This is a genomic window from Arthrobacter senegalensis, assembly GCF_059091765.1.
In genome coordinates this window covers 572,398-629,655 of sequence record NZ_JBNHGZ010000001.1, presented here as the reverse complement: position 1 = coordinate 629,655, position 57,258 = coordinate 572,398, and the positions used below count along the sequence as shown (strand labels likewise).

The following is a 57,258-nucleotide window of genomic DNA, read 5'->3' as shown; positions in this document are numbered from 1 at the left end:
ACCGCCGTCGGCCTGGTCCGCCGCGCGCTGGCCCAGCCGCTGCGCTGGATCGCCGAAAACGCCGGCCACGAGGGCATGGTCGTCGTCTCCAAGGTGGGCGACATGGAGCTCAACAACGGCTTCAACGCCGCCACCGGCGAATACGAGGACCTCGTCGCCGCGGGCATCATCGACCCGGTGAAGGTGACCCGCTCGGCGCTGCGCAACGCGGCCTCGATCGCGGCACTGGTGCTGACCACCGAAACCCTGGTCGTCGAGAAGCCGGCCGAAGAGGACGGGCACAACCACCAGCACTAGCGCACGCCGCCGGCTGTTGGTCGGGCTTCGCCCGTCCGGAGGGGATCCTGCCAGTGCAGGGTCCCCTTCGTCGTCGTGGGGTCCGGGGTGGTGAAAGCCCCGGAGCCGGGCGCGCACGTTAGCTCCGCCACATCGGTTGCCGCGGGAAATAGTGGGCAGGGCGGAATCGTTTTAGGATGTAACCAACCCCGGAACCCGATCCCCGCTGTCGGTGACCGGCGGCCGCCACCGGTATCGCTCGAAAGGCCCTGCAGTGTCCGAAGAATTCAATCCGTTCGCTTTCGAGGGTCTGACCTACGACGACGTGCTCCTGCTGCCAGGCCCGACGGATGTGATTCCGTCCGAGGCCGATACCAGCTCCCGCCTGACCCGCCGCATCACGGTCCAGACCCCGCTCCTCTCCGCCGCCATGGATACCGTGACGGAGTCGCGGATGGCCATCGCCATGGCGCGCCAGGGCGGCCTGGGCGTCATCCACCGCAACCTGTCCATCCAGGACCAGGCCGAGCACGTGGACCGGGTCAAGCGCAGCGAGTCCGGCATGATCACCAACCCGGTGACCATCGCCCCGGACGCCACGCTGGCCGAACTGGACGAACTTTGCTACAACTACCGCGTGTCCGGACTGCCCGTGGTGGACTCCGAGGGCAAGCTGGTGGGCATCTGCACCAACCGCGACACCCGTTTCGTGCCCCGCGCCGACTATCCCACCACCAAGGTGCACGAGGTGATGACCTCCATGCCGCTGATCACGGGCAAGGTGGGCATCAGCCGCCCGGAAGTCATCGAACTGCTGGGCAAGAACCGGATCGAAAAACTCCCGCTGGTGGACGACGCCGGCATGCTGCAGGGCCTGATCACCGTCAAGGACTTCGACAAGGCGGAGCAGTACCCGCTGGCCACCAAGGACGACGACGGCCGCCTCCGCGTCGGCGCGGCTGTGGGCTTCTTCGGCGACGGCTACGAGCGCTCGATGACCATGATCGAGGCCGGCGTGGACGTCCTCGTGGTGGACACCGCCAACGGCCACAGCCAGGGCGTGCTGGACATGATCGCCCGGCTGAAGAAGGACCCGGCCGCGGCCCACGTGGACGTGATCGGCGGCCAGGCCGCCACCCGCGAGGGCGCGCAGGCACTGGTCGACGCCGGCGCCGACGCCATCAAGGTGGGCGTGGGCCCGGGCTCCATCTGCACCACCCGCGTGGTGGCAGGCGTTGGCGTACCGCAGATCACGGCGATCTACGAGTCGGCCAAGGCGGCCATTCCGGCGGGCATCCCGGTGATTGCCGACGGCGGCCTGCAGCACTCCGGCGACATCGGCAAGGCCCTGGTCGCCGGCGCGGACACGGTGATGCTCGGCTCGCTCCTGGCCGGCGCCGCGGAATCCCCGGGGGACCTGGTGTTCGTCAACGGCAAGCAGTTCAAGGCCTACCGCGGCATGGGCTCGCTGGGGGCCATGCAGACGCGCGGGAAGAACACCTCCTACTCCAAGGACCGCTACTTCCAGGCCGACGTGCCCGACGACGAGAAGCTGATCCCCGAGGGCATCGAAGGCCAGGTGCCGTACCGCGGCCCGCTCTCGGCCGTCGCGCACCAGTTGGTCGGCGGCCTGCGCCAGACCATGTTCTACACCGGTGCCCGCAACATCGCCGAGCTGAAGGCCAAGGGCAAGTTCGTGCGGATCACCGCGGCGGGGCTGAAGGAGTCCCACCCGCACGACATCATGATGACCGTGGAGGCACCGAACTACAAGCGGTAGTCCCGCAGTCGCCGACGGCGCCGTTCCCCGCACCAGGGGAGCGGCGCCGTTCGCGTTAACCAGCGGCACGTCTTTCGCCGCCGCTTAACGGCCGCGACCAGCCCCGCGTATGGACGGGACAGCGCCTCGGCGCGTGGGTCCGGGCGTGCGCGCGGCCGCCGACCGCGGCGCGGGTGAGCCAACGGAGCCGGCGTCGGAAGATCAGGAGCGCGATGAGCACGAGGGCCGCGGTGTCAGGCCAGCGCGGCGCCGGCCAGTTATCCGGCGCGGGCGGATACGCCCCGTCGGCCAATCCGGCGGCCCGCTCAAAGTGGTTGCGCGAGGAGGGGAACAGCGCCCCGTCGATGATGTACGCCGCCGGAAATGCGAACGGGCCGGCGAGCAGATTGGCTATGGCCCACTGGTCAACATGCCGTGACTCGTGGCGGGCGAGGGCCTCGTCCCCGGTCCGGGTCTGGGAGATGTTCGGGCCGTAGCGGACATACTGGCCTTCATCGGCAATGCCATATCCGTTGACGCTCAGTGGACCGGCCGGGTCTACCGGCGGCATCCACGCAACGAACACGTCCCCGAGCATTGTTCCGCCACCGCTGGTGCGCGGCGGGTGCCAGAACATGACCAGCAGCGACGGTCCCGAGCACGCTTCCATATCAAGGCTGCGCCCGGTCAGGACCCCGACGCCGCTGATGGGGGCAACCAGAAAATCGCGGGTGATGCGCCACGGGGCCGGCGGTGAAATCTGCAGGCGCGGCTCGGGCTTGATCTGCCCGTCGGCAGTGATATGGCTGTGGCAAACGATCTGCGGGGAGAGCGCCTCCTGGACGCGGGCTCCGGCTCCGGCGACCAGGAGGGCCGCCACCACAAAGAGGGCGGTACCGCGTACCCGCTGGTGGGAAGCGCAAACGGTGCACGATGCGGCTCGCCGCAACCGGCGCGCATGAAGGGAGGGCATGGACCAGACCAGCCCGGCGACGCCAAAACACAGGGTGGCCGCCAAGCCGCTTGCGAACGGTCGCATGCGCCCGACGGACCGCCGGAATCTTCCTCCCATGACTGACCACTTCCCGCTCCGGCTGCCTGCGGCCGGCCCACGGCAACCGTTAAGAGAGAGGGCCTGCGGTGCGCTTGCCGGCCGTGTGGCAGGTCGAGCGTACCGCCTGCGCCGGGACGACGCCAGCAGTCGGAACAGGAGAGCCGTGCAGCCGTCGCGAGGGGTCCGCCCTGTCCGCCAGACGCCGGCGAAAGTCCTGTCCCTGCCCGTTCCAAGGTGAAGCGTTCCAGTGGTGGGATAACCTAGAGCCGTGACTTACGAGATTGAAATTGGCCGTGGCAAGCGTGGGCGCCGAGCCTACTCCCTCGATGACGTGGCGATCGTCCCCTCGCGCCGGACGCGCGATCCCAAGGATGTCTCGGTCAGCTGGCAGATCGACGCCTACACGTTCGACGCGCCGGTGATCGCCGCGCCGATGGACTCGGTCATGTCGCCCGCCACCGCCATCGCGCTGGGCAAGCTCGGCGGCCTGGGCGTCCTCAATCTCGAGGGCCTGTGGACCCGGTACGAGGATCCGCTGCCGGTGCTGGACGAGATTGCCGCGCTGGGCACGGAGAACTTCAGCCCGGCCGCGACCAAGCGGATGCAGGAGCTCTACTCCGCCCCCGTGCAGCCGGAACTGATCACCTCCCGGCTGGCCGAGATCCGGGAAGCCGGGGTGACCGTGGCCGGCTCGCTGACGCCGCAGCGCACCCAGGAGTTCTACAAGACCGTGGTCGCCGCCGGCGTGGACATCTTCGTGATCCGCGGCACCACCGTCTCCGCCGAACACGTCTCCAAGACGCAGGAACCGCTGAACCTGAAGCAGTTCATCTACGAGCTGGACACGCCCGTGATCGTCGGCGGCGCCGCCGGCTACACCCCGGCGCTGCACCTGATGCGCACCGGTGCCGCCGGCGTGCTGGTGGGCTTCGGCGGGGGAGCGACGACGACCACGCGCCGGGCGCTGGGCATCCACGCCCCGATGGCCTCGGCGATCTCCGATGTGGCGGCCGCGCGCCGGGACTACATGGACGAATCGGGCGGCCGCTACGTGCACGTGATCGCCGACGGCGGCGTGGGCTTCAGCGGCGACATCGTCAAGGCCATCGCCATGGGGGCGGACGCCGTGATGCTCGGTTCCGCGCTGGCCCGGGCGGAGGAAGCGCCGGGCCGCGGCTGGCACTGGGGCCAGGAGGCCCACCACGACGAACTGCCCCGGGGCGACCGCGTGAACGTGGGAACCGTCGGACCGCTGGAGCGGGTGCTGCACGGCCCGTCCAACCACACCGACGGAACCTCCAACCTGGTCGGTGCGCTGCGCCGGTCGATGGCGACCACCGGGTACTCGGACCTGAAAGAGTTCCAGCGCTGCGAAGTGGTGCTGGCCCCGATCCAGGCCCGCGACTGATCCGACCATGCTGGGAGGCTGATAGGCGATGACCACCGGAGCCCTGAGTCCCGAGAGCCGCGAGCAGGCGCTGGCCGCGCTGCGCGCCACACAGGAGCGCGGGGCCGAGCTGGACGTGCTGATCGTCGGCGGCGGGGTGGTCGGCGCCGGGGCCGCCCTGGACGCGGTCACCCGGGGACTGGACGTGGGCATCGTGGAGGCCCGGGACTGGGCCTCGGGCACGTCGTCGCGGTCTTCCAAGCTGATCCACGGCGGGCTGCGGTACCTGGAGATGCTGGATTTCGCCCTGGTCCGCGAGGCGCTGCAGGAACGGGGACTGCTGTTGGAGCGGATCGCGCCGCACCTGGTGCGCCCGGTGCCGTTCCTGTACCCGCTGACCAGGCGCTACGTGGAGCGGCCCTACGTCGGCGCCGGCGTGGCCTTGTACGATGCCCTGGCCATCGCCTCCGGGCGCGGCCGCGGCGTCCCCTTCCACAAACACCTCTCCAGGCGGGGGACCCTCCGGGCGGCACCCAGCCTGAAGAAGGACGCCATGGTGGGGTCCATCCGCTACTACGACGCGCAGGTGGACGACGCCCGGCTGGTGGTCAACCTTGTCCGCACCGCGGCGGCGTTCGGGGCGCACGCGGCAAACCGGCTGGCGGTGGTCGACTTCCTGCGCGAGGGCGAACGCGTGGTCGGCGCCCGGGTGCGGAACCAGGAGGACGGCACCGAGTTCAACATCCGGGCCAAGCAGGTGGTCAACGCCACCGGCGTGTGGACGGACGAGACCCAGGCCATGGTGACCGAACGGGGCCAGCTGAGCGTCCGTTCTTCCAAGGGAATCCATCTGGTGGTGCCGCGGGACCGGTTCCAGTCCACGGTGGGGCTGATCCTGCGCACCGAGAAGTCGGTGTTGTTCGTGATTCCATGGGGGCGGCACTGGATCATCGGCACCACCGATACCGACTGGAATCTGGACAAGGCTCACCCGGCGGCCTCGTCCAAGGACATCGACTACCTGCTGGAACACGTCAACCGGGTCCTCCAGCGCCCGCTCACCCGGGAGGACGTCGAGGGAGTCTACGCCGGGCTCCGGCCGTTGCTGGCGGGCGAGAACGATTCCACCGCCAAGCTCTCGCGCGAACACGTGGTGGCGCACCCGGTCCCCGGGCTCGTGGTGGTGGCCGGCGGCAAGTACACCACGTACCGCGTGATGGCCAAGGACGCGGTGGACGAGGCGGCCCGGGCCCTCGACGAGCGCGTCCCGCCCAGCTGCACGGACACCATCCCGCTGCTCGGCGCCTCCGGATTCAAGGCGGCCTGGAACAGGCGCAGCCGCATGGCGGACCGCACCGGCATCCACGTTGCCCGGGTGGAACACCTGCTCAACCGGTACGGAGCCATGGCAGGCGACGTGCTGGACATCATCACCGAACGGCCGGAGCTGGCCGAACCGCTGCCCGGCGCCGACGACTACCTGGCGGCCGAGGTGGTCTATGCCACCACGCACGAGGGAGCCCGCCACATCCACGACGTGCTCACCCGCCGGACCCGGATCTCCATCGAGGCCTGGGACCGCGGCGTCTCCGCCGCCCCGGTCGTCGCCCGGCTGATGGCGCCCCTCCTCGACTGGAGCGAAGGACAGGTGGAACGCGAGGTGAAGCACTACCTGGCCCGGGTCGAAGCCGAACGGCTCAGCCAGGAGCAGCCCGACGACGTCACGGCCGACAGCGCCCGGATGGGCGTCGACGACATCGTTCCGCTGGCCTGAGGGCACCGGGCAGGATTCGTTTTCTACATGGTTGCGAAGTACCTTTAATGGGTGCTCAAGACTGCCCTGAAACCCCGCTGGATAGCGGCCCTGGTGCTTGCACTGGCGCTGTCCACGGTGTTCGTGCTGCTGAGCCAGTGGCAGTTTTCCACGTCGCAGAGCGAACCGCCCCCGCCCCCGGGCGAGACCGAAACGGTCAAGCCGCTCACCGACGTCTTTGAACCGGGCATCCCGATGACGGCCGCCACCGCGGACCAGATGGTCACCTTCGACGGCAGCTTCGTCCAGGGCGGGCAGGTGCTGGTCCGGAACCGCCTGCAGGACGGCGAAGAAGGCCTCTGGGTGGTCGACCCGTTCACCGTGGACGGCGTGGAGCAGTTTGGCGAAGACGTGGTCATCCCCGTGGTGCGCGGCTGGGTCGAGGAACCGGCGGATGCCGTTCCCGCCCCGGACGGTGAGGCCACCGTCGTCGGGCGGCTGCTGCCCACGGAAGCCCCGCTGCCCGGAAGCCTGCCCGCCGGCCAGGTGGCTTCGCTGTCGGCGGCCGAGCTGATCAACCGCTGGAACGCGCCCGGCTACTCCGGCTTCGTGGTCGGGACCGGCTTCACCGTGGGCGGCACGGACCTTGGCACCGCGACCGAGGGGACCTCGATGCAGCCGGTGGTTGTCGGACCGCAGCCGCAGGAAGCGCCGGTCAACTGGATGAACGTCTTCTACGCGGTGGAATGGGTGGTGTTCGCCGGATTCGCCATCTTCCTCTGGTGGCGGCTGGTGGCCGACGACTACCGCCGCGACCTGGAGGCGGCCGAAGACGCGGCCGAAGCGGCCCGCCATGCAGCCGAATCCGGGCGGGGGAGCGCGGCAGGTCCCTCCGGCGCCCGCGAGGGCGGCGACGCCGCCGCCGACCAGACCACACCCAGCTCACCCCACACAACGAGGTAGTCCACGTGACCGAAAACGCCCCCGACCGTTCCGCCGCGACCCAGCGTCCGGCCAAACGCCGCTTCGGCGGAACCCACGCCCAGATCCGCTCCGCCCTGACCTTCTACAAGGTCACCTCCTACATCACCGGCATCATGCTGCTGCTGCTCTGTGTGGAGATGGTGCTGCGGTACGGTTTCAACCTGTTCCTGTTCGCCGGGGCCACCAACACCCTGACGGGCGAGACGTTCGCGCTCGGGCTGGCGCAGGCCGAACCGTCCGTGATCGACGGCCTGAACCTGTCCATCGCGGTGCTGATAGCGCACGGCTGGCTGTACGTGCTGTACCTGATTGCCGACTTCCGGCTCTGGTCGCTGATGCGCTGGCCGTTCAGCAAGTTCGTGCTGATCGCCCTGGGCGGCGTCATCCCGTTCCTGTCCATCATCCTGGAACGCAAGGTGCACCGCGAGGTGGAAGAAGAACTGGCCGCCCATCCCGAAGCCGCCAAGCGCTACTGACCGGAGCCTGGCGTGCGCTACCTCACGCGGCGGGGCCGGACGCCGGCGTGCGAGGCCCCGGACGCGGCGACTATCCTGTAAGGGTGACTACTCCTCCCCCCGCCACTACGGACCACCGGCCCGTCCTCGTCGTCGACTACGGGGCCCAGTACGCGCAGCTGATCGCCCGCCGCGTGCGCGAGGCCAACGTGTATTCCGAGATCGTTCCGCACACCTACACCACCGAACAGCTGATGGCCAAGAACCCGGTGGCCATCATCCTCTCCGGCGGGCCCTCCAGCGTCTACGCCGAGGGAGCGCCGAGGATCGGCGCGGACCTGTTCGAAGCCGGCGTCCCCGTGTTCGGCATCTGTTACGGCTTCCAGGCCATGGCGAACGCCCTGGGTGGCAAGGTAGCCAAGACCGGGCTGCGCGAGTACGGCGCCACGGACGCCACCGCGGTGGGGGAGGGCCGGTCCATCCTGGCCGGCGTGCCCTCCGTCCAGAACACCTGGATGAGCCACGGCGACTCGGTGCAGGAGGCACCCGCAGGCTTCGACGTGCTGGCCAGCACGGCCGGCGCCCCGGTGGCCGCCTTCGCGAACGACGAGAAGAAGCTCTACGGCGTGCAGTGGCACCCCGAGGTCAAGCATTCGGCCCACGGCCAGCGCGTGTTGGAGAACTTCCTGTTCCGTGGTGCCGGGCTCGAGCCCAACTGGACCACCGGCAACATCGTGGAGGAGCAGGTGGAGCGCATTCGCGCCCAGATCGGCGACTCCCGCGTGATCTGCGGGCTGTCCGGCGGCGTGGACTCCGCCGTCGCCGCGGCCCTGGTGCAGCGCGCGGTCGGCGACCAGCTGACCTGTGTCTTTGTGGACCACGGACTGTTGCGCGAGGGCGAAGCCGAGCAGGTGGAGCGTGACTTTGTCGCGGCCACGGGCGTGAAGCTGTACGTAGCCAACGAACAGCAGCGCTTCCTGTCCGCGCTGGCCGGCGTCACCGACCCGGAGACCAAGCGCAAGATCATCGGCCGCGAGTTCATCCGCGCCTTTGAAGCCGCCGAAAAGGCCGTGCTGGCCGAGGCGGCGGCCGAGGGGGAGTCGGTGAAGTTCCTGGTGCAGGGCACGCTCTACCCGGACGTGGTCGAGTCCGGCGGCGGCGAGGGCGCCGCGAACATCAAGAGCCACCACAACGTGGGCGGGCTGCCCGAGGACCTGCAGTTCGAGCTGGTGGAACCGCTGCGGACGCTGTTCAAGGACGAGGTCCGCGCGGTCGGCGCCCAACTGGGCCTGCCGGCCGAAATCGTCGGACGCCAGCCCTTCCCCGGACCGGGTCTTGGCATCCGGATCATCGGCGAAGTCACCCAGGAGCGACTGGACCTGCTGCGCAAGGCGGACGCGATCGCGCGCGCCGAACTGACCGCTGCGGGCCTGGACCAGGAAGTCTGGCAGATGCCGGTGGTCCTGCTGGCCGACGTGCGCAGCGTGGGCGTTCAGGGCGACGGCCGCACCTACGGACACCCGATCGTGCTCCGTCCGGTCTCCTCCGAGGACGCGATGACCGCAGACTGGTCGCGGCTTCCCTACGACCTGCTGGCCAGGATCTCCAACCGCATCACCAACGAAGTGGACGGCGTTAACCGCGTGGTGCTCGACGTGACGAGCAAACCGCCGGGAACCATCGAGTGGGAGTAGCCACAACGGGCGACCGCTGCCCGCCCGCAGCGCGGCTGCGGGTGAACTGCGAGGCAATTTCGCCGAGCAGTGTTGCGGTCGCCCGTTTGGCGTTTAAAGTCCGATACCTTGTTTGACATGCCGTTGTGGTCGAGGCAAGTCGCCGAGAGTGAAGTAAAGGGGGCAGCCGTGTCGCTGGCCAGCGTAGCTGAGGCTGCTGAAGACGTTGTGGCATCGTGGCTGGACAACCTGGGCGATCTCGCCGGGTCGGACACGCTGCTGCGGTTCGCCCCGACGTCGTCGAACAGCATTGACCTGACGCATGCCCACCCTTCCGGCCTGGCGCAGTTGCTGGCCGGCCGCCGCACCCGTCTTTCCACCCTGCTGCGCGAGCCGAACCAGTACGCCGCGGCCATGCGTACCGCCCGCAGCCTGCGCGCCAAAATCTACGAACTGGGTTCGGACCGCGGTATCGACGTCGGGTATCTGGCCGCCGGAACGGCCTCCTGGCGGGTTCCCGACATCGGCCGGTCGGAGTCCCTGAATGCCCCGGTGATGCTGATCCCGGTGGCGCTGACCGTCCGCCCCAGCCAGGACGACTTCGAACTGCAGTTGACCGACCGCGCCCGGCTGAACCCGGCGCTCGTCCGCCACCTCTCCGCGGAGCAGGGGATCGGTATCGACGCCGAGGCGACCGCCCGGCTGGCCTACAGCACCGCCCGCCTGGATCCGCACCCGGTGCTGGAACGGCTGCGCCTGCTCACCGCCGGCGTGCGGAACATGACCATCGAACACCATTTGCTGGTGTCGACCTTCGCGGACCTGGAAGCAGTCACCGACCCGGTCCTGCTCGATGCCGGGCACCCGGTGATCCGCGCGCTGGCCGAAGCCGGCGCGGGATCCCAGGCCGGTCCCCGTCCCCGGGCCGGCCGGAACGCCGTGCCCGTGCCGGAGGTGGAGCTGCCGCCGATCGACGAACGCGATCCGCAGGATGAGTTCCTGCTGCTCGACGCAGACGCCGCGCAGCAACGGGTGCTGGACCTGGTCCAGGCCGGGCATTCGCTGGTGGTTTCGGCGCCGCCGGGCACCGGACAAACCCAGACGGCACTCAACGCTGCGGCCGCCCTGGCCTACGAGGGCAAGAGCGTGCTGGTGGTCGCGGAACGCCGAGGCACGCTGGTCGAATTCACACAGCAGTTGGAAACCGTGGATTTGGGGTCGCTGGCCCTGCAGTTGAGCGCGGACCTGACGCCGGAGCAGCTGCGCCGGGCGATGATCCGCGCGATCAGCCGCAACGAAAAGGCGCAGGAGCCGCAGCTGCAGAAGCTGCACACCACCCTCACCGAGCACCGGCACAAGCTGATGGAGCATGTGAAGTCGCTGCACAATGTGCGCAGCCGGTGGCGCTGTTCCCCCTACCAGGCGATGCAGTCGCTGGCCAAGCTCACCTCGCTCGATCCGGCTCCGGCGACCACCGTGCGGCTGAAGCGGTCTGTGCTGGACAACATCACCGACCGGGCGGAGCTGGCGGCACGGCTGGTCCGGGCGGCCGAGTTGGGCAGCTTCAGCAAGTCCGCGACCACCAGCCCGTGGTTCGGTGCCAAGCTGCTCAACCGCAAGGAGACCGAAGACGCCCACCAGCTGGCCGCCGACCTGGCCAAGGACGTCCCACGGCTGCGCGAACGGATGAACAAGGTCGCCGAACACTCGCAGATCGCCCTCGCCGGGACGTTCCGCGAGTGGGGGGAGCAGCTCCAGCTGCTGGTGGAGGTCCGCGGCAGCCTCGACAAGTTCACCCCGGACATCTTCGACCGGCCGGTCACAGACCTGATTTCCGCGACCGCGCCGAGTTCCTGGCGGCGCGACCGCGGAATCGAAATGAGTTCGATGACGCGTTCCCGGCTGCGCAAGGTGGCCAAGGAATACATCCGCCCGGGCGTGCACATCTCCGACCTGCATGAGTCCCTCTTCGAGGTGCAGCAGCAGCGGACAAAGTGGGCCGACTACGCAACGTCGCAGCGGCATCCGGCGGTGCCCTCCGGGTTGGCGGACCTGAACGGCTTTTACCGGGAGGTGGCGCAGCGCCTCGAGAAACTGGCCGCCCTGCTGGCACCGGTGCCCGAAGACCGGGCCCTCGCGGCCCTGCCCGACGGCGAACTCCAGGAACAGTTGGACGCCCTGGCAGCGGACCGCGAAACGCTGGTGAACCTGCCCGAACGTACGCTGCTGCTGGAGCAGATGCGCGAACACGGGCTGACCGAACTGCTGGACGATCTGGCCACACGCGAAGTCGGTGCGGGCGAGGTCAGTGCTGAACTGGACCTGGCGTGGTGGCAGTCGGCACTCGAAGCGATGATCAGCGGCGACGACTACCTGGCCATGTCGGACGGCGACAATCTCCGCAAGCTCGAGGCGGTCTACCGGCTCGCGGACAACGCGCACATCGCGTCGGGGCCCGCCCGGCTGCGCTGGGAACTGGCACAGAACTGGCGGCATTCGCTCAAGAGCAAGCCCAAGGCCGCGCAGCGGTTGCGCGACCTGCTCAAGGCCGGCGAACCCACCCTGGCCGCGTTGGGACAGCAGTCGGAGTCGCTGGTTTCGGCGCTGTTGCCGATCTGGACTGCCTCCCCGCTGGTGCTGCCGCTCCTGCTCCCGGAAGGCAAGCACTTCGATGCCGTCATCATCCTCGACGCCGAGGCCACCAGCCTGCCGTCGGCGCTGACCGCGGTCTCCCGGGCGCACCAGGTGGTGGCGTTCGGCGACGGCGAGTTGGGCCGCGCCGAGCCCTTCGAAGTCAACGTGGACCGGCGGAATGACCCCGTCACCGGCGAAGCACCGCAACCGTTGGCCAGCTGCTTCCACGCGCTCTCCGAGGTGCTGCCGGTGGTGGCGCTGACCACCGCCTACCGTGCCGTCGACCTCGACCTGACCCGCTCGCTGAGTGAGAAGTTCTACGGCGGATCGCTGTCCCGCCTGCCCGGCGCAAGCTCCATCCGCGGTGGCGGCCTGGAAGTGGAATATCTGCCCGACGGTACCGGGATGCCCGGCGCCGGACACGAAGGCGTGGAGAGCGTCCCGGCCGAACTCAACCGGGTGGTGGACCTTGTCTTCGAGCACATCAGCCTTCGGCCGTCGCGGTCGCTGGCGGTGGTGACGGCCAGCGCCCGGCACGCCGCCCGCGTGGCGGAGGCCATCCGGCTGCAGATGCCCAATTATCCGGCGGCGGCGGATTTCTTCAACCGCCGGCAGGAGCCCTTCCGCGTGGTTCCCGTCGAACGCGCGTCCGGATTGGTCCGCGACGATGTGATCTTCTCGCTCGGCTTTGGCCGGACGCCGCACGGGCGGGCGGTCCACGACTTCGGACCCCTGTCGGCGCCGCACGGGCGGTCGCTCTTCGCGACCGCGGTCACCCGTTCCCGGCAGTCGCTGCACGTCCTCAGCTGCTTCCGCCCGGAGGATCTGGACCCCGAGCGGCTGCGGCATGGGGCCGCCGACTTCCATGACCTGCTGGACCGCCACCTCGGCGACGGCCGGTTCGCGGCGCCCGAACTGTCTCCCGGGATCGACGACCCGCTGGTCGCGGACCTCGTGGAGCGCATCCGCACCCGCGGCGCACGCGTTTGGGACCACTATTACGGGGTCATCGACATCGCCGCCAGCACCGGAACGGTGCAGTATTCGCCGGATATTGAACCGGCCCTGCCCGTGGCCCTGGAGTCTGACGGCAGCCCGCAGTACCAGGAGCTGACGGTGCGGGAGCGCAGCCGGCTGCGCCCGCAACAGCTCGAGCGGCTGGGCTGGCGGCCGCTGACGCTGTGGACCATCGAGGTGTTCACGGATCCGGAGAAATGCGCAGACCTGATCGGAGGCTACTTGGGACTGCAGAAGCCGGAAGAACCGGCAGGCAAGGACGACCGTCCCGCCAGCGCACGGGGACCGAAGCCGGCGGCGGAGCAGACCCCGCGGGCGGAGGAGTCTTCGCACTCAGCAGGCTCGGCGGACGAGGCCGGCGAGGCCGGCGAGGCGGGCGACGACCGGTTGCGGCCGCGCCGGGCCAGGCGGAACCAGTCGCCGACGCTGCCGACCAAGGCAGCGGAGGACGACCCCCGTGCGTGGGGTGACCGGGACGAGGACCGGGACGCCTGGCTGCGGGAGCAGCGGCCGCCGCACTGGGGCTAGGCCGGGAGCCGGTCCGCGGGCCGGCCGGTCCTGGGCAGTCATCAGCCGACCAACACGAGGAAGACGTTGCCCCGGCTGGAGGCGCCGGCCAGCGCGGTTGCGTCGGACGGTGCCGCCGCCACCACCACGAGCCCGTCGGGCTCGCCCGCGCCGAGCAAGCCGGCCGCGGCAGCGCCGTCGTCGGCCTTCCACAGCACCGGAACGGCCCGAGCCAGGACCGTGCTTTCGGCGGGCTCTTCGAACCCGTTGCCGCTGCTGAGCACGATGTCCACCAACTGGCCCGGCGACACCAACTGGACGGTGGAGGGGTCTGCGGGGCGCACGGGCACGGCCACCGTCCCCGGCGGCGCCCCGGTCAACAGGCCGGGACCGACGATCGAGGTGTCCACGACAGGAGAGCCGGCGCGCAGCGCCGTCGCCAGCCGCTGGCCCACCACCAGGGCCGGACTGTCGGCAGTTCCCTCGGGTACGGAACCGGCCGGCAGCTCGCCCAGCACCACATCGTCGGCGGACAGGTGGGCGCCGGCCGGGAGGTCGGACGCGGCGACCACCACGGAGTCGGTGGGGTCCGGCACAGGGGTCAGCTGCTGCACCACCAGCGCCGCGGCCGCACAGAGCAGCAGGGCGGCCAGCAGCCGGTAATGCCGGCGCAGCAGGCGGCGCGGCGACAGTGCAGGGCGGGCGGTGCGGGACGCGGCAGCAACGGGCATGCGGCCACGCTAGAAGCATCGGGCCCGCACGGGTCAGCGGGGAGGGCCCGCCTGTGGATCAGCGCCGCCGCCGCTTCGCGGTGTAGGAGCGGCCCGCCGGCATCCGATGCGGCTAGCTGGCTGCTGCCGCCGGGGCCGGGGCGGCGGCAGGCTTGGAGGCTTCGGCCGCGGCGGGCTTCGCCGCCTCGGAAGAGGCGGTTGACCCGGTGCCGGCGGATCCCGAGGCGGCAGCGGGGACGGAGCCTGCCGAGGAAGAGTCGCGCGAATCGGTGCGGTAGAAGCCCGAGCCCTTGAAGACGACCCCGACGCTGTTGAACTTCTTGCGCAGGTTGCCGCCGCACTCGGGGCAGACGGTCAGCGATTCATCGCTGAAGGACTGCTGGATGTCGAAGGCATGGGCGCAGTCTTTGCAGGCGTAGGCGTACGTGGGCACAGTAATTCCTCCTGAAAAAAAACTTGGCAGGAGCAGGAAGCGCCCGGCCAGGCGTTGGCACTCACCCGCTCAGAGTGCCAATTCTACACCGTCCGGCGGGGGAACCACGTCCAACCGTCGGGCGACACGGCGCCGTCCAGCGGCGCGTCGAGCACCGTAGACTCGAAGGCTCCCGCCGCCACCACCTCGTCGGCGTAGAAAACCCCGACAAACCTCGGGCGGTCTTCGCCGTCGCCCAGCGACGCCAGGAACCGGTCGTAATAACCGCCGCCCTGGCCCATCCGGTTGCCCTCGGAGTCGACGGCCAGCCCGGGCACGAGCACCAGCGGCAGGCCGGCCATGATTTCCGCTCCGAAACGTTCTCCGACCGGCTCGTCGATCCAGGCCCGGGGACTGCGGACCACCTCCACCCCGCTGAACCAGCGTGCCCACCTGAGCCGGTAGTCCGGTTCGCAGATCGGGACCACCACCTGGTAGCCGGCCTCCTCAAGGGCCGGCAGCAGCATGCGCGTGGACGGTTCGGAACCGACGGACAGGTAGGCCGGCACGATGGTTCCGGCCGGGACGTCCAGCCGCCGAAGACCGTCCAGCACCTGGTGCGCCAGGGCGGTCCCGGCCTTGATCTGCTCTTCCTCGGGGCGGGCCCGGCGGCGTGCCCGGAAGAATGCGCGGGCGGTTTCCTTGTCCATGCCGGTTTGCATCTCCATGGCCGACATCGTAGTTGCTTCCTCCCGGATCGGCTTGCTTCGCACCTTCGTTCGGTAGTCTGAACCCATGACGTCTCATCGCACGGTACGCAAAGCTGTCATTCCGGCCGCTGGTTTGGGAACGCGTTTCCTGCCCGCCACCAAGGCCATGCCCAAGGAAATGCTCCCCGTGGTGGACAAGCCGGCCATCCAGTACGTGGTCGAGGAAGCCGTGCGCGCTGACTTGAGCGACGTCCTGGTCATCACCGGCCGCAACAAGCGCCCGCTGGAAGACCACTTCGACCGCGTGCCCAACCTCGAGCAGATCCTGGAGGAGAAGGGCGATCTGGAGAAGCTCGCCGCCGTACAGGCAGCCTCGGAACTGGCGGACATCCACTACCTGCGCCAGGGGGATCCGCTGGGCCTCGGCCACGCAGTCCTGCGGGCCCGCCAGCACGTGGGCGACGAACCGTTCGCCGTGCTGCTCGGCGACGACCTGATCGACGAACACGACGACCTGCTGACCCAGATGATCGCGGTCCAGCAGCAGACCGGCGGCTCCGTGGTCGCCCTGATGGAAGTGGACCCCGCCCAGATCAGCGCCTACGGCTGCGCGGACGTTACCCCGATGGGCGACGGCGGCTACGTGCGGATCAACGAACTGGTGGAGAAGCCATCGCCGGACGAGGCCCCGTCCAATCTGGCGGTCATCGGCCGCTACGTCCTGCACCCGTCCGTCTTCGACGTGCTGGAGGACACCAAGCCCGGCCGCGGCGGCGAAATCCAGTTGACCGACGCGCTCGAAGCCCTGGCCGGCCGCGAAGGCGAAGGCGGCGGCGTCTACGGCGTGGTCTTTTCCGGGCGCCGGTACGACACCGGCGACAAGCTCAGCTATCTCAAGGCCGTCGTGACCATCGCCTCCGAACGTGAAGACATCGGGACGGAACTGCGGACCTGGCTGAAGAGTTTCATTGACGGCTCGGGCGACTGAGCCCCGTCGCGACCGCTAAGAACTTCACATGGGGTACGGACCGGCAATCTGGCCAGCGACGCTGGCATGCGGGGACTTGTCGCTGCGCCCGATCCGGTACCGGGACCGGAGCGAGTGGACGGCCGTGCGGCGCCGCAACGCGCGCTGGCTGGAACCGTGGGAGGCCACGAACCCGGCTCCGGACGGGTATCTGCCCTCGTTCTCGGAGATGGTCCGCTCGCTCAAGCACCAGGCACGACTGGCCACGGCCCTGCCCTGGATCATCACCGAACTGCAGGAGGGGAGGCCCCGGCCGGCGCTGGTCGGGCAGCTTACTGTCTCCAGCATCGTCTGGGGCTCTGCAATGTCGGCCACTTTGGGGTACTGGGTGGATGAGGCGCGTGCCGGCCGCGGGATAGCGCCCACGGCGGTGGCCATGGCGACCGACCATTGCTTCCAAACGCTCGGGCTCCACCGGATGGAGATCAACATCAGGCCGGAGAACCGCGCCAGCCTGCGCGTCGTGGAGAAGCTCGGCTTTCGCGACGAAGGACTGCGTCCGCGGTACCTGCATATCAACGGGGCCTGGGCAGACCACCGCAGCTTCGCGCTCACTGCCGAGGAGGTTCCCGGCGGCCTGCTGGACCGCTGGCTGGAGCACGGCGACGTCGGCCCGACACCATAAGGCAGCGCCGCACGGAATCGTTATCCGACACACCGTGATGAATGCCGCGTACGGCATGCTTGAGCTTCTACGGTTTTGAGAGTGGACATTCAGAGCTCTGTGATCTTGGCGGTCATCGTCGGGCTGTGGTTTGTCTGGGTAGGACCGTACGTGCTCCGCGGAGCATTCCGTCCCGTGCTGGCTGAACCGGCGCCGGGACATGCAGCACCACTAGTTTCAGTACCCGCAACCGCCTCGGGCGGCAACCAGGGGATCATCATGGAATACAACGCCCAGCCGGCACCCTCGACAGCGTCGCCCGTGCCCCCGCCCGCCCGGCAGCCCGAGTTCCGCATCCGCTACGGCCGGACCGCGCTGGCACTTGCCGGGGCCTCCGCCCTGTTGGTGTTCGTCGTCGGCGGCGCCCTGGCGCTGGCCGGCGCAGTTTCGGGCCGCGTGCCGGGCTTCGCGCTGCTGGCGGTGGGCGCCGTCGTCGTTATCCTGCGCTCCCTGGCGGTCCGCGACCGCAGCAAGCGCGCCGCCGCACGCGCCCGGCAGGCCTCCCGCGCGGCATCGGCATCGCAGCCGGCGGGAGCCGCGAAGAATCCCCGGAAGCCCACCGAACTGTTTGACGGGGCCGCGGGGGACACCGGGGCCGCGCAGCAGGCCGCCCAGCCCGGTCCGGCGCCGCTGACGGCCGCCGAGCTGCGCGAGGAAGCCCTGAAGGTCGCCGCCGACGCCGGCGACACCGCCGCGCCGGGTCAGCCGTCCGGCACTCCCTGGCAGCCGGTCGACGTGCCCAAACCGACGTATGTCGCGGCGGCCAAGGCCACCCGCCCGGCTCCCGCGCCGCTGCCGGTCCCCGAGGTCAAGAAGCCGCAGACCAAGACATCGATCAAGCAGACCGCCGCGCAGCGGACCGACGAGGCCGCCGCCCGGACATCAGAGAAGACTGCCGCCACGCAGCAGCCGGCGGACGGCGCCTCGGCCGCCGAGGCATCCGCCCAGCAGTCGGCCGCGAACCGGCTCAATCTGGACGACGTCCTGCAGCGCCGGCGGGCCTGACCCGAGGCGCCCGGCAGGTTGGCTGCGGCCCGTCCACACCCGGACGGGCCGCAGCCTTTTCCGGTCTGTGGTTGCGAGCGTTCCGGGCCGCGATGGTGTGCAATGGAGACATGGACGCAGCGAACGTTGACCTGATGGCCACCGAGACCGCCGGCATCGACGTGTTGGAAAGTCCCGGCATGCGCGAAGCGCTGGAACTCGCCGTCGGCACCGTCGGCGGGACGGTCCGGTCCTGGCAGCTGGCGAAGCTGCAGCACCGGCCCGGGGCCGGCGCGACCGGGATCTACACCGTGCGGCTCCGCGGGCACGACGGCGGCGAGCGGACCGAGTACGTCTGCGTCACCACGGCGCCGGTGCCCGACTGCGGGCTTCCGCTGGTACGTCTGGACGGCGGGCCCGTCCCGCTGACCGCCTGGCTGTATCCGTCCGACCCGGTGCTGGTCGGACTGCCCGCGGCGTGCGACCCGGCTGCGGTGGGCCGCAGCGTTTTCGGCGGGGGAGAAGCGGACCTGAAAATGGTCAGCTACCGGCCGCTGCGGCGGGCCGTGCTGGAAGCCGTCCAGGACGGACACCGGGTCTTTTTGAAGGTGGTCCGTCCGGACCGGGCGGCGCAGCTGATGCTCCGGCACCGGCTGCTGACCGACGCCGGGCTGCCGGCCCCGGTTGCCTCCGCCGGACCGGCCGACGGCGTGGTGGTGCTCACGGAGGCGAAGGGGGTGCCGCTGGCCCAGGCGTTGATGGACGACGGCGCCGCCAGCCTGGCGCCCGAAACCCTCCTGGCGCTGCTGAATGAGCTCCCGGCCGGTGTGCTGGAGCTCTCGCGGCGCCCGGCCTGGGCCGACCGCGCAGCCGACTACGCCAAGGCAGCGGCGGCCGTGCTCCCCGACGAGCAGGACCGGGTGTTTAACCTGGCCGATCGGGTGGAACAGCTGCTGGCGGCCACCGATGCCGGCCCGCTGGTCCCGACGCACGGCGACTTTTACGAGGCGAACCTGCTGGTGGACGGCGGGAAGATTACCGGACTCATGGACGTGGACTCGCTGGGTCCGGGCCATCTGGTGGACGACCTGGCCTGTTTCCTCGGGCACCTGGCCGTGCTGCCCGCCGTGCACCCGGGGTACGTGCATGTCCCGGCGGCGCTGGAACGTTTCGCTGCCGCCTTCGACACCGTGGTGGACCCGGCGGCCCTGCGCGGCCGGGCCGCCGGCGTGGCGCTGTCGCTGGTGGCCGGGGCGAAGACCCCCGGGGAGGGTGACGGGTGGCAGCAGGACGCCCGGCAACGGCTTGCCATCGCCGAGGACCTGGCCGCCGGCGCGGCCTGACCGGACCCTTCCCTCAGGCGTCGGCGACGAGGCGGTAGCCCATGCCGCGCACGGTGGCGAACTTCTCCGCCCCGAGCTTATTGCGCAGGTAGCGCACGTACACATCCACCACGTTGGAGCCGGGGTCGAAGTCGTATCCCCAGACCCGCGAGAGCAACTGCTCGCGGCTGAGCACCTGCCCCGGATTCCGCAGGAAGGCCTCGGCGAGGGCGAACTCCCGGGCGGAGAGATCCACCTCCCGGCCGCCGACGCTGGCCCGCCGGGTCCGCAGGTCCAGGCTCAGCGTGCCGCTGCCGAGGACGGCCAGGTCGGCCGGCTGCGCCTCGGAGCGCAGGCGCAGCCGCACCCGGGCCAGCAGCTCCTCGAACCGGAACGGCTTGGACATGTAGTCGTCCGCGCCGTTCTCCAGCCCGGCAACGGTGTCGTCCACCGAGCTGCGGGCCGTGAGGATGATCACCGGGATGTCGTTGCGGCCCTCGCGCAGGCGGCGCAGCACAGTGAAGCCGTCCTGGTCCGGCAGTCCCAGGTCGAGGATGGCCAGCTCGAAGTCCCCGGTCATGGCCAGATGGTAGCCCTCCCGCCCGGTGCCGGCGACCGTGGGCACGTAGCCGGCGGCCTTCAGGCCCTTGGCGATGAAGGAACTGATCCTGTCCTCGTCCTCAATGATCAGAATCTGACTCACGCGCTCTCCTCCTTGTCTGCGCCCGCCTCCGGGCCGCTGAGCACGACGGTGAAAGTGGATCCGGCACCCGGGGCCGAGGCCAGTTCGACGCTGCCGCCGTGCGCCGCGGCGATGGCGCTGACGATGGTCAACCCCAGTCCCGAGCCTTCCGCCCGCGTCCCGTTGCTGCCCCGTGCGAAACGGTCGAAAATCCTGCCCTGGTCCTCCGGGAGGATGCCCGTTCCCTCGTCCCTGACCCACAGCCGCAGCTCATTGCCGCGCACGGCCGAACCGATCGCCACCGTGGACCCGGGCTCGGAGAATTTCACGGCGTTGGCCACCAACTGCAGCCAGGCCTGGGTGATCCGCCGCCCGTCCAGCGGCCAGCGGGTTTCGGCCCGTGCATCGACGGTCCAGCGCTTGGCGCCCAGCGGCCGGGCCTTGTCCAGCACGTCGTCGGTCAACTGCCCCACCTCGACGTCGGACGGGTTCACGAAGCCGGGACGTTCCGCCTTGGCCAGCAGGACCAGGTCGTCGACGAGCAGGCGCATCCGGTCCAGCTCGTCCAAGGCTATGCCGCGCACCGACTCGACGTCCGCCGGGTCACGCGGGTCCTGCAGTTCCAGGTGGCCCTGCAGGATGGTGATCGGGGTCCGCAGCTCGTGCCCGACGTCATCCAGCAGCTGCCGCTGCGCTGTCATGGACGCCTCCAAGCGGTCCAGCATGTCGTTGAAGGTGCGGGAGAGTTCGGAGATGTCGTCGTTGCCGCCCACCGGGATGCGCTGGGTCAGGTCCGCGTCGGTGATCCGTTGTGCCGTTTCGCGCACCAGCCTGATGGGTGCCAGCAGCCGGCCGGCCACCTGCCAGCCGACGACGCCGATCAGTACCAGCGAACCGAACCCGATCAGTGCGTAGGTCAGGAAGATGTCGTCAAGTTGCTGCAGCTCGGCGTCGTAATCATAGGCCAGCACGAACGTGCTGTGGGCCGGGTCGGAAGAGAGCTGCACCGGCACGGTGACCACCCGGTACGTCGTGGAAGACGTCTCCATGGTGCTGAGCACCACCCGGTCGGACGCAGTTGCGTCCGGGCCCAGCAGGGCTACGAGTTCGGCATCCCGCTCGAGCCGGAGCCGCACGGACGGGCTCGCCGTGTATGTCACCTTCCCGTCGACGAGGCCAAGCATGCCTTCGTTGGCGGAGGGAAGCGTCCGCTCCATCGCCAGGAAGACCAACCGGCTGGCCTGCGTGAAGGGTTCGCCCGTGTCAGGGTCGATGCCTGTCTCCGCCAGGGTCTTGAACTCGCTGACGCTGCGCTGGAGCGAGTCGTCCACCCGCTGGATGATATGGGAGCGCTGCAGCGCGAACGCCACCGATCCGGCAACCAGCAGGCCAAGGGCCGAAAGGGCGAGCACGGCGGCCAGTACCCGGACGCGGACGGAGGGCCCGCCCGACGGCCTACGCACGGCCGCCGGAAAGGATGCGGCCGCCAGCCGGAGCGCCGCCGCCGCGCGGGCTGCCGGCACCACGCGGAGCACCGCCGCCGCGCGGGATGCCCGCACCACGCGGAGCGCCGCCGCGGTGCCGAAAGGCGTGGGGGTGTGGGGACAGGGGTACGGACTCAGTCATCGTCCCCGCCATCGTCGTCCCAGTCGTCCGTGTCATCGTCGTCGTAGTCCTGTGGCGGCGCCGGCTGGACCGGAACCGGTCCGTTGCCTTCCTGCGGGCGGGTCGGAGCGGCCGGGGACGAGGGGGCGGTGGGCGTGGGCGTTGGGGACGGCTGCTCGCTGACGGCCGGAGCAGGGTCGCCGGCAGGGGACGGCGGCCCGGACTGCGTGACGGTGATGGACGGGCCCAGGTCGGTGGGCCCGGGCTCGCGCAGGGTAGCGGCCAGTGCGGCCCCTCCGGCGCCCAGCCCGAGCAGCACGGCCAGCGCCACCAGGACGGTGCGGATGGCTGTACGGGGCATGACACCAGTATCCACGGCGCAGATGAGACCAGGATGAGAACCCTGCCCCGCGGCTCAACCCCGCGGCCCAACGGGCCGCGTCGGCCGCCGGTCAGTCGGGGCTGTCGGCCGCGGCGTCCGCGGCACGGCGGGCGATGTCCGCCTCGACCGTCCGGCCCAGGGCGTCCAGCGCCGAGGCCAGCCCCAGCTGCGCCGCGACGCGGAGTGTGCGGCTGACGTCGGGCTCCTGCAGCACCAGCTTGAACATCGGCACGGCGTCGTCGGCCCGCCCCATCTCGGCCAGCACATGGGCCGCGAAGAGTTCGGCATTGCCGGCCGAGGCTGCGTCGTCGGCAGCGGAGTAGAGGTCCGCCGCCTGCAGCGCCGCCGAGACCGCTCCGGTGCCGTCCTCCAGCGCCCACAGCCCCCTCGCCCGCGTGTCGCTGTAGTCCGCCTCGTACCACCGGGCCCCGTAGAGGTGCGCCAGCCGGATCGCCTCGTCCAAGACCGTGAGCCCGTCCGGGTCGCCGGCCTCGCACAGGGCATGTCCGAGGGCATGCAGGGCCTGCGGCAGCGCGGCGTCGTCGTCCTCGGCCTTGCGGGCCGCAGCCACCGCCGCCTCGAAGCAGACCAGCGCGTCCGTGTCGCGGTCCTCGCGGGAGAGCAGCGTTCCGGTTGCCAGCAGGCCGCGGGCCGCCTCGCCGAACTCGCCGCCGTGGCTGAATTCGGCCACCGCCCGGCGCCAGCAGTCCAGGGCATCGGCGGTCCGGCCGGCGTGCCGGTGGGCGTGGCCCAGGCTCATCAGCGCCCGCGCCACCTGCGCATGGGGCGCCTTGGTGTGTTCCAGCCGAGCCAGCAGCTTGGACAGCACCTCGCCAGCCAGTTCGTACTCTTCGGCCTCCAGCAGCTGGTTTCCCAGCGCCAGGCGCAGCGTGAGCTCTTCCTGGACCTCACCGCGTTCGGCCTGGGCGACCGCCGCCTGCCAGGCCAGCACCGAGTCCTCATAGTCGCCGATGCCGGCGCAGAGCCGGGCCAGCACGACGGCGGCACTGATCGCACCCTTGCGGACCCCGGCCGCAGCATACAGTTCCAGCGCCGTCAGCGCTTCCTCCAGCCCGGCCGCGCCATCGCCGCCGGCGGCATTGGCCTTCAAAAGCCACATGCTGGCGGTGGTGGCGCGGTTGCCGGGCAACGCCAGCATGCGGTCGGCAACTGCGGTGGCCCGTTCCGGCTGGTCGGCCTGCAGGTAGGTGTTGGCCAGGTACATCAGCGCGCCGGACAGGCTGTCCGTCCGGCCGGAATGCTCGTAGCCGGCCACCGCGTCTTCCAGCAGCGCGATCGCCTGCTTCGCTTCCCCGCGCTGGGAACGGACGACGGCGATGGCCAGCTGGACGTCCGCCGTCACCGATCCCGGGGCACGGGCCTCCAGCAGGCGGTCCAGTTCTGCCTCCAGGAGCGGGAGGTCGTCGTCGCCGGCTTCGCGGAACAACGCCGTTCCCAGTCGCTCACCGGCCGCGGCCTCGGCTTCCAGCCCGTGGCTGCGGAGCAAGGCGATGCGGGCGTGGAGATATTCCCGGGCCTGCTGCTCTTCGCCTGCCAGCTGGGCGAGCGCAATCAGCACCGAGTACAAGCCCAGCCGGACGTCAAGTTCGGTGTCCGAGGACCGGGCGAGTCCGGCCTGCGCCAGGGCACGGGCGCCCGCGTGGTTCTCGGCATAGGCTGCCTCGTAAGCGCGGTCCAGGCAGTCCCTGGCTGACGACGGGAACCGTGCCGGGTCGGGGCCGGCGCTCTCCAGTACGGCGCGCAGGCGGTCGGCGATCAGCCCGCGCGGCACCGTTGCGGCGGACTCAGGCACGGCCGCCCCGCCTCCGCAGCGCTGTGCCGTGGAACCCAGCTGGCGCGTTCCCCATGGTCTTAGTTCTAGCCGCGAACAGGGGTGGGCGCAATGCCCCGGCGCCGCCCGAAGGGGCGCGCCGGAACCTCGCCCTACAGACCGCCGGCCGGCACGACAAGTATGCAAAGGAAGCATTGCAAAGAAACGCTTGCAAAGTTTTGTTTGCATCGCTACGCTGGTGCCCATGGAGCAGCGGAGAGAGCAGGAAAGCGAGCCCGGACGCGGCGGCTACGGCGACGAACGCCACGTAGACGTGGTCGCGCTGAAGGCCCTCGCGCATCCGCTGCGGGTGCAGTTGCTCAACGCGCTGTCCCAGTACGGCCCGCAAACGGCCAGCGGACTGGCGGAACGGCTGGGGGAGTCCAGCGGCGCCACCAGCTATCACCTGCGCCAGCTGGCCAGGCACGATTTCGTCCGGGAGGTCGAAGGCCGGGGCACGGCCCGCGAACGCTGGTGGCGACGCACTCCCGGCAGCCTGACCATCAGCGCCGGCGATCTGGCCGGCACTCCGGCCACCCGGGAGGCGGCCCGCCTGGTCACCCGTGAATTCGAGCGCAGCCGCGCCGACCTGCTGGCCGACTTCATGACCCGCGGCGCCGACCTGTTGCCGCAGGAATGGCTGGAGGCGTCGGTGGCCAGCACCATCAACGTCCGCCTGACCCGGGAACAGCTGGCCGACATCGCCGAACAGGCAGCCGCCTTTGTCCGGAACCTGGCCGAACCCTACCTGGAGCAAAATGCCGAGGGCGCGGAGGACGTCCGCCCGGTTCAACTCCACGTCAATGCCTTTCCCATCATCGACTCCCGGCCGGACCGGCCGGCACATCACCTGTGAGAGCCCATCATGACAACTGTCCCGACCCAGCCGTACCGCCCGCCGCCGTCAGCCCTCGCCGACATCCGGCCACCGGTCTTCGAGTCGCTGCTGATCCGCGCCGGACGCGCACTGGTGCGGGCCGGGGAGCGGCGGGCGCGGCGGAAAGCGCAGCGCTTGCGGCCCGGCCCGTGGGCCGCCGCGGTGGCGCCGCGGGAACGTCGGGACGCGTTGCTGCGCGCCCGCGACGAACTGCGCACGGATGCGCAGGCGGCGGCGCACAGCGGCCTCCGCGTCCGATAGCCGCCTCGCCCGCCGCCCTACACTGGCCGCCCCCCCTACACTGGCCGTCGCCCTAGACTGGGGGACATGGAATTCGACACGCGCGTGGCCGCCTACGGCGTGATCGTGGCCGACGGCGCGGTGCTGCTGGTCCGCTGGACCGGCGCAGGCTGGCCGCGCTGGACCCTGCCCGGCGGCGGCCTGGAATACGGCGAAGACGCCGCAACCGGCGCGGTCCGCGAGATCCGGGAAGAAACGGGCTACGCCGCCAGGCTCGAGCAGCTGCTGGGCGTGGACAGCAAGCACATCCCGGCCGCGAAGCGCCTGCACGGGCACCGGCCGCTGCACGCCTTCCGCGTCATCTACGCGGCCAGCGTTGTCGGCGGCGAACTGACCGACGAGGCCGACGGCTCCACGGACCTGGCCCGGTGGATCCAGCTCCACCAGGTTCCGACGCTGGATCGGGTCGACCTGGTGGATCTGGGGCTGCGCCTCTACTTCCCGGACGGCGTCCCGGCGGGCCATTCCGCAAACGGCCGGTGAGCGCTATGCTGATCCAGTTGCCGGGCTGACCAGCCCGCCGGACAACCCCGAGGAGGTGGGTGTGATGACCGTTTATCCCGCAGATCCTGCTGCCATCACCAGCCCAGCCTCCGTACCCCGCCCGCGCCGCGGCTAGCGGCCGGAACGTCCCCGCGCGGAGGCCTCACGCCCCGAGGTAACCGTCGTGACCGACACCCATCACCCGCACTCCTTGCTGCGCAGCTACGGCTACACCCGACACACCGCTGCACAGTTCACCCTCCATTTTCCCGACCCGGCGCTCCGCCCCGCCCGGGTGGTGCGCACCGACCGCGGCCGCGTCCTGCTGGCGGCCGACGGCGGCCTGCTCCACCTGGCCACCGCAGGCCTCAGCCCGCAGCCGGCCACCGGTGATTGGGTGGCATACGACGCCGCCCGCCCGGCTTCCGCCGGCGGCCCTGCCATCGCCGGGCTGCTTCCGCGGTTTTCCGCCCTGTCCCGCAAACAGGCCTACGACCCGCTGGCGGCCGAGCAGATCCTGGCCGCCAACATGGACCTGGTCGGCATCGCGGTGCCCTTCGACCGGCCGCTGTCGGCCAACCGGCTGGAGCGCACCCTGGTGGCCGCGTGGGATTCCGGGGCGCTGCCGGTGGTCATCCTGACCAAGGCCGACCTGAGCGGCCGCCATGACGAGGTCGCCGCCCAGATCGTCGAGCAGGCCGCCGGCGCGGACGTCTTGGCGACGAGCGCGGAAACGGGCGACGGGCTCGATGCCGTGGCCGAATACCTGGGCCCCGGCCGGACGATGGTGCTGCTGGGGCCCTCGGGCTCGGGCAAATCCAGCCTGATCAACGCGCTCGCAGGCCGGGCGGTGCAGGACACCGGAGCCGTCCGGGCCGGCGACGGGAAGGGCCGGCACACCACCACGGCGCGCGAGCTCATTCCCCTGCCCAACGGCGCCGTGCTCATGGACACGCCGGGCATCCGCGGCTTCGCGCTGTGGGACGCGGAGGAGGGGCTGGCGACCATGTTCGGGGACATCGAAGACCTGGCCGCCGGCTGCCGGTTCAATGACTGCGCCCACGACGCCGAGCCCGGCTGCGCCGTGCGCGAGGCCCTCGCCGCCGGGAGCCTGGAGCAGCGGCGCTGGGACAGCTACCGGAAGATGGAACGCGAGCTGGCCCGCCTGCACCTGCGGCAGAACGTGGCAGAGCAGCGCCGGGCCGGCCGGCAGTTCGGCAAGGCGGCCAAGGCCGCCGCACAGGCCAAGGGCCATCGCGGCAGGCGCTGACCGGGTGCTCGCGGGCCGCGCCGTTGACTAGACTCGGTGGCAGCACCTGTGGGCCTGCTGGCCGCAGGACCCCCCACGGAAGGTTCAGCATGCCCGAGCCCACGAGGCCGGCCGCCCGGCCGGATGAGCTGCCGGCCGAACGCTCGGCCGGAGCCGGTGCCGGCCCCATGGTGCAGTTCCGCGCCGTCACGAAGACCTACGCCGGACAGGCGGCGGTCCAAGACCTGACGCTGGACATCGACCGCGGCGCGATCACCGTCTTCGTGGGCCCTTCGGGCTGCGGCAAGACCACCTCGCTGCGGATGATCAACCGGATGGTGGAGCCGACCTCCGGCTCCGTCCTCGTGGACGGCCACGACGTCTCCGGCCGGCCCGCAGCGGCCCTGCGCCGGTCCATGGGCTACGTCATGCAAGCTGCCGGGCTGCTGCCGCACCGCACGGTGCTGGACAACATCGCCACCGTGCCGCGGCTGAACGGCGTCCGCCGGGCCGCGGCCCGCAAGCGGGCCGACGAGCTGCTCGCCGTCGTCGGGCTGTCCCGGGAGCTGGGCGGCAGATATCCGGCCCAACTCTCCGGCGGCCAGCAGCAGCGCGTCGGAGTGGCGCGGGCGCTCGCGGCGGACCCGCCGATCCTGCTCATGGACGAGCCGTTCAGTGCGGTGGATCCGGTGGTCCGTGCCGAGCTGCAGCAGGAACTGCTGCGGCTGCAACAGCAGTTGGCGAAAACCATCGTCTTCGTCACGCACGATATCGACGAAGCGGCCCTCCTCGGGGACAAGCTGGCCGTCTTCGCCACCGGGGGCCGGCTGGCCCAGTTCGCCCCGCCCGAGGAGGTCCTGCGGGCGCCGGTGGACGATTTCGTCGCCGGTTTCGTCGGCCGGGACCGCGGCTTCCGCTCGCTGTCCTTTAGCAGCGCGCACGGGCTGCCGCTGCTGCCTGCCCGCACCGCGACCGCGGACAGCGTCGGCGAGGCGTCCCGGGAAGGCTGGCTGTTGCTGACCGACGACGACGGCGCACCCGCGGGGTGGCTGCCGCCCGGGGAAGTGGACCCGGCGCGGGCCCGCATCGGCGGGTCGCTGTTCACCGTGGGGTCCAGCCTGCGCCAGGCGCTGGATGCGGCGTTGTCGTCGCCGTCCGGGGCCGGCGTCGCCGTCGACGCCGACGGGCGGGTGGCCGGCCTGGTCGATCCCGCGGCCGTGCTGCAGAGGCTCCAAGCGGGCGGCAGCTGATGGAGTGGTTCCTGGCGAACCTGCCCTCTGTGCTGGAGCTCAGCGCCCTCCACCTGTTCCAGTCCGCGCTCCCGCTGGTGCTCGGGCTCGTGCTGTCGCTGCCGCTGGGCTACCTGGCCTGGCGGATCCGTGCAGTGCGCGGCGTTATTCTGTCCCTCTCCTCGGTGCTGTACACGGTCCCCTCGCTCGCCCTGTTCGTGATCCTGCCGGTCATCCTCGGCACGGGCATCCTGGACATGTCCAACCTGATCGTGGCGCTGACCGTGTACTCGGTCGCGCTGCTGGTCCGCGCCGTGGTGGACGCGCTGAACTCCGTGGACGACGGCGTCCGGCAGGCCGCGGTGGCCATGGGCTACCTGCCGGTCCGCCGCTTCTTCAGCGTGGACCTTCCGCTGTGCATTCCGGTGCTGGTGGCCGGGCTGCGGGTGGTCTCCGTGAGCAACATCTCGGTGGCCAGCGTCGGCGCGCTGATCGGCGTCCGGAACCTCGGTTTCCTGTTCACCGACGGGCTGCTGCGCTATTTCATGACCGAAATCGTGGTCGGGATCCTGATGACCCTGGTGCTGGCGGCGCTGATGGACGTGCTCCTCGTGTCGCTTGAGCGGGTGCTCACGCCGTGGCAGCGCCCGGGTGCGGCCGCCGGTGGAACCGGGCCGCGGACGCGCGGCGCGACCGGCGCGCTGCCGGCGGCCGGCGGTGCCGGGGCGGGCTCCCTTGCCGCCGCAGGGGAACGGCCGGACGCCGCGGAAGCGGCGATGCGCGGATGAACCTGTTCGAGGAAACCGCGGCGTGGCTGGCGGATCCGGTCAACTGGGCCGGTCCGGCGGGCGTACCGGCCAGGCTGGCCGAGCACCTGTACTACAGCGCCCTGACCCTGGTGATCGCCGCGGCCATCGCCGTGCCGCTGGGGCTGTTCGTCGGCCACACCGGAAGGGGGCGCCTCGCCGTCGTGGGCATTGCCAGCGGCCTGCGGGCCATGCCCACGCTGGGCCTGCTGACCCTGTTCGTCATCCTGATGGGCCTTGGCCTGATGCCGCCGATCTACGCCCTGGTGATCCTGGCCATCCCGCCGCTGCTGGCCGGCACCTATTCGGGGATCGCCGCCGTCGACCGCCAGCTGGTGGACGCCGCCCGGGCGATGGGCATGACCGAGTGGCAGGTCCTGTTCCGCGCCGAATTGCCCAACGCGCTGCCCGTGCTGCTGGGCGGGGTGCGTGCCGCCGTGCTGCAGGTCATCGCCACGGTGGCCGTCGTGGCCTACATCAACCTGGGCGGCCTGGGCCGGTATCTGATCGACGGGCTGGCGGTCCGCGACTCGGTGCGGCTGTTTGCCGGTGCGCTGCTGATCGCGGCGCTGGCACTGGTCGTGGACGCCTTGCTGGCCGCGGTGCAGAAAGTCGCCGTGTCGCCCGGCCTGCGCGGCTTGAGGGGACGGGCCGAAAGGCAGAACAAGTAAGGTTGGAACAGCCAGTGCCGGCACATGAGGAGATGAGCATGAAGGACCACCCCGGGAACAACGCCAGCAACCGCGGACACGACAAAAACCCGGCCGCGCGGCGCAGCGTGCTCGCCGCAGGGGCGGCCGCCCTCGCCCTGGTGCTCGCTGCCTGCGGCGGGGGATCCGACCCCCTGCAGGACCCGACGCCGGCACCCGAAGGCAGCACCGGCGGGTCCCTGGTGGTCGGTGCCAGCGGCGGCACGGAGAGCCAGATCATCGCCGAAATCTATGCGGGCGCCCTGACGGCCGCCGGCTACGACGTCACCACGAAACCGGGCATCGGCTCGCGCGAGGTCTACGTCAGCGCCGTCCAGGAAGGGTCTGTGGATATCATCCCGGACTACAGCGGCAACCTCCTGCTGTTTTTGGACACCGAGGCGACGGCGGCCTCCGCCGGGGACGTCATGACAGCCCTGGCTGATGCCCTGCCCGAGGGACTCGGCGTGCTGGAGCCCGCGTCGGCGGAGAGCAAGGACGCGATGGTGGTGACCAAGGCTACGGCGGAGGAATACCAGCTGACGTCGATCGAGGACATGGGCCCGGTGTGCGGCGAACTGGTGCTCGGAGCCAACCCCGAATTCGCCGAGCGCGAGTACGGGCTGCCGGGGCTGGAAGCCAACTACGGCTGCGTCCCCAAGTCCTTCGAACCGATCAACGACTACGGCGGACCGACCACGCTCAACGCCTTGATCACCGACAAGATTCAGGTGGCCGACATCTACACCACCACCCCGTCCATCGAGGACAACGACCTGGTGGTGCTGGAAGACCCGAAGAACAACTTCATCGCCCAGCAGGTGCTGCCGCTGATCCGCAGCGACGCCGTGGACGAGCAGGCGGCCCGGGTGCTCAACGAGGTTTCGGCAGCGCTGACCACCGAGGACCTGATCGACCTCAACCGCCAGGTCAGCGGGGACGAGAAGCGCAATCCGGCCGACGCCGCCGCGGACTGGCTGGCGGAAAAGGGCCTGGCCGGCTAGGGGCCCAGGCTCCCGTTCACGCGCCGCTTCGGTCTCCGGGGCGGCGCGTGCCGTGTGCGAAGATCGTTGGATGGCCCAGTACAAGCAGTCCAACAAGCTCCACAACGTCCTCTACGACATCCGCGGTCCGCTCCTCGAGCATGCCCAGCGGATGGAGGCCGAGGGCCAGCGCATCCTCAAGTTGAACATCGGCAACCCGGCGCCGTTCGGATTCGAAGCTCCGGACGCCATCCTGGTGGACATGATCCGCAACCTGCCCACCGCGCAGGGCTACAGCGATTCGCGCGGCATTTTCTCGGCCAGGACCGCGGTGTCGCAGTACTACCAGACCCGCGGCATCCAAGAGATCGGCGTGGACGACGTGTACCTGGGCAACGGAGTCAGCGAGCTGATCACCATGAGCCTGCAGGCGCTGCTGAACAATGGCGACGAAGTGCTCATCCCGGCCCCCGACTACCCGCTCTGGACCGCGTCGGTGTCGCTGGCCGGCGGCCACCCGGTGCACTACCTCTGCGTCGAGGAAGAGGGCTGGCTGCCCGATCTCGAAGACATCGAACGGAAGATCACGCCCAACACCAAGGGCATCGTGATCATCAACCCGAACAACCCCACCGGCGCCGTCTATCCGCGGCACATCCTCGAGGGGATGCTGGAACTGGCGCGCCGGCACAACCTGGTGGTGTTCTCGGACGAGATCTACGAGAAGATCCTGTACGAGGATGCGGAGCATGTGAACACGGCGCTGCTGGCCGACGACGTGCTGGTCATGACGTTCAGCGGCCTGTCGAAGGCCTACCGCGTGTGCGGCTTCCGCAGCGGCTGGATGGCCATTTCCGGGCCGAAGCACCTGGCCGCGGACTACATCGAGGGCATCAACCTGCTCACCAACATGCGGTTGTGCGCGAACGTGCCCGCCCAGCATGCCATCCAGACCGCCCTGGGCGGCCACCAGAGCATCAACGACCTCATCCTGCCCGGCGGCAGGCTGCTCGAGCAACGCAATAAAGCCTATGAGCTGTTGAACGCCATCCCCGGTGTCAGCACGCAGCAGGCCAAGGGCGCGCTCTACCTGTTCCCCAGGCTCGACCCGGAAGTCTACGGGATCAAGGACGACGAACAGTTTGCGTTGGACCTGCTCAAGCAGCAGAAGATCCTGATCTCGCACGGCCGGGCGTTCAACTGGACGCAGCCGGACCATTTCCGGCTGGTCACGCTGCCCAACGTGGACGTGCTGACCGAAGCCGTGGGGCGGATCGAGGAGTTCCTGGCCGGATACCGGCAGTGACAGCCGCGTCTGCGTAGCCGCGCCGCCGGCGGCTCGGTAGGCTGTCGCCACCCGCACCGCCGGCCAAGCCGGCCGGGCCGAACAGGAGGACCAGGTGGAACAGACCGGATTGCCCGAGTTCACGCGGACGCCGTCGGAGATGCTGCGGGTCGGCCCGGGATTCGGCCTGGCCGGTGTCGATACCGGCTCCACACCCGGATTCCTCGGCGGCAGGACCGAGGGAAAACTCCTGCTCAGGGCCTCGGACCGCCGGCTGTCCGAACTGCAGGAACGCCTCTTCGCGCAGAGCCGCGCCGGGGCGCCGGACGCGGTCCTGCTGGTGCTGCAGGGGATGGATACCTCCGGCAAGGGCGGGATCGTCCGGCACGTGGTCGGAGCCGCAGACCCGCAGGGGATTTCCCACCGGGCCTTCAAGGCGCCGACGCCGGAGGAGCTGGAGCACGATTTCCTCTGGCGGGTGGAGCGGGCCTTGCCCGGTCCCGGCATGATCGGAGTGTTTGACCGGTCGCACTACGAAGATGTGCTCATCCACCGCGTGCACGGGCTCTCGCCCTTGGCGGAGGTGGAGGCACGCTACGGGCAGATCATCGACTTCGAGGCGATGGTGGCCCGCCGGGGCATCCGGATGATCAAGGTCATGCTGCACCTGGGCAAGCGCGAACAGGGCAAACGGTTGCGCGACCGGCTCGACCGGGCCGACAAGCACTGGAAGTACGATCCCGGCGACGTGGACGCGCGGCGGCGCTGGGACGAATACCAGCAGGCCTACCAGGTCATGTTGGAGCGGACCAGCACCGTCGACGCGCCGTGGTTTGTGGTACCGGCCGACCACAAATGGTATGCACGGATCGCCGTGCAGGAGCTTCTGCTGCAGGCACTGGAAGACATCGACCCGCAGTGGCCGCCGGCGGGCTTCGACGTCGAGGCGGAAAAGGCCCGCCTGGCTGCCTCGTAACGCACGCCCGCCGGGTTCGCCGGTCCGATGCTCGGGAACCGGTCTGGCCGGGGCGGACTAGAGGGGTGACACCGGGAACCGGGCGGGGCGGGGCGGACTAGAGGGGTGACACCGGGGACGCGGCGGTTCCGGGGCTGCCCGGGCTGGCCGGCGACGGCTCGGTCCCTGCCGCCTCGCGTGCCGCGTCGAGCCGCTGCCTGGCGCCTTCCAGCCATGCCTCGCAGCGGGCCGCCAACGCCTCGCCTCGCTCCCACAGCGCCAGGGACTGTTCAAGGCTGGCGCCGCCGGCTTCCAACTGGCTGACGACGGCCACCAATTCCTCGCGCGCCTGCTCATAGGAGAGGGAGGCGACGTCGGGCGGTGCGGGCTGCTCTGTCATGGGGTCTCGCTTTCGGTGCCGGTGTTGTGTGGTGGTGTCTGGGATTCCGGGAACGGCGTCAGGGAAGGGCTTCGGCGGAGACTTCGCCGACGGCCACCCGGAGCCGCAGCCGTGTTCCGGCCGGTGCGTCCGCCGCGTCGCGCAGCACCCGGCCGTCGGGCAGCTGGGCCACGGCATAGCCGCGGTCCAGGGTGTTCTGGGGGGACAGTGCGCGCACCTGTGCCTTCAGGTGGGCGACCCGGTCGCTGTCACGGTGCACGGCCGCCGAGACGGCCTGGTGGGCCCGGGAGACGAGCCGGTGGAGATCTTCCGCCCGGACATCCACCATGCCCGCGGGGTTTGCCATCACCGGGCGGCTGCGCAGCGCGGCCAGACGTTCCGTTTCGCGGTGGACCATCTGCTCCACCCGGCGGGCAAGCAGGGCGCGGGCCTGCCCGATGCGATGCAGTTCCTCGCTGACGTCAGGGACGATGCGCTTGGCAGCGTCCGTCGGCGTGGAGGCACGCAGGTCCGCGACGTCGTCGAGCAGGGGCCGGTCCGCTTCGTGTCCGATGGCGCTCACCACCGGCGTGTCGGCGGCGGCCACCGCCCGGACCAAATCCTCGTTGCTAAAGGGCAGCAGGTCCTCCAGCGAACCTCCGCCGCGGGCGATGACGATGACGTCCACATCGTTGCGGGCGTCGAGCTCGGCGAGTGCCTGCATCACCTGCGCCACGGCATTCACGCCCTGGACGGCAACTTCCCGGACCTCGAATTCGACGGCGGGCCAGCGCAGCGAGGCATTCCGGATGACATCCTTCATGGCGTCGGAATCGCGTCCGGTAATGAGGCCGATGCGGTGCGGCAGCAGGGGCAGCCGCCGCTTGCGGGACGGATCGAAGAGGCCTTCGGCGGCCAGCGCCCGGCGCAGCCGCTCCAACCGGACCAGCAGGTCGCCGAGCCCCACCGGCCGGATGTCCCGGGTCTGCATGGTCAGCCGCCCGGTCTTGACGTAGAGGTCCGGTTTGATCTGGGCCACCACCCGGGAGCCTGGTTCCAGCGGCAGCTCCAGGCGCGCCATCACGCTGCCCCAGACCACCAGGCTGAAGGATGCCTCGGCGTCGGTGTCCCGCAGCGTCAGGTAGGTGGTGGCGTTCCGGCGGTTAAGCTCAATGACCTGGCCTTCGACCCACGTGGGCGGCACGCGGTCGATGTGCATCTTGAGCTTTTGGGACAGCAGCCGAAGCGGCCACGGGTTGTCCGCCGTCGTCTGGTTGGCAGTCGGGGGCAGGGTCGATTGTCCGGTGCCGGCGCCTTGGACCGCGCTTGACTCCATGAATTGCCCCTTCCGGAGGTGTGATTCCGACGGCTGCCGGAGACCCTACATTCTTACCAGTTATCCCTGTCAATCGGATTCTCTGTTGTACTGGGTAGGGGTAGGCGGCGCTCCTCGAGCCCCGCCGGATCTGCCTGAAGCAAGCAAGGAAACGGAGGAGACCGTGCGGACGTTGTTGGCTGCGGTCGGCGGGCTGTTGGCCGTGCTCCTCGCCGGGGCCGCGCTCTGCGGGGCCTGGGCCGACCAACGGGTGCTCGACCGTGGGGGCTTCGTGTCGCTGGCCGCCCCGCTCGGCGAGGACGCCGGGTTCCGGTCGGCGCTGGCCGCCACCATCACGGAAGAAGTTGCCGGCAGTGCCGAGTTGCCGGCCGGCCTGCAGGAACTCGTGCGGCCCATCGTGGAGCGAACCGCTGGAGCGATGACCGAACTGGCCGGGTTCCCGCGGGCCCTCAACGAGTCGCTGGCCCTGTCGCACGCGCATACGTTCTCCGGGACTTCCGGGGGAGAGGCGGCCGTCACGCTGGATATCGCCCCCATGGTGGCCCTGGCGGTTTCGCGGGTAGCGGACGCGCTGGGTACTAATATCCGGAGCCCCGAGCAGGTGTTGTTGCCGCTGGGCTCGGCAGAGGCGGGCGGCGTTTTGGCCTCGGTGCGGGACCTGCCGTCGCAGTGGTGGGTTGCCGCGGTGGCAGCGGCCGCGGCACTGGTGCTGATGCTGCTGGCCGCCCGGCGTCCCGCCACGGCGCTGGCCTGGGCCGGTATTGGCGCGGGATTACTGGGCGGGGTCCTCTGGCTGGCCGCCGGGCTTGCACCGCCGCTGGCAGTGAATGCGGCGGGCGAAAGTGCGTTGGCCCAAGTGGTCCTGGGGAGGCTGGTCGAGTTAGCCGTCGCCGACTTCCGGCCCTGGGCCGCCGTCTTTGCCGCCGCCGGACTGGGGGTCGCGGTGGCCGGTTTCACCCTGCGTGCGGTGCTGGGCGGGGCCCGGCGAACCGGGCCCACGGGCTAGCATAGAGGCATGGCCAGTACTGCTGTTTCCCTTTCCATGCCTACCATTCCCCGCAAGCGCCGCACCCCGGACGAGGTCTGGGCTGCCGCACCCGTGGACGGTGACAAGAAGGTGCTGCTGGCGGCCCCGCGTGGATACTGCGCCGGCGTCGACCGGGCCGTGATCGCGGTGGAAAAGGCGCTGGAGCATTATGGCCCGCCCGTCTACGTGCGCAAGCAGATCGTCCACAATGTGCACGTGGTCTCCACGCTGGAGGAAAAGGGCGCCATCTTCGTCGAAGAGACCGACGAGGTGCCCGAAGGCGCCCTGGTCGTCTTCTCGGCGCACGGTGTTTCGCCTGCGGTGGTGCAGTCCGCCGAGGACCGCCAGCTGCGGACCATCGACGCGACCTGCCCCTTGGTGACCAAGGTGCACCGGGAAGCGGTGCGGTTCGCCCGCGACGGCAACGAGATCCTGCTGATCGGTCACGAGGGACACGAAGAAGTCGAAGGGACCTACGGGGAAGCGCCGGACCACACCACGATCGTCAACAACCCGGACGAGGCGCGGACAGTGCAAGTGCGGGATCCGGAAAGGCTGATCTGGCTGTCGCAGACGACGCTCTCGGTCGACGAGACGATGGAAATCGTCTCGATCCTGCGGGACCGCTTCCCGGCTCTGCAGGATCCGCCGAGCGACGACATCTGCTACGCCACCTCCAACCGCCAGGCCGCGATCAAGAAGATCGCACCCCAAGCGGACCTGGTCATTGTGGTCGGCTCCGAAAACTCATCCAACTCCGTGCGGCTGGTCGAGGTCGCCCTCGAGTACGGCGCCAAGGCGGCCTACCGCGTGGACTTCGCCAACGAGGTAGACGAGTCCTGGTTCGAGGGCGTGGCCACCGTCGGCGTGACCTCCGGAGCCTCCGTGCCCGAGGTCCTGGTGCGCGAGGTGCTGCGCCTGTTGGGCGACTACGGCTACGGCGACGTGGAAGAAGTGGTTACCGCCGAAGAGGACATCCTTTTCTCGCTGCCGAAGGAACTGCGCGCCACGCTCAAGGAACGCGGCGACGAATCGCGCGGCCTCGGCGGCCGCGTCACCCGCCAGTCACGCTAACGCGCGGGACCGCGGCGCCGCCGGCCCGGCAAGCGCAGGTCCGCGGCGTCTGCCTGGCCGCATCCGCGGACACGGTTCCGGCCGCAGGGCCACCTGGCCCTTAATGCCCCGGCCGCCCTGTTAGGCGGCCGGGTCGCGGCCTTCGATCAGTTCGGGGGCCGAGAGCAGCCGGGGCGTGTTCTCCAGGGCCGCCGGGGCGGCCGGCTCCTCTAGGGACGTGCCGTCGAAGGCGTAGATCTTCCGCGCGGTCGGCAACACCCTTGATTCCAAGGTCCCCACAAACGAGTTGTAGCGCTCGACCGAGCTCTTGAGCGACGAGCCCAGCTTGGTGACATGGTCGCCCAGCGTTCCGAGCCGCTCGTAGAGCTGCCGCGACAGGTCGAAGATCTCGCGTGCGTTGTCCTTGAGCACTTCCTGCCGCCAGGCAAAGGCCACCGACTTCAGCGTGGCCAGCAGCGAGACGGGGGAGACCAGCGCAACGCTGCGGGCGAAGGCGTGGTCGAGCAGGCCGGGATCGGCATGCAGGGCGGCGGAGAGCACTGCCTCCGAGGGCAGGAAACAGAGCACCAACTCCGGGGACGCCTGCAGGCTCTCCCAATACTTCCGCCCCGCCAGGGCATCCACGTGGGCGCGCACCGCCTTGGCATGGGCGTTCAGCAGATCCACCCGTTGCTGCTGTTCGGCAGCCGATGCGGCCGCCGGAATTTCCTGGGCCTGCAGGTAGGCGCGCAGCGGGACCTTGGCATCCGCGACGATGGACTTTCCACCCGGCAGCCGGATGATCATGTCCGGACGGCCGGTCCGGTCCGCCCCGGCGAGGTGCACCTGCTCGTCAAAGTCCACCCGGGCGAGCATCCCGGCAGCTTCCACCACCCGACGCAACTGCACCTCGCCCCACTGCCCGCGGGCGGAATTGGACTGCAGCGCGGAGGCGAGCGTCTGCGTGGAACGCATCAGCGCCTCGTCGCTGCGCTGGGCTGCACGCAATTGTTCGGCCAACTGGCCGAACTGCTCCACCCGGTCCCGTTCCAACAGGCTGACCTGCTGCTGGACGAGCTTGAGCTTCTCACCGACCGGGATCAGGGCGCGCAGCACGGTGTTCTCCTGCTCATCCTGGGCGTAGAGCTGTGCGTTCTGCTCGGCGAGCATCCGGCGCTCCGCCTCCACCCCGGCGAGGCGGGCCGAGAGCTCTGCCAGCCGGTCGCCGTCGTCCTTCGCGGCGTCCTGCAGATCCGCCAGCCGGCGGCGGAGAAGGACGGCGACGGCCGCGGCGCCGGCGGCGGCGCCCACGAACAGGGCCAGAAGGGCGAGAAGTACATGCGATGCATCCATACCTTCACCATGCCAGCCGCCTCGGACAAAATACGGCACGCGGGTCGATGTGTCCGGGCCACGGTATCCTTGACTACCGTGGCTCTAACTATTGGCATCGTCGGACTGCCCAACGTCGGCAAATCAACTCTCTTCAACGCACTGACCCGCAACAGCGTGCTCGCGGCAAACTACCCGTTCGCCACCATCGAGCCGAACGTCGGTGTGGTCTCGCTGCCGGACCCCCGGCTGGAGAAGCTGGCGGAGATCTTCGGCTCGCAGCGGATCCTGCCCGCGACCGTGTCCTTCGTGGACATCGCCGGCATCGTCAAGGGGGCTTCCGAGGGTGAGGGGCTGGGCAACCAGTTCCTGGCGAACATCCGCGAAGCGCAGGCGATCGCCCAAGTCATCCGTGTGTTCGACGACCCCGACGTGGTCCACGTGGACGGCAAGGTCGACCCGCGCTCGGACATGGAAACCATCAACACCGAGCTGATTCTGGCCGACCTCCAGACCTTGGAAAAGGCCCTCCCGCGGGTGGAGAAGGAAGTCAAGATCAAGAAGCGCGACGCCGCGGAGCTGGCCGCCCTGCAGGCAGCGCAGAAAGTCCTGGAGCGCGGCGACACCGTCTTTTCCTCCGTCGAGAGCGACAAGCTGGACATGGAGAACCTCCGGGAACTGAGCCTGCTGACCGCCAAGCCGTTCATCTATGTGTTCAACGTGGACGACGCCGTGCTCGGCAGCCCCGAGCGGCAGGCCGAGCTGCGCGGGCTGGTGGCACCCGCCGACTGCGTGTTCCTGGATGCCAAGCTAGAAGCGGACCTCGTGGAGCTGGACGAGGAAGAGGCCCGCGAGATGCTCGAGATGAACGGCCAGGACGAGTCCGGGCTGGACCAGCTGGCGCGGGTGGGCTTCCACACGCTGGGGCTACAGACCTACCTGACGGCCGGGCCGAAGGAAGCGCGCGCCTGGACCATCAACCGCGGCGACACCGCTCCGCAGGCTGCCGGCGTAATCCACTCGGACTTCCAGCGCGGCTTCATCAAGGCCGAAGTGGTGTCGTTTGCCGATCTGGTGGGGGCCGGGTCCATGGCCGAGGCCAAGGCCCGCGGCAAGGTGCGGATTGAAGGCAAGGACTACGTAATGGTCGACGGCGACGTGGTGGAGTTCCGCTTCAATGTGTAGTTGAGTTTCGGTTCAACCGACAGCTGCCTCGTTGATTCGACGAGCTTGCGCCTTGGTCGCGTCATGGTTGATCTGACAAAGGCGCTGTAATTCATGTGGCACCCTATCCGCCCACCGAAGGACAAACTGCTGCGGCGGTGGCAATGGAGATGGTCTCTGCCAGACAATGACTCCGTGAAGTGCAGGAGGGACGTGCTGCTGCTGCGGGAGGCTGCCCGGCAGACCTTTCTGGCCACGGACTCGGCTGGCATGGGAGCTGGCGGCAGCTGTTATCCGGAATCGGAGTACGACACCTAGGTCGATAGGGCTGCCGGCTGGCTGGCCAAGGGATTGCACTCGTCGAAGTTGCGGCGAGGACCATGCGCTCTCTTGCCCGCGACTGGGGAATTGACGTCCAGTCCCGCAAGCAGGAACAACTCTTACACGCGTTGAATTTCATCAACTCCCCGCCGTGACCGACCGACGGGCAGGTCCGGTCCTCCGCAACGAAGTTGTCCCAGAGGACAACTGCATCCTAGGCCCGTCATTGGGCAGGACTTCCCGGGAAAGTGTCCGTTGGCGATCCGCCAACGCGGCGCGGACGAGCCGGTCATTCTTCGGGGACCAGGCGGATGATCTCCGTGGCAGTGGAGATGTAGGCGGCGGCAGCTAGGGCGCCCAGGCTCGGTCGAACTCCCAGCGTTCGTCCCAGCCGTCGGGCCGGTGTAGCAGGGCCTCGTTGACCCACTTCATGACGTTGGGCCGGCCGTCGACGTAGATCCTATCGGCCTGAATCAACCACGGATTGACGGTCGTGCCCAGGCTGCGCACATTGCGCAGGGACAGTTCCCGCAGCGGGTGTTCGGTGGAGACGACTTCGAGGCCGGAGACCTCGCCGACGCCTTCGAAAATGATCGTCTCGGCCGAAGCCAGCTGGTGGATGCGGCTGACGTCGACCCGGCGGGTGGTGTCGATGTAAACGACCTCGGCCGGGTGCGGCCAGCCAGCATCACCGTCGGCCAGCTTCAGTCGCCGCAGGCCAAGATGGGACAGCGGCCCTGGGATCAGGTCCAGGGCCTCCTGCGTAGCACCACGGAGGCTGAGGATATCTAGACGTGGCGCAGACACGAAGGGGGCCGTTTCCGGCTGCCACGGGCCACTGTAGTAACGGAGTTCGGGCCATTCCCGCCGGGTCGGCGCGACCTTGATCTTGTCGTCGATATCCAGCCCTTCCAGGTGCGGGATCTCATCCAGCAGAGAGAAGTCGGTGACACCCAGACAGGTTTGGACGGTACGCACGGCGTCGAAGACCGGGGCCAGGATCTCCAGGCCGGGTTGGTCGTCCGGCGGGTAATCGATGACCACCCGCCCATCCTCATTGGACAGCAGGTGCTCGCGGGCATTCGGGGGCAGCACACCGTGCTCGACCCACAGAGGATCGGGTTCGTCCACCTCGTCCTCGAAGCCTTCGGGGCCCACGACGAACCCGAACTCCTCCAGCATTGCTGCCCACGCGGGATCATCTTCCAGACGTCCCCCGTCTTCTGGAAATTCCATGCCCCCAGTGTTGCAGACGTGGCCCTTACCAGGTCCTGTTGCCCATGCAAGGTCGGATGCCGGTTAGGCGATCCGCTCCGTTATGAAACGACGGCTGTGCGTTGCCCGGCTGCAGTTACCGGTTTCCGGCGCTGCGGCGGCCGGACGGCGGACGCCTGCGCCCCAGCCACCGCTGCAACAGCCGGTCCGCCCGGCGCATGGTGCGCCCGCCCGCGTCGAGCATCGTCTCGAGCACGGGTTCGGCCCGTTCCGGGATCAGCTTCAGGGCCACGGCGGATGTAATTGCTGCGCCGATGCCGACAGCAAGGAGCCACAGGAGCGCATTGAACACGGGACGGTTTGCCCAGTCCTCCTGCCGCCCAACGGCAATCACGCGTCCGGAGTCTTCGGGATCGCGCACCACTTCGACCACAGCTCCCGGCGTGGGGTCGGGGATGAACCAGCCGTAGTCGGCCTCGATCTCTTCGCCGTCCAGCTCAAGATAATAGGTGTCGCTGCCACGCGCACCCTGGATGACCTCGACGACTTTAGCCGTCGACCGTGGCTGGGTCCTGGCGAGTTCGGCACTCCGCACGAAATCCCCGCCGCTCGACACCAGGACTGCGCTGAAACCACTCACGAGCAGTACCGCGGCTAAACCCGTGATCACTTCCCGGCGGCGCAACGGCCATTCTAGGACCTTGTCCCATGCTTGCTCCCCGTGCAGCCGGAAGCGCTCGTTGACCCCGTCCGCCCATGCCAGCAGCCTCTGCCACCGGGAACGCGGGCGGCGGCCACGGTCCCTGCGAGGCCCTCCGCCGACATCCCCGCCCATGATCCCTCATCCCCGCGACACTACAGCCAGCAGATCCCCATCCTAGCGCCACAACTGGTGAAACTTCTCGCACTCGCCCGGCCCGGAATCGGCCCCCGAAAAGCTTTCCAACCCGTTCGTGGGAAGAGCCGTTATGACTACCGGTCCGACCGCCTCCGGCCCGAGGGCTTTCTGATCGATGCGTCGGTATTTCCGGGGTCGAGCGGCAGGACAGGCTTGCTATTCGACAGGGGGACCAAGGAATTCTCGCCCCATAGGCGGCGGAAAACCTAGTACAAACGAGGACGGGGTGCTGCGGGCATCTACACTGCGAACTCAAAGGCGACGGTGATCTCGGGATCGACGCTTGCGATGATCCCTGAGTAGAACACCTTGGCCTGTTCTTTCAGTGCTGCTTCGTTTTGGCTGATGAACTTCTGCTTGTTCTCGTCGCTGAGAATGTTGTTGATCATGCGAGTTTGAACGGCTGGCGGTGCCAGCCAGCTAAGCGCGTTGTTGCTCTCGAGGGCGTCCTCGAACACGGGATCGGCAAAGCCGATGCTGATGAATTCAGGGATAGTCACGCGAAACGACCCTGGGCCGGTGGCTTCGATTTTCACCTGTGACCCATCGATGCCTAATTTTGCGTCGAACTTGTACTGGATCAGCGTCGTTTTCTCGCTCGCGGGTATGGCCACGCCGAGAATCTCGCCATTGCTTTCGTGTCTCGCGACACCCTCGATGTGAAGGCTCAGCAAGGTGACCTCTTGCATTCGCGTGACGGACTGAACCACCTGCGAATCGCGTTCGTTCGAACTGCTGGTGAACAGTGAACTGAGAGCGAGAGCGTTGAGTCCACCGAATGCGAAAGCGGCGCCCGTTCCCGCGAGAACCAAGACGGTGATCAGCAGGAGAGGCCAAAGCAGTACCCGTGCTTTGAAAAAGTTCATGACTGCTTTAAGGAAGTTCATTACGATTCAGTCTCCAGTTTCATTCGACGTCGAAGCGCCCTCGGAATTCCGCGTTGTGAACGGCCACAACAGGTCGCTGCGTCAAGTCCCCCTCGAACCATATACGCAAGCAGGATCTGGCTGATTATGGCACGTCCTCCGGCCTGGATATCCACTGTGCAAGCTCGATGAAACGTCTGCGCCTGCTATGACCGAATCGACGGATATCACGGTTATGATCGTCTCAGCTAGGGATAATTTCAGACCAGGGGGAGTGGCGGAATCTGTGGGCGACGAGAACGGTAAAGACGTAGAGCCGATTGCGGTGGCGGACCTGGGGAGCATGGTCGACGTAGAGAGTGACGTTCTCGACGCAGAAGCGGGCGGCAATTCTGGTATCAAGGCCACGATCGATGAACAAGATCGGGAACTGGAGCAATTCGCTATCGAGTTCCTGAGAAAGGTTATACGTCTGCGTGGTGTGCGCATTGACAGGGCGCAATTCCTTAAGGCAGAGCTTCATAAGAGAGGTCTCGGGGCCGCCGAGATCGACACGGTGGTCACAGAGAACCCAGCGGCAGCGGGCATTTCCCTGGCCATGCTTGATGAAATTGCCCAGAGCGCTATTGACTTCGAGACTGGAAAATCTACGGCGTTGTCATTTGCTGCCGGTTTGCCAGGCGGTTTCGCAATGCTCGGGACAGTGCCTGCAGACATTACCCAGTTCTACGTGCACGCCTTCAGGGTCATGCAGAAACTCGCCTATACGTATGGCTGGCAATCGTTCCTCAATGATCTTGAGGACGTGGATGATGAAACCTTGGGCATGCTGGCTGCGTTCCTCGGCGTAATGATGGGGGTCGGCGGCGCGTCGACTACGGTCAGCCGCTTCGCCGCTCAGGTTGCCCGTCCAGCCGTCCAGAAGAAGATCGCGAGTGTGGCACTGACTAAAACCGCGTGGTATCTCCCAATGAAGCAAACGCTGCGGATCGTTGGAGTTCAGGTAACTAAACAGACCTTCGCCAATACTGTGAGCAAGGTGGTTCCGGTAATTGGGGGAGTGGTGTCAGGCAGTCTCACGTTTGTCACTCTCAAGACACAGTCGAACCGCCTAATGAAGCATCTCAGGGAAATTCCACCTCCGAACGTCGATGCAGAGGCCTACCTGGCCGCCGTGAAGCGTGCCGATGAATTGACACAAAACAGGACAAAAGCCCTTGCGGTCGCTTTCGAGGATGTTAGTTCGAAAGTAAAAGGAACTGCCTCTAATGCTGCGGACAAGTTCCGTTCAAGCGATCTCGCTGACGAAGGTCTTCCGGATGCGCCACAGGTCCTTAAGAAGGCTAAGAACCTGGGCGGTGCGATTGCCGGAACAGCGGGCATCGTTGGGTCCGGTGTAACCGGGTTGTTCAAACCGAAGAAGAAAAAACTACCGGATGAGGAAAGCCCCCAAAGCGAAGACGTCTCCGGTGCAACTGGTGTAACTGACGCTGAGATTGTTGCAGAGCCGTAGGCCGCAGCCCGCTTCGTGAACGAGACCCGTGCCGGCGTTCGGGTGCCCGTGACCAGCTAGCAGCCTCGTCGGCACACCTTCCGTTCGGCAAGGGGTTAATTTGCTAAGGAGCGCGAGGGCCTGGCTGGGAGGCGTCCCACAGGGCCCACCCAGCGGAGACCCGGCGCTCTGGGTGAGGTTAGTCGGTTACGCAACGTGGTCGAGTTTAGGCTCAATGTCTGACGGTCTGCCGGCTTGCCCGGGGTGCCGCGAGGGTATGAGCAGGGTGCTTTGCTGGTGTGCCCGATGTGCGGGCACGAATGGCCCAAGGTCTCGGCCGAGGCCACACCTGATACAACGTCCGAGGCCGCTTCGATCAAAGATGCCGTTGGCAATGTGCTCGCCGATGGTGACACGGTCACGATCGTCAAGGACCTCAAGGTCAAGGGCGCAGGTGGCGGTGTGGTGAAGGTCGGCACCAAAGTGCGGGGCATCCGACTGATTGAGGACGGCGTGGGCGATCACGACATCGACGCGACCGTTCCCGGGTTTGGGCGGATACAACTGAAGTCCAGCGTGGTGAAGAAGGCCATTTGACCCGCGGGCACCCACTTGGATAGGGGTTCATCGTTTGAGGGCACAAACCTCTTAGAAGACGCTTCCCAGATATCCTTTTGGGAAGCGTCTTCCTTGAATGTCTCTCGTCGCGCGTGTTTCCCCTGACCCGCCCGCAGCATAGATTCGTGAAGTGGACCGTCACTGTGCGAGGGCGTGGCAGCGAAACGGGCCCTTTCGAGAATTGTTTTGCTTCCTCCATACGCTACGGTTCATCTGTGAATCAGGAGAGTGAAGGGCGAGACCGGATGGCCTTTTGGGTAACGTTTTTGGGCCCTGTCGCCTTTGGCTTAGTCGCCGGTCTGGTTCAGCTTTAGGGGCTTCCTCATCTCGGGCCTCTCCATATCAATTTCGATCATTCCGGCCTGAAAACGATTACAGGCTCAGCGTGGCGCGAGGCGCAGCCGGCAAGGCCCCCGCATCGGTGTGGAGGTGGATCAGGGCGGGGGTCCGATGGACTCCTAGGCGTGTGTGAGCTGTTCCTGCTTGCCGGCATGAACGTCGACTGCCCACTCACGGGCCAGTGAGCGTATCGTCCTCGCGGCGATCTCACCAGGGGAGACGCCTTTGGCTAGCCAGCTGGTTGCCCTGTCGACCTCAGTGTCATATTCGGATTCGGGGAACCACGTACCTCCAAAACCCATTCCGGCCGGGTTGGTGTCGCGGAATGCTGTGCGCACGGCGTCCCTGAGCAGCAGCAGTTCGGGCTTGCCTCGCACCGGATTATTCTCCGACAAGGACCACCCCGATTGCCACAGCCACAAAAGTTTTGTCCTGGGGCGGGTCCCGGTCGGGAATGGATGCAATCCGTTCCTGAGCCTCGACGAGTGTCTGCTCGTACTCCCTCAAGTCAAAGACCAACGTTGCGATATCGTCGATGGGCTCGGTTAGGCCGAAGCCGCCTTCCACGCCGCGGAGATGGCAAAACTCTGGCAGCAGGCAACAGCCGACTTCAATGCACTACGGGAACCTGCCAAAGTGGGTCACGTGCTGGACGCTATCGTCGCCGCTCTCGAGGGCAAACGAGAGAGCCAGTTCTCGATTTGGCGAGAAGGAACTCGTACTCGCCCAACTCCGAACTGAAGGCTCACCAAGGGCCTTCGATAAAGACCATTTCCAAGACTGTCCCCTCTACCCGCTTCAGCCCTACATCCATCAAAATCCTTCGGAATTGCTGCGGAAATGCTGAAGAAACTGTTAATAAGATCGTTTAAGCTCATTCTGCGGGAAACAGTCGCCGCACCGGCCCGCCCAGTCTCATTCCCACAGAAGGAAAGCCCCCCATGTCACTTGCACCAAAGATCGCTGCCGGCCTCCTGGCCGCCGGAGTAGTCCTCTCGGGCGGAGCCGGCGCTGCCGTGGCCGCCGACCAAGCCCCGAAGGCTTCCGTTTCGACCTCCGTCGCCAAGGGCAAGTCTGTCCAGGCCAAGTCAGCGGCTGTCCTGAAGAAGGAAGCCGCAGCTGCCAAGGTCGCAGCGGTGAAGGCCGCCAACGTCCTGAAGAAGGAAGCGGCCGAGGCCAAGGTTGCCGCCGCCAAGGCCTCCGCTGCGGAGAAGAAGGCAGCATCACTGGAGAAGAAGGCCTCCGCTGCAGCGAAGAAGGCTGCCGCTACGACCAAGGCATCCGCAAAGAAGGCCGCCGTGAAGGCTGCCAACAAGCTGAAGAAGGAAGCCCAGGCGGCCCGGCTGGCTGCGGTCAAGGCAAAGAATGCCGAGAAGAAGGCTGCCCAGGAGGCCAAGCAGGCCGAACTGAAGGCCAAGATCGCTGGCAAGCAGGCTGCTGAGAAGGCCCGCGAAGCCGAAGAGGCCGCGGAGGAAGAGGCAGCGGAGGAAGAGGCAGCTGAGCAGGCTCCCGTCGAGGAAGCCCCGGTCGTAGAGGCTCCCGTCGAGGAAGCCCCGGTCGTAGAGGCTCCCGTCGAGGAAGCCCCGGCCGACGCGCCCGTGCTGGATCAGCCCGCCGCCTAACCGACAGCAACACCCCGGGACGCCCCCGGTACCACCGCACCATGCGGCACGGTACCTGGGGCGTTTCCTTTTCGCCGCCCGGCTGCCCTCACAGCACAGCTGTGAGCGGGATTCCCCGTGACGAGGAAAGCCATCCCCGTCCACGAACAGAAAGCCGCCAGTATGAAAATCATCGACATGATCGACAGCCCGAACTTCCAAGAGGCGGGACCTGAGAGGTGTCCAAAATGAGGACGGGTCTTGCTGCGTCACGTCATTGAGAATGATACTTAAAGTATCGAGGTTGGACTTTTATCCGGCCTCGATTGCGTTTAACACAAGTGAATTTCGTGGTGTGCCGCAGTCCCGAAGGATAGGTGGCTTCACTGCAACAGAAAGGAAGCAAGTGTTTCAGGCCCTCGGGGCCTTTTTTACGCCCGAAAATAGGAAAGGCAGCAGCCATGTCGAACAAGAATCGTCGAACCCGCGGGTTCAGCTCCCTCAGTGAGGGCGACCCACACGGGGAACGGGACCCCCGGGCAAACGCGTTGTCCGTCGGCATCTGGATCCGGGAGGCGTCAGCCGTCGCCAGCATCCTGCGGAAGTTCGAGGAGCGCTACTCCGAGATTGATCGGGATGCCGCTAACCGGATTAGGCTTGCGGTAAAAGCCGTAACCGGCAGCCTGTACCCGTCGGACCGCCGAAGGATGCTGTTTGCCGCGTGGACCTGGATTTTGGACATCTATGGATCCGGCCGGCCAGCTACTGACACTGACGGGTCCCGCCAACGGCTCGCCCTTGTCCTGGCGGAAATGCTCTGCTCCCCGCTGGCTCTGAGCCCGGAGGATCACCGGACGTACTGGAAGCTGCTACGGGTCCAACTGCGGTACTTCGGCTGGGAGCCCGCGGTGGGGTGTCCGATACTGGAGAGCCTCAACCCGCACTTCCGTGAATGGACGAAGATGCTGGAAAAGCAGCAACGGGCGACCGAGAGCCGGACCGTGTCCCAGGCCAGAAAAATCAGGAGGCGTGGGGCTCTGACGCAGGCCTGCGCTCTTGCGCCGTACAAACCGGATTTGGGGGACATACCCGTAATGCGGCGGGAGCTGCACAACTACGCCTCGCCTTCGCAGGAGTCGCAGCTGCACGGCAACTTCCGGGACCACTGGAGAATGCACACCTCCCATCACTGACCCGCACCTGTCCGCCCATAAGCTCGGTAACGGCGCCGTGATCGACCCGGCCTCCAAACCGGAGGCGGGGTCATTAACCCCTGAAGCTCCCGACGTTCCTCGGGCGTCGGGATCGACACAGCGGCGTCCGGCCGCGCGGGCGAGGGAGCCGGACGCCGTCAGTCGGACCGTTCTGTTGGGTGCAGTTCATACGCTGAAGCCGTTCGCAACGTCGCGCACCAGCGGCTGGATCGACGACGGTAGTCACACGGCCGGCCAGCCGCGCGTCGAGTTCGGGGTAGGGGAAACGCCGTTCGCTGTGAAGCGCTGGTTCCGCTGGCGGCCGCTCGAGCACCCTGGCGGCTAACCGTTGGAGGAGAAGCTGGTGGCGCAGCGGCCGGCCACTCATCGTTTCTGACCCCCTAGGCCGCATCTTTTGTCCAGACTCCTGCTCGCCTCGTGCTCACCGAGCTGGCGACAAGGAGCGGCCCGGCTCAAGCAGGGCTCGCCAACTAACGGGCAGCTGGGGCTCCAGTGCTCCGTCCGGTTTCGTCCAAAACCCGTGCCAGCGGGGCCCATCCAGCCCACGGCGCCTCCTCCCTGGTCGTCGAACGGCTTACGGCGGCAACTTCCTTGACGACAGTGAAGAGCGTGACCCTTAGCGAGATCACGGCAGAGCGTGATCGCCCCGGGGAATCACTAAGAGGGAGGAAATCCGAATGACGGACTGGAATGCGGTCACCAAGCGACTCGTCGAAGCCGAAAAGCGGGCCATAGTTCGCCGGATGGAAGCCGAAATTAAGTGGCGGGCGGAGTATGAGCCGGTCGTCCGGAAAGTCGTGAACGAAACCGCGCGCTGGACGGTCGCCGAGGTTGCGAAGGCACTGCTCACGGAAGATGAAGTGGGGGAGAAGTTGGCTGATGCGCTCCGTGAGCGTCACGCAGTCGTCGATCCGCTGGCATCGGAAATCGTCGCAACTGTGCGATCGGTCGTGTCCGCGCTAGTGGCGGAAATAGATGGACCTGGCGAGGATTCGGATGCAGGCCCGCTAGCCCCCTAGGCGACGATCGTCCGAGTCCTACTTGCTCCGCAGTGCTGTTGATTGCGGGGCAGATCAGCTGAAGCGCACTGGAGCGCTACGGGACTTAAAACTCAGATTTCCTCTTCCAAGGACTCAAGCACGGCGCATCGCACCCCCTGTCGAGACGACGAAGATCGTCGTTGTGCTGCCGCCGATGGACAGCCTCGACGAGGCGAAAGGTGTCAGATGATTAAGTCGGCAAACCAATACCCCGTGCACACGCTCTTCAGTCACGAGGGCAACATTCTGTACAGGATCCCTCCCTACCAGCGGGAGTACTCCTGGTACAAGTCGCAGTGGGAGGACCTGTTCGACGACCTCATCGAGGCCGAAGGGGCGCACTTCCTGGGCACCATCATCACGCTCGACCAGACGACCGACACGCTGGAGGGAAATATTCTCCATGTGATCGACGGTCAGCAACGGCTCACGACGCTTACGCTCCTACTGGCGGCGGTCTACTCAGTGCTCAAAGAGCACCTCGCCGAGCTCGGCGACGACACTCGCACCGACGTCACGAACCTTGGTCGGCTGCTGGTGCGCAAGTCGGACGAGCAGCCTAGGGTGACGCCGCAGAAGCAAGGGCACAACCTCGCCGACTACCGCAAGGTGTTGCAGGGGGCGGGTCTGCCGATCCAGGGGGACTGGAAACCGTACTACCCCAGCCGCCGGATTGCGAAGTGCTACAACTACTTCCGGTCGGCCATCGTGAAGCTCGCGGAGACCGATGAGATCACCGAGACGGAAGCCGCGCTGACGCTGCACGAGGCGGCACTGCGGGCGGTCATCGTGAAAATCGAGGTTGCCAGCCACGCCGACGCGTTCGTTCTCTTCGAGTCACTGAACAACCGCGGCATGCCGCTCTCGCCCGTGGACCTGATCAAGAACCACCTGCTCGCCGAGTCAGAGAAACGAGAGGTGATGAACGTCGACGAGGCGTTCAAGCACTGGAACGAGGTGCTGACGAGCCTTGGCGACAGTTACGCCACGCAGGAGCGCTTTCTTCGCCACTACTACAACGCCTTCAAGGGGGAACTTCCCGACGTACCTAACGCTTCGGTCGCAACGAAGTCCAATCTGATTCGGATTTACGAGACCCTCCTGGGGCAGGATCTGAAGAAGTTCATTGAGGCGCTGGTGGAGTCGAGCAAGATGTACGGCCGCATCAACTGCGTGGTCGAGCTCGATCAACCGACGTCGCTGGACCGGGCGTTCCAGCGACTTATGCGGGCCCAGGGAGCGCCGTCCTACGTTCTGCTCATGTGGCTGATGTCAAAGCAATCGGAGCTGGAACTCGCCGACGATCACCTCGAGTCCGTCGTGCACCTCCTGACGAGCTTCTTCGTGCGTCGTAACCTGACCGGGTATCCGCCGACCTACGCGTTGGCAAAGCTGTTCATGACCACGATCAACTCTGTGGGCGAGGCGCGCGGCGACGCGGTCTTGACCGTCGTCACGGAGGTGCTAAATGCGGCTTCGGCTACAGACGAAGAGTTTCGGGGGCGCCTCGTGGGGCGGATCTATCAGGAGAACACTGACGTCGCGCGGTTCGTTCTCGCGACGCTGGCCGAGGACGCCATGACCAAAGAGACCAAAGTTGATCTATGGCGTCAGGAGAAGAACCACTTCGTTTGGACGATCGAGCACATTCTCCCGCAGGGCGAAAACCTCCCGCCGGCGTGGCAGCAGATGCTGGGCGGCGAAGCGGTCTCGGCCGAAGTGCAGGAACAGCACCGACACAGGCTTGGCAACCTCACCATCACCGCGTACAACAGCAACCTCGGCAACAAGTCCTTTCTTGAGAAGCGGGATCGCAAGGACTCAAAGGGCAGATATATCGGCTACCGCAACGGACTCTCCCTGAACGCAGAGCTGGCCGCGAGAGATTCTTGGACGGCCAACGACATCGAGGAGCGAACGGTAGCACTGGCCGACAAGGTGGTCGAGCGGTTCCCCCTCGGCTGAGCCGAGGGCCGCTACGAACTGCATCGTTCGCCCCATGACAATGGCCGCTGACACGAAGCTGGAAGCCTCAGAGGTTATTCGGTCACGGAACGTGGTGGAATTTAGGTTCAATGTGTAGTTCCTGATCTCCCTCGGACCTTTTGCGATAGCCGCTAAGAACACGTGTTCTTAGCGGCCAGGCGCAGCAGTCGAGGCGAAGGCTGCTCGGCATGCCGCAATTGTCCTCGGTGTCATCATGGTTTCCTGTGCTGCAGGGAGTGCCCGCACGCTTTCGCGATGGCTATGCAGGCGGACGGGACCATGGCCGGCCGAAGGAGGTACCCCTCCCTCCTCCTCAGGTTTAGGCTCGGGGCATGGCGACATGGAAGCCGGACCCCCTGTGGTGGCCCTTTGTGATCTGTCTACTCGGGCTGACAGTGGCGAATCTGATTCTGATCCTCGTATCCGCCCCCGTCTGGGCGCGGCTGATCCCCGCATGGCTGTACTTCCTTTTCTTTATTGTCGCCATGTCGGTGCTCCTGCGGCGGCGCGCGCTACCTAAGAGGGACAGCACTACCCAGTCCCGGAGACGCACCCCGTAGGTTGTGGTCATGCCATTTCCCGGCAATCTTCAAGTACCGCGGAGCCATCCCATCGGAACGGTCCACGCACGATGCCTGCCAAGTTGCATCTGCGGCATGGCCTGTGGTGTGGGCGCGGGATCAGTTGCCCAAGTGGGGCAGGATAGGAAGCATGCGATTTATTCCGAAGCGTCAGGCATCGACCGCTCGCTCGGTGTCGAGCACTCTCAAGGCTGATCCCGAGGCGGTGGAATCCGCCACCGGACCCGGAGTGAAGCCGCAGGAACCGCGTGGGATTTTCGCCGCCGGCGTTGACCGCACGGCTCTGTGGACTGGACGGGCCGTTGTCATCGCTATCGGTTTAGTGCTGGCCTGGTGGCTGGTCCGTTCGCTGTGGTCGGTGGTTTTCCCGACGATCCTGGCCCTGCTGCTGGCCAGCATCCTGTGGCCGGTGAACCGCCTGGCCCGCCGCCTCATGCCCAAGGCGCTGGCGGCCTTTGTCACCGTGCTCGCTGCGCTGGCTGCCGTCGTCGGAGTGCTGATACTGGTAATTCCGTCGCTGGCCTCGGGAACCGCGGGGCTGGCCGGGAAGGCACGCGAAAACCTCGGGCAGATCACCCAGTTCCTGGCCGGGCCACCGTTCAATCTTGAAAACGCGGACCTGAATTCCCTGGTGGACAGCGCGGTATCCCAGATCCGCAAGCACGCCGGAGACATCGCCTCCGGGATCACCACCGGACTGGGGGCCATCACTTCGGGCACCATCATCTTTCTGCTGGTCCTGGTCTTCACGTTCTTCTGCCTCAAAGACGGCGACCGCTTCCTCGCCTGGACCAGCCGATGGACGGACGCCAAGGTCTACGTACACGCCGCCGCCGTGACCTCCCGGGCCTGGCAGACTCTGTCCGGCTACATCGCGGCGCAGGCCGCCGTCGCCCTGGTCGATGCTGTCTTCATCGGCGCCGCCCTTTTCATTCTGGGCATTCCGCTCGCCTTGCCGCTGACCATCCTGATCTTTATCGCGGCCTTCATCCCGGTCGTCGGTGCGGTGGCAACAGGTTTGCTCGCCGCCCTGATCGCCCTGATCTCCCACGGCTGGGTCACGGCCCTGATCGTGCTCGGCGTGGTGATTGTGGTCCAGCAACTGGAGAGCAACCTGCTGCAGCCGTTCCTGGTGGGAACTAAGCTGAAGATCCACCCGGCCGTGGTGCTGGCCTCGGTAACAGTCGGCGGCACCCTGTTCGGCATCGTCGGAGCTTTCCTATCGGTACCAACCACAGCGGTGGGAATTGTGGTGCTGCGTTATCTGCGGGACGTGGTCTTCCCCGTCCAACCGGAAGGGGAAGCAGAGGTAGACGGTTCTAACAGCAGCCGGCCGGAAGCCGAGGCAACCGTGGCAGGCGCGCAGGGCTAACCGCAGACCTAACCCGCCGCACCCTCCAGCGGCCAGGTGTGCACCGCCTCGTTGGTATGCATGTTGTGCGAATTCTGCCGCGTCATCTCGGCCTGCGCTGCCGGACGGTCCAGCCCGCCTCCTACAAACAGCCGCAGGGTCTTGATCTGCCAGCTGGCGCCGTTCTGTTCGTCTAGGCGCGGGCGCGCAGGATCTCCATGTACCTGTCGATCAGATCCGGGCCCACACGAAGACCGGCCAGTCCGTCGGCGGCCAGCGGCAGCAGGCGGCGGACAATCAGCTCCACAACCTCGAATATCTCCGACGCCCGGTTTCTGCAGCCTAACGTCGGTCCAGGGAACGCACCGCGTTCTTCTCCCGCCAAGGCAAGGACCTGACCTGCTACTTGCCTGGTGTGTGGGCGGCCGCCACTGATGCGGTGCCCTCCGGCTTCGTGGTCGATGGGGAGCTGGGGGAGCAGATTGCTGCGGGACGGAATTTCAGGGGCTTCCGTTCCGCAGCAATGTGCGGGCCGGATCAGCAGGCGGAATTTGAATCGCCGTTTGATCCCAGCTGCCGGTGGGAGCCAACGCGTTGGCCGGCCGGGACCGCCCTTGGGTCAGGGGATCTGGGGCTTGGCGTTTTTGGCGACAATGAGGTCGATGAGGAGCTGGTCGCGCTGGTTCAGGGTCTGTGACCAGTCGTAACCGTCGAGCTCCTGCGCGACACCGTCGGCCATGACGGGGATGTAGTCGTCGGTCTCCGGGTAGGTGCCCAGGGTCCTGGCCCACTCGCGCTGGGCCGGGCCGATGTGCTCGAGGACGTGGGTGATGCCGCCGTCGCCGCCCGAGGCGTGCAGGTTGAGGAAGGGGCCCAGCAGCGCCCACCGTAGGCCCGGGCCATAGGAGATGGCGGTGTCGATGTCCTCGACGCTGGTCACCCCGGTGGAGACCAGGTGGAACATCTCGGTCCACAGGGCCACCTGGAGGCGGTTGGCTACGTGGCCGGGCACTTCCTTGTTGATGCGGATGGGCTTCTTGCCGATCTCGGTGTAGAAGGTTAAGGCCCGGTCCACGGTCTCGGGCGAGGTCTGCCGACCGCCGAGGACTTCGACCAGCGGGATCAGGTGCGGCGGGTTGAACGGGTGCCCGAGGACCATGCGCTCGGGGTGCTGCATGCCCTGCTGGACGTCTGTGATCAGCAGCCCGGACGAGGAGGTCGCGATGATGGCCTCGTCGCTGGCGCCGGCTTCGATCTGGGCCAGCATGGCGTGCTTGACCTCCAGACGCTCCGGTCCATTCTCCTGGATGAACTCGGCGCCGCTCACGGCCTCGGTGATCGAGGCGGTGAACCGAAGATTGTCTTTGGTGGCACCCTCGGCCAGGCCGATGGTCTCCAAGGCTGGCCAGAAGTCCTCGACCCAGCGGCGCAGTCGGTCCTCGGCCCCGTCTGCGGGGTCAGAGGCGACGACCGTGAATCCTTGAGCCAGGTAGTACGCGGCCCAGCTGGCGCCGATGACGCCCGTTCCAACGACGGCGATCGTTCGGTTGGAGTTGCTTGTGATGCTCATGGTGATTGTCCTTTCAGGTACTGCTTGTTTGTGAGGCTGCTTGTCCGGGTGCTACCGGATGTCCTCGAAGATCCGCTTGCTCGTGAGCATCTTGGCAGCGACGATCATGACCACTGCGGCCGCGATGAAGACCAGGAGCGGGATCGTCCACCCTCCGGATAGGGACGAGAGCACTCCGCCGAGGAAGGGGCCGACGGTGCCGAAGGCGTAGCCGATGCCCAGGCTGAATCCGGTGACGGTGGAAGAGCCCTCGGGGGTCCGGGTGCGCTGGTTGAACATGACCATCGCGAACGGGAACGCGCCGCCGGAGATGCCGGCGATGACGGCCCATAGCCCGGCCGCGCCGGGAGCGACCATGATGCCGGTGTAGCCGATGATGGAAGCGACGGGGAAGAGGATGCCCAGCCAGAACGGGTTCTTCATGCGGGTGGCGATGATCGGGGTGATCAGGGCCATCGGCAGGGTCAGGAACGTGTAGATGGAGTACATTCCGGCCGCACCGGCCTCACTAAGGCCCTGGGCCTGGAAGATGGTGGGCAGCCAGGCGAGCATGGCGTAGGTGTTCAGCGCGGCCATGCCGTAGAAGATAGCCCCGCCCAGGGAGATCGGGTTGGTGAACAGCTTGGCGATGCCGACCTTCTGCGCTGTGGGGTCCGTGCCGGTGCCTTGGGCCGCGGTGTCCTGGCGTCCGGAGCGGACGGCGGCCAGGATCCACGGGAGTGCGGCGAGCACCATGAGGATGGCATAGGAGGCGACCGAGGCCCGCCAGCCGGCGGTGTTGGACATCGGTACCGCGAGCATGGCGGGGACGGTGGCTCCGGCCTGGGTCATGAGGGTCAGCACGGTCATGGCGGTGCCCTGCCGGTCCGGGAAGTACCGCTTGACCAGCGGCGGGCCGACCACGTTGCCGATGCCCATGCCGAACAGGGCGATCGCTCCGAAGGCCAAGAACCCGATGGCCGAATCCCCGATCACCCGCAGCACGGTGCCGAGCACGCCGAGGGCCATGGCCACCACGGCCATCTTCGCCGGGCCGAGGCGGCGGATGAAGACCGGGGCCACGAAGCCGGCGACGCCGAAGGCGATCGTCGGCAGCATGCCGAGGATCGTGGCGCCGGTGGTACCGAGGGCAACGTCGTCCTGGATGCGGCCCAGGATCGGCGAGATGCCGGTCACCGCGTGGCGCAGGGAAAACGCCATGAGGATCAGACCGAGGAAGTAGAGAATCCGTCCCCGCCAGGGTTTCCGGATCGGGGCTGCCTGTGTGGATTGGGATTGGGTGGTGGTGCTCATCAGATGGCCGCCTTCGAGTCGCCATCAATGGGAAACATCTGGCCCGAGACGGTGCGGGCGTGCGGTCCGGCGAGGAAGAGGACCAGTTGGGCGATGTCGTCGGGGTTGATGAACTGCTTGACCGATTGGTTGGCCATCGCGCTGTCGATCTCTTCCTGCACGGTGCGGCCGGAGACTGCAGCGCGGCCTTCGAAGACGCTCATGATGCGCGGGCCGTCGACGGCGCCCGGGTGGATGGTGTTGGAGGTGATGCCGAATTGGCCGAGCTCCATGGCCAGGGTCTTGGCGAAGCCGACCAGGCCCCACTTGGTGGTGGAATAGGCAACTCGGTTCGGGTAGCCAAAGCGGCCGGCCAGCGACGACATCGTGATGATGGAGGCGGCCTCCGACCGCTTGAGCAGCGGAATGACCGCCTGCGTGACATTGAACGTGCCCTGCAGGTTCACACCTACGACGGCGGCGAAGGCGTTCGCATCGTACTTGTCGACAGGGGCGGTGGGGCCGGCGATCCCGGCGTTGTTCACCAGTACGTCCAAACCGCCGAGCCTCGTGTTGGCGTCTTGAGCGAGCACCTCCCCGGCCTCAGGGGCGCTTACATCGACCACAGAACCGCTGATGTTGGCGTACTCCGCGGTAACCGCGGCCACGGCGTCGGCGTTGATGTCCGCGATGTGCACGTGTGCACCTCGGCGGCGAAGGCCTTGGCGATGGCCAAGCCGATTCCGTTTGCTCCGGCCGTGACCAGAACGCGCTGCGACATTGTCTTCTCCTTGTGGTGATTTACCAGGCGGGGACAAAGGCGGGTGGGGTAGTGACCTCGTCAGTGTCCGAGACGCAACTTATATGCGTATGCATCTACCATGGGCCCGTGAAGGTTGACGTGTCAACTAATGTGAGGGAGTAGACAGATTAGGCGGAATCCTTAGAACCTTTTGCCCCGGAGGCAGCGTTGTCTCAACCAGGCTGGCGGCGAGTGGACGCAACACTTGTGCTTCGCTGATTAACGAATTAGAACAGCGGCCAGGGCACCGCGGACATCTCACCGCTCGGAGCCGGAAACCGCCCTGCCAAGCGCAACTTGGCGCAGCGCGCGGCGAGCGATGTGATTTCTTCGGCGCTGAGCAGGTCTGCCAGGTTTCGGCCCAGCCCGCCGTGCAGTCCTTCGCTGACACGGTCTATGCCGTCGCGTTCCTCGGCGGTTAGAGCGTCTCCCAACCATCCCCACAGCACCGTGCGCAACTTGTGGTCACGATGAAAGGTCAGCCCATGGTCCACGCCGTGCCGGTGTCCGTCCGTCATGGCAAGAATGTGGTCGCCTTTGCGGTCGGCGTTGTTGACGATGATGTCGAACACCGCCATGCGTCTCAGCGCCGGCGAGTCTTCGTGAACGAGGGCGACCATCCGTCCGTTCTCATCTCGACCCTTGAGAACGTGTCTCCAGCCCGTCTCCGGCACCTGGTCCGCCGCGACCAGGTCCACGGCGTTTTGGGCGGAGTCTTGCTCCTGCCAGAGCTGTACCATTCCTTCGCCCATCGGACCGTCGCGCAGCCAGGTGTGCGGCACGATGTCCCAGCCGAAGGCCTGCGAGACCAGGTAGGCGGCCACCTCCCGGTGAGCCAGGGTGCCGAAGGGAAAATCCCACAGCGGACTTTCCCCCGCTATCGGCTTATAGACCACGGCCACGTCGCCGATGCTGCCCAGAAATGTCGCGTTTGAAGCCGTCGTGATGCGTCCGGTGAGCGTCAGCTCGGCGGTCACCAGGTCCGGCGCCGGCATCAGACCTCGGGAAGGGTACAGGTGTGCCCGTCGGCGTCTATGGGGTAGCCGCAGAGCGGGCACGTCGGACGTCCGGCGCCCACGATCTCACGGGTGCGCTT

General features: G+C 67.7%; 52 protein-coding genes and 1 pseudogene (2 of these 53 cut by a window edge). 33 read left to right on the top strand and 20 right to left on the bottom strand.

Going from position 1 to position 57,258, the window contains the following annotated elements; genetic code table 11:
• Both groL and guaB read left to right on the top strand, forming a co-directional pair.
• Positions 1-297, top strand: the 3' end of a protein-coding gene (gene groL / locus AC5RVG_RS02845) for a chaperonin GroEL (protein ID WP_494000393.1). It extends 1,308 nt beyond the left edge of the window; only the last 297 of its 1,605 coding nucleotides appear in the window; its start codon lies off the left edge, out of view; it ends in the stop codon at positions 295-297.
• Positions 298-550: 253 nt separating this feature from the next.
• A complete protein-coding gene (gene guaB, locus AC5RVG_RS02840) occupies positions 551-2,056 on the top strand; it encodes an IMP dehydrogenase (protein ID WP_494000392.1) in 1,506 nt (501 codons plus the stop codon).
• Positions 2,057-2,111: 55 nt separating this feature from the next.
• Here the strand turns inward: guaB and AC5RVG_RS02835 are convergent, their stop codons facing one another.
• A complete protein-coding gene (locus AC5RVG_RS02835; protein ID WP_494012649.1) occupies positions 2,112-2,918 on the bottom strand; it encodes a hypothetical protein in 807 nt (268 codons plus the stop codon).
• A gap of 439 nt (positions 2,919-3,357) precedes the next feature.
• Between AC5RVG_RS02835 and AC5RVG_RS02830 the strand changes: the two genes are divergently transcribed.
• The 6 genes from AC5RVG_RS02830 (at position 3,358) to AC5RVG_RS02805 (ending at position 13,520) form a co-directional block, all read left to right on the top strand.
• Positions 3,358-4,497: a GuaB3 family IMP dehydrogenase-related protein gene (locus tag AC5RVG_RS02830; RefSeq protein ID WP_494000390.1), complete on the top strand. Its 1,140-nt coding sequence runs from the start codon at positions 3,358-3,360 to the stop codon at positions 4,495-4,497.
• Positions 4,498-4,525: 28 nt separating this feature from the next.
• Complete coding sequence (locus AC5RVG_RS02825; RefSeq protein ID WP_494012648.1) at positions 4,526-6,250, top strand: glycerol-3-phosphate dehydrogenase/oxidase; 1,725 nt, start codon at positions 4,526-4,528, stop codon at positions 6,248-6,250.
• A gap of 51 nt (positions 6,251-6,301) precedes the next feature.
• The gene (locus AC5RVG_RS02820) at positions 6,302-7,192 is read left to right on the top strand and encodes an SURF1 family protein (protein WP_494012647.1); all 891 of its coding nucleotides are present in this window, start codon (positions 6,302-6,304) and stop codon (positions 7,190-7,192) included.
• 5 nt (positions 7,193-7,197) lie between these two features.
• The gene (locus AC5RVG_RS02815) at positions 7,198-7,689 is read left to right on the top strand and encodes a DUF3817 domain-containing protein (protein WP_494012646.1); all 492 of its coding nucleotides are present in this window, start codon (positions 7,198-7,200) and stop codon (positions 7,687-7,689) included.
• A gap of 83 nt (positions 7,690-7,772) precedes the next feature.
• Entirely contained in the window at positions 7,773-9,362 is a 1,590-nt protein-coding gene (gene guaA / locus AC5RVG_RS02810; protein WP_494012645.1) for a glutamine-hydrolyzing GMP synthase, read from the top strand.
• A gap of 117 nt (positions 9,363-9,479) precedes the next feature.
• Positions 9,480-13,520 (top strand): DUF4011 domain-containing protein, encoded by a 4,041-nt coding sequence (locus AC5RVG_RS02805; protein WP_494001286.1) that lies wholly within the window; start codon positions 9,480-9,482, stop codon positions 13,518-13,520.
• Between the two features lie 41 nt (positions 13,521-13,561).
• On the opposite strand, the gene cpaB is transcribed toward AC5RVG_RS02805, so the two are convergent.
• The 3 genes from cpaB to AC5RVG_RS02790 all read right to left on the bottom strand — a co-directional run bounded on the left by cpaB (position 13,562) and on the right by AC5RVG_RS02790 (position 15,370).
• On the bottom strand, positions 13,562-14,230 hold the full coding sequence (gene cpaB / locus AC5RVG_RS02800) for a Flp pilus assembly protein CpaB (RefSeq protein ID WP_494000385.1): 669 nt from the start codon (positions 14,228-14,230) through the stop codon (positions 13,562-13,564).
• Positions 14,231-14,342: 112 nt separating this feature from the next.
• Positions 14,343-14,663 (bottom strand): FmdB family zinc ribbon protein, encoded by a 321-nt coding sequence (locus AC5RVG_RS02795; RefSeq protein ID WP_494000384.1) that lies wholly within the window; start codon positions 14,661-14,663, stop codon positions 14,343-14,345.
• Positions 14,664-14,746: 83 nt separating this feature from the next.
• Positions 14,747-15,370 (bottom strand): 5-formyltetrahydrofolate cyclo-ligase, encoded by a 624-nt coding sequence (locus AC5RVG_RS02790; protein ID WP_494012644.1) that lies wholly within the window; start codon positions 15,368-15,370, stop codon positions 14,747-14,749.
• Positions 15,371-15,437: 67 nt separating this feature from the next.
• Here AC5RVG_RS02790 and galU point away from each other — a divergent pair, with 67 nt between their 5' ends.
• The 4 genes from galU (at position 15,438) to AC5RVG_RS02770 (ending at position 19,370) form a co-directional block, all read left to right on the top strand.
• Positions 15,438-16,340 (top strand): UTP--glucose-1-phosphate uridylyltransferase GalU, encoded by a 903-nt coding sequence (galU, locus tag AC5RVG_RS02785; protein ID WP_494000382.1) that lies wholly within the window; start codon positions 15,438-15,440, stop codon positions 16,338-16,340.
• A gap of 28 nt (positions 16,341-16,368) precedes the next feature.
• Complete coding sequence (locus tag AC5RVG_RS02780; RefSeq protein WP_494000381.1) at positions 16,369-17,004, top strand: GNAT family N-acetyltransferase; 636 nt, start codon at positions 16,369-16,371, stop codon at positions 17,002-17,004.
• Positions 17,005-17,085: 81 nt separating this feature from the next.
• A complete protein-coding gene (locus tag AC5RVG_RS02775; protein ID WP_494000380.1) occupies positions 17,086-18,048 on the top strand; it encodes a hypothetical protein in 963 nt (320 codons plus the stop codon).
• A 110-nt stretch (positions 18,049-18,158) separates the two neighbouring features.
• Positions 18,159-19,370 carry a phosphotransferase gene (locus tag AC5RVG_RS02770; protein ID WP_494000379.1) on the top strand — a complete coding sequence of 404 codons (1,212 nt, stop codon included), beginning with the start codon at positions 18,159-18,161 and terminating at the stop codon, positions 19,368-19,370.
• Between the two features lie 13 nt (positions 19,371-19,383).
• Here the strand turns inward: AC5RVG_RS02770 and AC5RVG_RS02765 are convergent, their stop codons facing one another.
• From AC5RVG_RS02765 to AC5RVG_RS02750, 4 genes are all read right to left on the bottom strand, one after another.
• A complete protein-coding gene (locus AC5RVG_RS02765; RefSeq protein ID WP_494000378.1) occupies positions 19,384-20,052 on the bottom strand; it encodes a response regulator transcription factor in 669 nt (222 codons plus the stop codon).
• The gene (locus tag AC5RVG_RS02760; RefSeq protein WP_494012643.1) at positions 20,049-21,593 is read right to left on the bottom strand and encodes a sensor histidine kinase; all 1,545 of its coding nucleotides are present in this window, start codon (positions 21,591-21,593) and stop codon (positions 20,049-20,051) included. Before AC5RVG_RS02760 ends, AC5RVG_RS02765 begins: the two co-directional genes overlap by 4 nt.
• Before the next feature lie 56 nt (positions 21,594-21,649).
• The gene (locus AC5RVG_RS02755) at positions 21,650-21,997 is read right to left on the bottom strand and encodes a hypothetical protein (RefSeq protein ID WP_494012642.1); all 348 of its coding nucleotides are present in this window, start codon (positions 21,995-21,997) and stop codon (positions 21,650-21,652) included.
• 91 nt (positions 21,998-22,088) lie between these two features.
• The gene (locus tag AC5RVG_RS02750; RefSeq protein WP_494012641.1) at positions 22,089-23,831 is read right to left on the bottom strand and encodes a hypothetical protein; all 1,743 of its coding nucleotides are present in this window, start codon (positions 23,829-23,831) and stop codon (positions 22,089-22,091) included.
• A 223-nt stretch (positions 23,832-24,054) separates the two neighbouring features.
• On the opposite strand from AC5RVG_RS02750, the gene AC5RVG_RS02745 reads away from it, so the two are divergent.
• From AC5RVG_RS02745 to AC5RVG_RS02700, 10 genes are all read left to right on the top strand, one after another.
• Positions 24,055-24,705 carry an ArsR/SmtB family transcription factor gene (locus tag AC5RVG_RS02745; RefSeq protein ID WP_494012640.1) on the top strand — a complete coding sequence of 217 codons (651 nt, stop codon included), beginning with the start codon at positions 24,055-24,057 and terminating at the stop codon, positions 24,703-24,705.
• Positions 24,706-24,714: 9 nt separating this feature from the next.
• Positions 24,715-24,987, top strand: a complete 273-nt coding sequence (locus tag AC5RVG_RS02740; protein WP_494012639.1) for a hypothetical protein — start codon at positions 24,715-24,717, stop codon at positions 24,985-24,987.
• A gap of 66 nt (positions 24,988-25,053) precedes the next feature.
• Positions 25,054-25,509: an NUDIX hydrolase gene (locus AC5RVG_RS02735; RefSeq protein ID WP_494012638.1), complete on the top strand. Its 456-nt coding sequence runs from the start codon at positions 25,054-25,056 to the stop codon at positions 25,507-25,509.
• A gap of 184 nt (positions 25,510-25,693) precedes the next feature.
• Complete coding sequence (gene rsgA, locus AC5RVG_RS02730; RefSeq protein ID WP_494012637.1) at positions 25,694-26,779, top strand: ribosome small subunit-dependent GTPase A; 1,086 nt, start codon at positions 25,694-25,696, stop codon at positions 26,777-26,779.
• A gap of 167 nt (positions 26,780-26,946) precedes the next feature.
• The gene (locus tag AC5RVG_RS02725) at positions 26,947-28,008 is read left to right on the top strand and encodes an ABC transporter ATP-binding protein (RefSeq protein WP_494012998.1); all 1,062 of its coding nucleotides are present in this window, start codon (positions 26,947-26,949) and stop codon (positions 28,006-28,008) included.
• Positions 28,008-28,775 carry an ABC transporter permease gene (locus AC5RVG_RS02720; RefSeq protein WP_494012636.1) on the top strand — a complete coding sequence of 256 codons (768 nt, stop codon included), beginning with the start codon at positions 28,008-28,010 and terminating at the stop codon, positions 28,773-28,775. The genes AC5RVG_RS02725 and AC5RVG_RS02720 overlap by 1 nt, the downstream gene beginning before the upstream one ends.
• Positions 28,772-29,464: an ABC transporter permease gene (locus AC5RVG_RS02715; protein ID WP_494000369.1), complete on the top strand. Its 693-nt coding sequence runs from the start codon at positions 28,772-28,774 to the stop codon at positions 29,462-29,464. The genes AC5RVG_RS02720 and AC5RVG_RS02715 overlap by 4 nt, the downstream gene beginning before the upstream one ends.
• Positions 29,465-29,502: 38 nt before the next feature.
• A complete protein-coding gene (locus tag AC5RVG_RS02710) occupies positions 29,503-30,486 on the top strand; it encodes an ABC transporter substrate-binding protein (RefSeq protein ID WP_494000368.1) in 984 nt (327 codons plus the stop codon).
• A 70-nt stretch (positions 30,487-30,556) separates the two neighbouring features.
• Positions 30,557-31,771 (top strand): pyridoxal phosphate-dependent aminotransferase, encoded by a 1,215-nt coding sequence (locus tag AC5RVG_RS02705; RefSeq protein WP_494000367.1) that lies wholly within the window; start codon positions 30,557-30,559, stop codon positions 31,769-31,771.
• Positions 31,772-31,910: 139 nt separating this feature from the next.
• Complete coding sequence (locus AC5RVG_RS02700) at positions 31,911-32,726, top strand: PPK2 family polyphosphate kinase (RefSeq protein WP_494012997.1); 816 nt, start codon at positions 31,911-31,913, stop codon at positions 32,724-32,726.
• Positions 32,727-32,823: 97 nt separating this feature from the next.
• On the opposite strand, the gene AC5RVG_RS02695 is transcribed toward AC5RVG_RS02700, so the two are convergent.
• Together AC5RVG_RS02695 and xseA are read right to left on the bottom strand one after the other, a co-directional pair.
• Complete coding sequence (locus tag AC5RVG_RS02695; protein WP_494012635.1) at positions 32,824-33,105, bottom strand: exodeoxyribonuclease VII small subunit; 282 nt, start codon at positions 33,103-33,105, stop codon at positions 32,824-32,826.
• 58 nt (positions 33,106-33,163) lie between these two features.
• Positions 33,164-34,420, bottom strand: coding sequence for an exodeoxyribonuclease VII large subunit (gene xseA / locus AC5RVG_RS02690; RefSeq protein WP_494012634.1), 1,257 nt, complete (start codon positions 34,418-34,420; stop codon positions 33,164-33,166).
• Between the two features lie 163 nt (positions 34,421-34,583).
• Between xseA and AC5RVG_RS02685 the strand changes: the two genes are divergently transcribed.
• Together AC5RVG_RS02685 and AC5RVG_RS02680 are read left to right on the top strand one after the other, a co-directional pair.
• Entirely contained in the window at positions 34,584-35,426 is an 843-nt protein-coding gene (locus AC5RVG_RS02685; RefSeq protein WP_494012633.1) for a hypothetical protein, read from the top strand.
• Between the two features lie 9 nt (positions 35,427-35,435).
• Positions 35,436-36,521, top strand: coding sequence for a 4-hydroxy-3-methylbut-2-enyl diphosphate reductase (locus tag AC5RVG_RS02680; protein ID WP_494012632.1), 1,086 nt, complete (start codon positions 35,436-35,438; stop codon positions 36,519-36,521).
• Positions 36,522-36,641: 120 nt separating this feature from the next.
• Here AC5RVG_RS02680 and AC5RVG_RS02675 read toward each other — a convergent pair whose 3' ends face one another.
• Positions 36,642-37,853 (bottom strand): DNA recombination protein RmuC, encoded by a 1,212-nt coding sequence (locus AC5RVG_RS02675; RefSeq protein WP_494012631.1) that lies wholly within the window; start codon positions 37,851-37,853, stop codon positions 36,642-36,644.
• 78 nt (positions 37,854-37,931) lie between these two features.
• On the opposite strand from AC5RVG_RS02675, the gene ychF reads away from it, so the two are divergent.
• Positions 37,932-39,017, top strand: coding sequence for a redox-regulated ATPase YchF (gene ychF, locus AC5RVG_RS02670; protein ID WP_494012630.1), 1,086 nt, complete (start codon positions 37,932-37,934; stop codon positions 39,015-39,017).
• Positions 39,018-39,665: 648 nt separating this feature from the next.
• Here ychF and AC5RVG_RS02665 read toward each other — a convergent pair.
• The 3 genes from AC5RVG_RS02665 to AC5RVG_RS02655 all read right to left on the bottom strand — a co-directional run bounded on the left by AC5RVG_RS02665 (position 39,666) and on the right by AC5RVG_RS02655 (position 42,317).
• Positions 39,666-40,553, bottom strand: coding sequence for a hypothetical protein (locus tag AC5RVG_RS02665; RefSeq protein ID WP_494012629.1), 888 nt, complete (start codon positions 40,551-40,553; stop codon positions 39,666-39,668).
• A 115-nt stretch (positions 40,554-40,668) separates the two neighbouring features.
• Positions 40,669-41,172 carry a hypothetical protein gene (locus AC5RVG_RS02660; RefSeq protein WP_494012628.1) on the bottom strand — a complete coding sequence of 168 codons (504 nt, stop codon included), beginning with the start codon at positions 41,170-41,172 and terminating at the stop codon, positions 40,669-40,671.
• A 497-nt stretch (positions 41,173-41,669) separates the two neighbouring features.
• On the bottom strand, positions 41,670-42,317 hold the full coding sequence (locus AC5RVG_RS02655) for a hypothetical protein (protein ID WP_494012627.1): 648 nt from the start codon (positions 42,315-42,317) through the stop codon (positions 41,670-41,672).
• Positions 42,318-42,582: 265 nt separating this feature from the next.
• Between AC5RVG_RS02655 and AC5RVG_RS02650 the strand changes: the two genes are divergently transcribed.
• Positions 42,583-43,809 (top strand): hypothetical protein, encoded by a 1,227-nt coding sequence (locus AC5RVG_RS02650; protein WP_494012626.1) that lies wholly within the window; start codon positions 42,583-42,585, stop codon positions 43,807-43,809.
• Between the two features lie 214 nt (positions 43,810-44,023).
• Positions 44,024-44,385: pseudogene (locus AC5RVG_RS02645) on the top strand (zinc ribbon domain-containing protein YjdM).
• A gap of 479 nt (positions 44,386-44,864) precedes the next feature.
• Here AC5RVG_RS02645 and AC5RVG_RS02640 read toward each other — a convergent pair.
• Entirely contained in the window at positions 44,865-45,140 is a 276-nt protein-coding gene (locus AC5RVG_RS02640) for a hypothetical protein (RefSeq protein WP_494012625.1), read from the bottom strand.
• A 546-nt stretch (positions 45,141-45,686) separates the two neighbouring features.
• Between AC5RVG_RS02640 and AC5RVG_RS02635 the strand changes: the two genes are divergently transcribed.
• The 6 genes from AC5RVG_RS02635 (at position 45,687) to AC5RVG_RS02610 (ending at position 52,539) form a co-directional block, all read left to right on the top strand.
• The gene (locus AC5RVG_RS02635; protein WP_494012624.1) at positions 45,687-46,367 is read left to right on the top strand and encodes a hypothetical protein; all 681 of its coding nucleotides are present in this window, start codon (positions 45,687-45,689) and stop codon (positions 46,365-46,367) included.
• 440 nt (positions 46,368-46,807) lie between these two features.
• On the top strand, positions 46,808-47,539 hold the full coding sequence (locus tag AC5RVG_RS02630) for a hypothetical protein (protein WP_494012623.1): 732 nt from the start codon (positions 46,808-46,810) through the stop codon (positions 47,537-47,539).
• Between the two features lie 698 nt (positions 47,540-48,237).
• The gene (locus AC5RVG_RS02625; RefSeq protein ID WP_494012622.1) at positions 48,238-48,579 is read left to right on the top strand and encodes a hypothetical protein; all 342 of its coding nucleotides are present in this window, start codon (positions 48,238-48,240) and stop codon (positions 48,577-48,579) included.
• A gap of 207 nt (positions 48,580-48,786) precedes the next feature.
• Positions 48,787-50,565, top strand: a complete 1,779-nt coding sequence (locus AC5RVG_RS02620; protein ID WP_494012621.1) for a DUF262 domain-containing protein — start codon at positions 48,787-48,789, stop codon at positions 50,563-50,565.
• Between the two features lie 353 nt (positions 50,566-50,918).
• The gene (locus AC5RVG_RS02615; RefSeq protein WP_494012620.1) at positions 50,919-51,146 is read left to right on the top strand and encodes a hypothetical protein; all 228 of its coding nucleotides are present in this window, start codon (positions 50,919-50,921) and stop codon (positions 51,144-51,146) included.
• A 151-nt stretch (positions 51,147-51,297) separates the two neighbouring features.
• Positions 51,298-52,539: an AI-2E family transporter gene (locus AC5RVG_RS02610; RefSeq protein WP_494012619.1), complete on the top strand. Its 1,242-nt coding sequence runs from the start codon at positions 51,298-51,300 to the stop codon at positions 52,537-52,539.
• 598 nt (positions 52,540-53,137) lie between these two features.
• Here AC5RVG_RS02610 and AC5RVG_RS02605 read toward each other — a convergent pair.
• From AC5RVG_RS02605 to AC5RVG_RS02585, 5 genes are all read right to left on the bottom strand, one after another.
• Positions 53,138-54,088, bottom strand: coding sequence for a 3-hydroxyacyl-CoA dehydrogenase NAD-binding domain-containing protein (locus AC5RVG_RS02605; protein WP_494012618.1), 951 nt, complete (start codon positions 54,086-54,088; stop codon positions 53,138-53,140).
• 51 nt (positions 54,089-54,139) lie between these two features.
• The gene (locus tag AC5RVG_RS02600; RefSeq protein WP_494000353.1) at positions 54,140-55,381 is read right to left on the bottom strand and encodes an MFS transporter; all 1,242 of its coding nucleotides are present in this window, start codon (positions 55,379-55,381) and stop codon (positions 54,140-54,142) included.
• The gene (gene fabG, locus AC5RVG_RS02595; RefSeq protein WP_494012617.1) at positions 55,381-56,058 is read right to left on the bottom strand and encodes a 3-oxoacyl-ACP reductase FabG; all 678 of its coding nucleotides are present in this window, start codon (positions 56,056-56,058) and stop codon (positions 55,381-55,383) included. Before fabG ends, AC5RVG_RS02600 begins: the two co-directional genes overlap by 1 nt.
• Positions 56,059-56,389: 331 nt before the next feature.
• Positions 56,390-57,157, bottom strand: a complete 768-nt coding sequence (locus tag AC5RVG_RS02590) for an SCO1664 family protein (RefSeq protein ID WP_494012616.1) — start codon at positions 57,155-57,157, stop codon at positions 56,390-56,392.
• Positions 57,157-57,258, bottom strand: the end of a protein-coding gene (locus tag AC5RVG_RS02585) for a DUF3090 domain-containing protein (protein ID WP_494012615.1). Its footprint extends 450 nt past the window's final position; only the last 102 of its 552 coding nucleotides appear in the window; its start codon lies beyond the right edge, outside the window; it ends in the stop codon at positions 57,157-57,159. The genes AC5RVG_RS02590 and AC5RVG_RS02585 overlap by 1 nt, the downstream gene beginning before the upstream one ends.

Bases quoted from the DNA above. Each gene is read 5' to 3' on its own strand.
- AC5RVG_RS02630 (WP_494012623.1), top strand. From the start codon at position 46,808: ATGTCGAACAAGAATCGTCGAACCCGCGGGTTCAGCTCCCTCAGTGAG.
- AC5RVG_RS02665 (WP_494012629.1), bottom strand. From the start codon at position 40,553: ATGGAATTTCCAGAAGACGGGGGACGTCTGGAAGATGATCCCGCGTGG.
- AC5RVG_RS02780 (WP_494000381.1), top strand. From the start codon at position 16,369: ATGGGGTACGGACCGGCAATCTGGCCAGCGACGCTGGCATGCGGGGAC.
- AC5RVG_RS02615 (WP_494012620.1), top strand. From the start codon at position 50,919: ATGGCGACATGGAAGCCGGACCCCCTGTGGTGGCCCTTTGTGATCTGT.
- AC5RVG_RS02610 (WP_494012619.1), top strand. From the start codon at position 51,298: ATGCGATTTATTCCGAAGCGTCAGGCATCGACCGCTCGCTCGGTGTCG.
- AC5RVG_RS02605 (WP_494012618.1), bottom strand. From the start codon at position 54,088: ATGAGCATCACAAGCAACTCCAACCGAACGATCGCCGTCGTTGGAACG.
- AC5RVG_RS02715 (WP_494000369.1), top strand. From the start codon at position 28,772: ATGAACCTGTTCGAGGAAACCGCGGCGTGGCTGGCGGATCCGGTCAAC.
- AC5RVG_RS02695 (WP_494012635.1), bottom strand. From the start codon at position 33,105: ATGACAGAGCAGCCCGCACCGCCCGACGTCGCCTCCCTCTCCTATGAG.
- AC5RVG_RS02675 (WP_494012631.1), bottom strand. From the start codon at position 37,853: ATGGATGCATCGCATGTACTTCTCGCCCTTCTGGCCCTGTTCGTGGGC.
- AC5RVG_RS02790 (WP_494012644.1), bottom strand. From the start codon at position 15,370: ATGGAGATGCAAACCGGCATGGACAAGGAAACCGCCCGCGCATTCTTC.
- AC5RVG_RS02825 (WP_494012648.1), top strand. From the start codon at position 4,526: ATGACCACCGGAGCCCTGAGTCCCGAGAGCCGCGAGCAGGCGCTGGCC.
- AC5RVG_RS02740 (WP_494012639.1), top strand. From the start codon at position 24,715: ATGACAACTGTCCCGACCCAGCCGTACCGCCCGCCGCCGTCAGCCCTC.
- AC5RVG_RS02680 (WP_494012632.1), top strand. From the start codon at position 35,436: ATGGCCAGTACTGCTGTTTCCCTTTCCATGCCTACCATTCCCCGCAAG.
- AC5RVG_RS02755 (WP_494012642.1), bottom strand. From the start codon at position 21,997: ATGCCCCGTACAGCCATCCGCACCGTCCTGGTGGCGCTGGCCGTGCTG.
- AC5RVG_RS02635 (WP_494012624.1), top strand. From the start codon at position 45,687: ATGTCACTTGCACCAAAGATCGCTGCCGGCCTCCTGGCCGCCGGAGTA.
- AC5RVG_RS02620 (WP_494012621.1), top strand. From the start codon at position 48,787: ATGATTAAGTCGGCAAACCAATACCCCGTGCACACGCTCTTCAGTCAC.
- AC5RVG_RS02655 (WP_494012627.1), bottom strand. From the start codon at position 42,317: ATGAACTTCCTTAAAGCAGTCATGAACTTTTTCAAAGCACGGGTACTG.
- AC5RVG_RS02625 (WP_494012622.1), top strand. From the start codon at position 48,238: ATGACGGACTGGAATGCGGTCACCAAGCGACTCGTCGAAGCCGAAAAG.
- AC5RVG_RS02700 (WP_494012997.1), top strand. From the start codon at position 31,911: ATGCTGCGGGTCGGCCCGGGATTCGGCCTGGCCGGTGTCGATACCGGC.
- AC5RVG_RS02770 (WP_494000379.1), top strand. From the start codon at position 18,159: ATGGACGCAGCGAACGTTGACCTGATGGCCACCGAGACCGCCGGCATC.
- AC5RVG_RS02805 (WP_494001286.1), top strand. From the start codon at position 9,480: ATGCCGTTGTGGTCGAGGCAAGTCGCCGAGAGTGAAGTAAAGGGGGCA.
- AC5RVG_RS02720 (WP_494012636.1), top strand. From the start codon at position 28,008: ATGGAGTGGTTCCTGGCGAACCTGCCCTCTGTGCTGGAGCTCAGCGCC.
- galU (WP_494000382.1), top strand. From the start codon at position 15,438: ATGACGTCTCATCGCACGGTACGCAAAGCTGTCATTCCGGCCGCTGGT.
- AC5RVG_RS02705 (WP_494000367.1), top strand. From the start codon at position 30,557: ATGGCCCAGTACAAGCAGTCCAACAAGCTCCACAACGTCCTCTACGAC.
- cpaB (WP_494000385.1), bottom strand. From the start codon at position 14,230: ATGCCCGTTGCTGCCGCGTCCCGCACCGCCCGCCCTGCACTGTCGCCG.
- AC5RVG_RS02735 (WP_494012638.1), top strand. From the start codon at position 25,054: ATGGAATTCGACACGCGCGTGGCCGCCTACGGCGTGATCGTGGCCGAC.
- xseA (WP_494012634.1), bottom strand. From the start codon at position 34,420: ATGGAGTCAAGCGCGGTCCAAGGCGCCGGCACCGGACAATCGACCCTG.
- AC5RVG_RS02725 (WP_494012998.1), top strand. From the start codon at position 26,947: ATGGTGCAGTTCCGCGCCGTCACGAAGACCTACGCCGGACAGGCGGCG.
- AC5RVG_RS02590 (WP_494012616.1), bottom strand. From the start codon at position 57,157: ATGCCGGCGCCGGACCTGGTGACCGCCGAGCTGACGCTCACCGGACGC.
- AC5RVG_RS02745 (WP_494012640.1), top strand. From the start codon at position 24,055: ATGGAGCAGCGGAGAGAGCAGGAAAGCGAGCCCGGACGCGGCGGCTAC.
- AC5RVG_RS02600 (WP_494000353.1), bottom strand. From the start codon at position 55,381: ATGAGCACCACCACCCAATCCCAATCCACACAGGCAGCCCCGATCCGG.
- AC5RVG_RS02710 (WP_494000368.1), top strand. From the start codon at position 29,503: ATGAAGGACCACCCCGGGAACAACGCCAGCAACCGCGGACACGACAAA.